The 46,813-nt window shown below is 59.9% G+C and carries 33 protein-coding genes and 2 pseudogenes (1 of these 35 cut by a window edge); 23 read left to right on the top strand and 12 right to left on the bottom strand.

The genetic code is table 11. The features are described 5' to 3' along the window. Positions 1–51: 51 nt before the first annotated feature. The 3 genes from NTD84_RS22330 to NTD84_RS22320 all read right to left on the bottom strand — a co-directional run bounded on the left by NTD84_RS22330 (position 52) and on the right by NTD84_RS22320 (position 2,977). Positions 52–402 carry a cupin domain-containing protein gene (locus NTD84_RS22330; RefSeq protein WP_192309405.1) on the bottom strand — a complete coding sequence of 117 codons (351 nt, stop codon included), beginning with the start codon at positions 400–402 and terminating at the stop codon, positions 52–54. A gap of 190 nt (positions 403–592) precedes the next feature. Next, complete coding sequence (locus NTD84_RS22325) at positions 593–1,996, bottom strand: amino acid permease (RefSeq protein WP_262170046.1); 1,404 nt, start codon at positions 1,994–1,996, stop codon at positions 593–595. A gap of 90 nt (positions 1,997–2,086) precedes the next feature. Continuing rightward, positions 2,087–2,977 (bottom strand): LysR substrate-binding domain-containing protein, encoded by an 891-nt coding sequence (locus NTD84_RS22320; RefSeq protein ID WP_262170043.1) that lies wholly within the window; start codon positions 2,975–2,977, stop codon positions 2,087–2,089. 233 nt (positions 2,978–3,210) lie between these two features. Between NTD84_RS22320 and NTD84_RS22315 the strand changes: the two genes are divergently transcribed. After that, entirely contained in the window at positions 3,211–3,975 is a 765-nt protein-coding gene (locus NTD84_RS22315; protein ID WP_262170041.1) for a sulfite exporter TauE/SafE family protein, read from the top strand. Here NTD84_RS22315 and NTD84_RS22310 read toward each other — a convergent pair. After that, positions 3,965–4,279 (bottom strand): putative quinol monooxygenase, encoded by a 315-nt coding sequence (locus tag NTD84_RS22310; protein ID WP_262170038.1) that lies wholly within the window; start codon positions 4,277–4,279, stop codon positions 3,965–3,967. The genes NTD84_RS22315 and NTD84_RS22310 overlap by 11 nt on opposite strands. Positions 4,280–4,442: 163 nt before the next feature. On the opposite strand from NTD84_RS22310, the gene NTD84_RS22305 reads away from it, so the two are divergent. The 8 genes from NTD84_RS22305 (at position 4,443) to NTD84_RS22270 (ending at position 13,233) form a co-directional block, all read left to right on the top strand. Next, entirely contained in the window at positions 4,443–5,033 is a 591-nt protein-coding gene (locus NTD84_RS22305; RefSeq protein WP_262170036.1) for an NAD(P)H-dependent oxidoreductase, read from the top strand. 52 nt (positions 5,034–5,085) lie between these two features. Beyond that, positions 5,086–5,997, top strand: coding sequence for a LysR family transcriptional regulator (locus NTD84_RS22300; RefSeq protein ID WP_262170033.1), 912 nt, complete (start codon positions 5,086–5,088; stop codon positions 5,995–5,997). Positions 5,998–6,100: 103 nt separating this feature from the next. Continuing rightward, on the top strand, positions 6,101–6,994 hold the full coding sequence (locus NTD84_RS22295) for an NAD-dependent epimerase/dehydratase family protein (protein ID WP_262170030.1): 894 nt from the start codon (positions 6,101–6,103) through the stop codon (positions 6,992–6,994). A gap of 187 nt (positions 6,995–7,181) precedes the next feature. Next, the gene (locus NTD84_RS22290) at positions 7,182–8,627 is read left to right on the top strand and encodes a SulP family inorganic anion transporter (protein WP_262170027.1); all 1,446 of its coding nucleotides are present in this window, start codon (positions 7,182–7,184) and stop codon (positions 8,625–8,627) included. 297 nt (positions 8,628–8,924) lie between these two features. Further along, complete coding sequence (locus tag NTD84_RS22285) at positions 8,925–10,274, top strand: GntP family permease (protein WP_262170025.1); 1,350 nt, start codon at positions 8,925–8,927, stop codon at positions 10,272–10,274. A 15-nt stretch (positions 10,275–10,289) separates the two neighbouring features. Next, complete coding sequence (locus NTD84_RS22280; RefSeq protein ID WP_262170022.1) at positions 10,290–11,150, top strand: MurR/RpiR family transcriptional regulator; 861 nt, start codon at positions 10,290–10,292, stop codon at positions 11,148–11,150. Position 11,151: 1 nt separating this feature from the next. Further along, positions 11,152–12,627, top strand: coding sequence for an N-acyl-D-amino-acid deacylase family protein (locus NTD84_RS22275; RefSeq protein ID WP_262170020.1), 1,476 nt, complete (start codon positions 11,152–11,154; stop codon positions 12,625–12,627). 237 nt (positions 12,628–12,864) lie between these two features. Then, positions 12,865–13,233: a VOC family protein gene (locus NTD84_RS22270; protein WP_262170018.1), complete on the top strand. Its 369-nt coding sequence runs from the start codon at positions 12,865–12,867 to the stop codon at positions 13,231–13,233. 132 nt (positions 13,234–13,365) lie between these two features. Here the strand turns inward: NTD84_RS22270 and NTD84_RS30130 are convergent, their stop codons facing one another. Both NTD84_RS30130 and NTD84_RS30125 read right to left on the bottom strand, forming a co-directional pair. Continuing rightward, the gene (locus NTD84_RS30130; protein WP_410017374.1) at positions 13,366–14,070 is read right to left on the bottom strand and encodes a methyl-accepting chemotaxis protein; all 705 of its coding nucleotides are present in this window, start codon (positions 14,068–14,070) and stop codon (positions 13,366–13,368) included. A gap of 201 nt (positions 14,071–14,271) precedes the next feature. Next, a pseudogene (locus NTD84_RS30125) lies at positions 14,272–15,150 on the bottom strand (methyl-accepting chemotaxis protein); the annotation flags it as partial. 372 nt (positions 15,151–15,522) lie between these two features. Here NTD84_RS30125 and NTD84_RS22260 point away from each other — a divergent pair. Together NTD84_RS22260 and NTD84_RS22255 are read left to right on the top strand one after the other, a co-directional pair. After that, a complete protein-coding gene (locus NTD84_RS22260) occupies positions 15,523–16,194 on the top strand; it encodes a histidine phosphatase family protein (RefSeq protein ID WP_262170013.1) in 672 nt (223 codons plus the stop codon). Between the two features lie 8 nt (positions 16,195–16,202). Beyond that, positions 16,203–17,030: a phosphatase PAP2 family protein gene (locus NTD84_RS22255; protein WP_262170010.1), complete on the top strand. Its 828-nt coding sequence runs from the start codon at positions 16,203–16,205 to the stop codon at positions 17,028–17,030. Positions 17,031–17,189: 159 nt separating this feature from the next. Here the strand turns inward: NTD84_RS22255 and NTD84_RS22250 are convergent, their stop codons facing one another. After that, positions 17,190–18,617 carry an ArnT family glycosyltransferase gene (locus NTD84_RS22250; RefSeq protein ID WP_262170007.1) on the bottom strand — a complete coding sequence of 476 codons (1,428 nt, stop codon included), beginning with the start codon at positions 18,615–18,617 and terminating at the stop codon, positions 17,190–17,192. Positions 18,618–19,242: 625 nt separating this feature from the next. On the opposite strand from NTD84_RS22250, the gene NTD84_RS22245 reads away from it, so the two are divergent. The 8 genes from NTD84_RS22245 (at position 19,243) to pelG (ending at position 32,449) form a co-directional block, all read left to right on the top strand. Then, positions 19,243–20,175: an NAD-dependent epimerase/dehydratase family protein gene (locus NTD84_RS22245; protein WP_262170004.1), complete on the top strand. Its 933-nt coding sequence runs from the start codon at positions 19,243–19,245 to the stop codon at positions 20,173–20,175. 62 nt (positions 20,176–20,237) lie between these two features. Continuing rightward, positions 20,238–23,051 (top strand): bifunctional glycoside hydrolase 114/ polysaccharide deacetylase family protein, encoded by a 2,814-nt coding sequence (locus tag NTD84_RS22240; protein ID WP_262170002.1) that lies wholly within the window; start codon positions 20,238–20,240, stop codon positions 23,049–23,051. Continuing rightward, on the top strand, positions 23,029–26,676 hold the full coding sequence (locus NTD84_RS22235) for a tetratricopeptide repeat protein (protein WP_262169999.1): 3,648 nt from the start codon (positions 23,029–23,031) through the stop codon (positions 26,674–26,676). The genes NTD84_RS22240 and NTD84_RS22235 overlap by 23 nt, the downstream gene beginning before the upstream one ends. Positions 26,677–26,705: 29 nt before the next feature. Beyond that, complete coding sequence (locus NTD84_RS22230; RefSeq protein WP_262169995.1) at positions 26,706–27,224, top strand: penicillin-binding protein activator LpoB; 519 nt, start codon at positions 26,706–26,708, stop codon at positions 27,222–27,224. Between the two features lie 5 nt (positions 27,225–27,229). Beyond that, positions 27,230–28,597, top strand: a complete 1,368-nt coding sequence (locus tag NTD84_RS22225; RefSeq protein ID WP_262169992.1) for a PelD GGDEF domain-containing protein — start codon at positions 27,230–27,232, stop codon at positions 28,595–28,597. Beyond that, entirely contained in the window at positions 28,575–29,564 is a 990-nt protein-coding gene (locus NTD84_RS22220; protein WP_262169989.1) for a HEAT repeat domain-containing protein, read from the top strand. The genes NTD84_RS22225 and NTD84_RS22220 overlap by 23 nt, the downstream gene beginning before the upstream one ends. Further along, positions 29,561–31,075 carry a GT4 family glycosyltransferase PelF gene (gene pelF, locus NTD84_RS22215; protein WP_262169986.1) on the top strand — a complete coding sequence of 505 codons (1,515 nt, stop codon included), beginning with the start codon at positions 29,561–29,563 and terminating at the stop codon, positions 31,073–31,075. Before NTD84_RS22220 ends, pelF begins: the two co-directional genes overlap by 4 nt. Beyond that, positions 31,076–32,449, top strand: a complete 1,374-nt coding sequence (gene pelG, locus NTD84_RS22210; RefSeq protein WP_262169984.1) for an exopolysaccharide Pel transporter PelG — start codon at positions 31,076–31,078, stop codon at positions 32,447–32,449. A gap of 75 nt (positions 32,450–32,524) precedes the next feature. Here the strand turns inward: pelG and NTD84_RS22205 are convergent, their stop codons facing one another. Both NTD84_RS22205 and NTD84_RS22200 read right to left on the bottom strand, forming a co-directional pair. Then, positions 32,525–33,886 carry a J domain-containing protein gene (locus tag NTD84_RS22205; RefSeq protein WP_262169981.1) on the bottom strand — a complete coding sequence of 454 codons (1,362 nt, stop codon included), beginning with the start codon at positions 33,884–33,886 and terminating at the stop codon, positions 32,525–32,527. Positions 33,887–33,892: 6 nt separating this feature from the next. Further along, positions 33,893–35,584: an Hsp70 family protein gene (locus NTD84_RS22200; protein ID WP_262170063.1), complete on the bottom strand. Its 1,692-nt coding sequence runs from the start codon at positions 35,582–35,584 to the stop codon at positions 33,893–33,895. A gap of 1,075 nt (positions 35,585–36,659) precedes the next feature. Between NTD84_RS22200 and NTD84_RS22195 the strand changes: the two genes are divergently transcribed. The 4 genes from NTD84_RS22195 (at position 36,660) to NTD84_RS22180 (ending at position 43,870) form a co-directional block, all read left to right on the top strand. Beyond that, entirely contained in the window at positions 36,660–38,219 is a 1,560-nt protein-coding gene (locus NTD84_RS22195) for a type I restriction-modification system subunit M (RefSeq protein ID WP_262169978.1), read from the top strand. Next, positions 38,216–39,493, top strand: coding sequence for a restriction endonuclease subunit S (locus NTD84_RS22190; protein ID WP_262169975.1), 1,278 nt, complete (start codon positions 38,216–38,218; stop codon positions 39,491–39,493). The genes NTD84_RS22195 and NTD84_RS22190 overlap by 4 nt, the downstream gene beginning before the upstream one ends. A 1-nt stretch (position 39,494) precedes the next feature. After that, a complete protein-coding gene (locus NTD84_RS22185) occupies positions 39,495–40,652 on the top strand; it encodes an anticodon nuclease (RefSeq protein ID WP_262169972.1) in 1,158 nt (385 codons plus the stop codon). Positions 40,653–40,771: 119 nt separating this feature from the next. After that, complete coding sequence (locus NTD84_RS22180) at positions 40,772–43,870, top strand: type I restriction endonuclease subunit R (RefSeq protein WP_262169969.1); 3,099 nt, start codon at positions 40,772–40,774, stop codon at positions 43,868–43,870. A gap of 292 nt (positions 43,871–44,162) precedes the next feature. On the opposite strand, the gene NTD84_RS22175 is transcribed toward NTD84_RS22180, so the two are convergent. The 3 genes and pseudogenes from NTD84_RS22175 to NTD84_RS22165 form a co-directional block, all read right to left on the bottom strand. Further along, positions 44,163–44,438, bottom strand: coding sequence for a hypothetical protein (locus NTD84_RS22175; protein WP_262169968.1), 276 nt, complete (start codon positions 44,436–44,438; stop codon positions 44,163–44,165). Beyond that, a pseudogene (locus tag NTD84_RS22170) lies at positions 44,435–45,415 on the bottom strand (integrase). The gene NTD84_RS22175 and the pseudogene NTD84_RS22170 overlap by 4 nt, the downstream one beginning before the upstream one ends. Before the next feature lie 947 nt (positions 45,416–46,362). Further along, positions 46,363–46,813, bottom strand: the end of a protein-coding gene (locus NTD84_RS22165; protein WP_262169966.1) for an integrase domain-containing protein. Its footprint extends 806 nt past the window's final position; the window shows 451 of its 1,257 coding nt (coding positions 807–1,257); its start codon lies off the right edge, out of view; the stop codon is at positions 46,363–46,365.

The following is a 46,813-nucleotide window of genomic DNA, read 5'->3' as shown; positions in this document are numbered from 1 at the left end:
CCCCCCCCCCCCCCCCCCCCCGCTCCCACAGTGACTCCCTGCGTTTATGCATCAGGCAAACACGAAATACTTGCGCACGGTTTCCACCACTTCCCACGTGCCTTTCATGCCCGGTTCGATGACGAAAATATCCCCCGCACGCAGGTGAATCGGCTCTTTGCCTTCCGGCGTGATGATGCAGTAGCCCTCGCGGAAATCGCAGTATTCCCACTTCACGTATTCCACATACCACTTGCCCGGCGTGCAGATCCAGGTGCCCATGATCTTGCTGCCGTCTTCGCTGGTGTAGGCGTTGAGGTTGACGGTGTGCGGATCGCCTTCGAGCTTTTCCCATTTGCAGGCGTCGAGCACCGGCAGCGGGTGGGTATCGCGAAGAACGGTAATCGGTGAGTTTGCGGTCATGATGACTCCGGACATTGGGCGGGAGAGCTGAAGGCGCATCCTGACGGTGTTGGGCCGGTGCGAGTTGTCTGTGCTCGACATCGAGGTGTCCAGAAACGCGCGACCATGCAAACGGCTCGCTCCTCAGAGGACGATGCGCACAAAAAAGCCCCGGCATTCATGGAATGTCGGGGCGTTTTTTATGCCGCGATTATTGAGCCACAGGCAGGTTCCGATGCCGGGCCATGCGCAACCGGTAGCAGCCGTAGATGAGCAACACCCACACCGGCATCGCATACACCGAGGCGCGGACCGGTGGAGTCATCCAGATGACGCAGATGATCACCGCCATGAACGCCAGGCACAGGTAATTGGTGTACGGCGACCAGAAGGCCTTGAAGCCAGGGACGATGCCGCGCTGGCCCATGGCCTTGCGGAACTTGAGGTGGGTCAGGCTGATCAGCGCCCAGTTGATCATCAGCGAGGCGACCACCAGAGCGAACAGCAGCTCCAGCGCTTCATGCGGCGCGACGTAGTTGACCACCACCGCCAGCAGCGTGATCAGCGCCGAGATGCCCAACGCCAGCACCGGTACGCCTTGCTTGTTCAGCTTCATCAACACCTTGGGGGCGTCGCCTTGTTCTGCCAGGCCGTAGAGCATGCGGCTGTTGCAGTAGACGCCGCTGTTGTAGACCGACAGCGCGGCGGTGAGCACCACGAAGTTGAGGATTTGCGCGGCGGTGTCGCTGCCAATCAGGGCGAAGATCTGCACGAACGGACTGCCGCTGTAGGCATCGCCCGAAGCGCCCAGGGTCTGTAACAGCTGATCCCACGGGTACAGCGACAGCAGCACGGTAAGTGCGCCAACGTAGAAGATCAGTACCCGATAAACCACCTGGTTGATGGCTTTGGGGATGACCTTGCGCGGTTCGCTGGCTTCAGCCGCGGTGATGCCGACGAGTTCCAGGCCGCCGAAGGAAAACATGATGAACGCCATCGCCATCAGCAAACCGTTGGTGCCGTTGGGGAAGAAGCCGCCGTGGCTCCACAGGTTGCTCACCGATGCCTGCGGGCCGCCGGTGCCGCTGAACAGCATGTAGCAGCCGAGGAGGATCATGCCGATGATGGCCACGACCTTGATGATCGCGAACCAGAACTCCATCTCGCCGAAGACTTTGACGTTCAGCGTATTGATCAGGTTGACCAGCACGAAGAACACCGCCGCGCTGACCCAGGTCGGCACTTCCGGCCACCAGAACTGCACGTACTTGCCGACGGCGGTCAGCTCGGCCATGCCCACCAGCACGTACAGCACCCAATAGTTCCAGCCGGACAGGAAGCCGGCAAAGCTGCCCCAGTAGTTGTGGGCGAAGTGGCTGAAGGAGCCGGCCACCGGTTCTTCGACAATCATCTCGCCCAACTGGCGCATGATCAGAAACGCGATGAAACCGGCAATCGCGTAGCCGAGGATCATCGACGGTCCGGCAGACTTGAGCACGCCGGCGGAGCCCAGGAACAGCCCCGTCCCGATAGCACCGCCCAGGGCAATCAGCTGAATATGCCGATTTTTCAATCCCCGCTTGAGCGTTGCCTGTTGCACGATTTCATCCGCCATCTATTTCCCTTCTGGTTGTTGTGGCCAGGCCTGATTTGAAAGGGCGAATATTACTCTGGCCCAGCGCTTTGGAATACCGAGCGTTGCTGCTCAATGGTCTGCAGGGCGTAACGCGTCGAGCAGGGCCTTGGCATAACCGGGCAGGCCCTCGAATGAACGGGCGCACAGCAACAGTTTTCGCCGGGCCCAGTCTTCCCCCAGGGTGAAGCACTTGAAGGATTGATCGGCGCCGCGGCGCTGGATCGCCGCCAGCGGCACAATCGCCAGCCCGGCACCTCGCGCGACCATGCGTATCACGCCGTCGAACCCCTCCGCACGAATCCGTATTGGCAGGCGCATTCCCGCGTGCAACGCCTGTTCTTCGAGGTACACCGCCAGGGCGCTGTTGGCGGCCAGGCCGACGTAATCGTGCGCCAGGGTGTCGCTGAACGCCGGTGTCGCTCCGTTCGCCAGGGAATGGTCACGGGGCATGATCAGCACCAGTGGATCATCGCGGAAGGGCAGGGTGTCGAGGGCGTGGGTGTCCACGGCGTCGGAGACGATGCCCAGGTCCGCCGCCCCCTGGCGCAGGGCGTGAACGATGCGCAGACTGGGCATTTCCTGCAGGTCGATGTCGAGGTTGGGATGGCGGCACAGGAAGTCGGCCAGCACTTCCGGCAGGTGCTCGGTGATCGCCGTGGTATTGCACAGCAAGCGCACCTGACCTTTGACGCCCTTGGCGTATTCGGCCAGGTCCAGTTGCATGCGTTCGGCGTGTTGCAGCAGGAGCCTTGCGTGTTGCGCCAAGGCTTTGCCCGCCCACGTGGGAGTCACGCCGCGACGGCCGCGCTCGAGTAAGTCGATACCGAGGGAAGCTTCCATCGCCCGAATCCGCGCGCTCGCTGCTGCCAGGGACAAGTGGCTGCGCGCGGCGCCGGCAGTGATGTTGCCGGTGTCGAGGGTGTTCAGGTAGAGGCGCAGGTCGGTGAGGTCGAAGTGCATGGGGACAGCCTTTGAGTGTTGGTTGTCGGGGACGGCCTCTCGGGGGCAAGCCCGCTCCCACAGTGGTCGTGGGAGTGCGGAGGCTTGGTGCACGACGAAAATCCCTGTGGGAGCGGGCTTGCCCGCGAAGAGGCCAGCAGTACCCACTAAAACCTTCAGCCTCTGCCAAAACAAAAGGCACCCTCAGTATATGGCAGATTTTCATCCAGCCGTTCCGGGCTCAGGATAAGCCCATGAATACACTCACCGCGTTTTACCAAAACCTTGGCCTGACCCTGTCACTGATGGTCATCGTCACCTTCCTGCTGGCCGGCATGATCAAAGGTGTCATCGGCCTCGGACTGCCCACCATCGCCATGGGCTTGCTCGGCCTGGCTATGGCGCCGTCGCAGGCTGCAGCGCTGCTGATCATTCCCGCGACGCTCACCAACGTCTGGCAACTGGCGTTCGGCGGACATTTGCGCGGGTTGGTCAAACGTCTGTGGCCGATGTTGCTGGCGATCTTCATCGGCACCGGCGCCGGTACGCTGTGGATCGGCATGGCCGGTGGTCACTGGGTGGTTCGGGGGTTGGGCGCGGCGCTGTTGCTCTATGCGCTGAGCGGCTTGTTCCTGCCGACCCTTCGCGTCGGCAGCCGCACCGAACGCTGGCTCGGTCCGCTCTGCGGCTTACTGACCGGTGTGATCACGTCGGCCACCGGGGTTTTCGTGATTCCGGCCGTGCCGTATCTGCAAGCGCTGGGTTTGAGCAAGGATGAGCTGGTGCAGGCGTTGGGCCTGTCGTTCACCGTATCGACCCTGGCCCTCGCCGCCGGCCTGTTGTGGCGCGGGGCATTGGGCGGGGGCGAGTTGAGTGGGTCGTTGCTGGCGTTGATCCCGGCGGTGCTAGGCATGTTGCTCGGCCAATGGCTGCGTCAGCGGATCAGCGCCACCTTGTTCAAGCGGGTGTTTTTCATCGGCCTCGGCGTGCTCGGCGGCCACCTGCTGATCAACGGGTAGCGGACGACGGGCTGAGCATGTCGATGGCGCGGATGTCGAAATCCCGTTCCAGGTATTCATCGCGTTGCTCAAGGAATTGCTTCATGTGCGGCAGGCTGGAGTGCACGTCGAGGTGCGCCTTGGATTGCCAGATCTCAAAGAAGATAAACAGCGTGGGGTCCTGTTTGTCGCGCAGCATGTGGTACTCGATGCAGCCGGGCTCGGCGCGACTGGCTTCCACGTAGCCACGGAAAAACGCTTCGAAGGCGTCGGATTTTTCCGGGCGGGTCTTGGCGTGCAGGATGAAGCCTTGCAATTCACTCATCAGAAACTTCCTCAAGGGGCAGAAACGGCGTCAGTCTATGGCAACAATCCCTTATCGATTCGTGCGTATTGATCAAATGAATTTTGTGAATTCAGGGCTTATTCCGCGCGAGGCCGATGGTTAACCTGCCGCCATCCATTTTCTGACCCTTCCGAGACTTCTCATGAAAAAAGTCCTGTTGCTCAATGGCGGCAAACAGTTTGCGCATTCCGATGGCCGCTACAACACCACCCTGCACGAAGCTGCGCTGAGCGTGCTGGATCGCGGCGGTGTCGACGTGAAAACCACCTTTATTGACCAGGGGTACGACGTCGCCGAAGAAATCGCCAAATTCCTCTGGGCTGACGTGATCATTTATCAGATGCCCGGCTGGTGGATGGGCGCGCCGTGGACCGTGAAGAAGTACATCGACGAAGTCTTCACCGAAGGCCACGGCAGCCTGTACGCCAGCGACGGCCGCACCCGTTCCGACGCTTCGCAAAAGTACGGCAGCGGTGGCCTGATACAAGGCAAGCAATACATGTTGTCGCTGACCTGGAACGCCCCGCAGCAAGCCTTCGACGACCCGACCGACTTCTTCGAAGGCAAGGGCGTGGACGCGGTGTACTTTCCGTTCCACAAGGCCAACGAGTTCCTTGGCATGACCGGTTTGCCGACGTTCATTGCCGTCGACGTGATGAAACGCCCGAACATCGAGGCCGACGTGGCGCGGTATGAACAGCATTTGAAAGCGCTGTTTGGCCTGCCGGCATAAGCCTCGGCTACTATCGGTATCTGGAACCCCGCAAAAGACATAAGGAACACCGGTGAAAGCCAGATCCGATGAACTGCAGATTTTCGTCTGCGTAATTGAATGCGGGTCGATTTCCGCAGCCGCCGAACAGGTCGGGCAAACGCCGTCGGCGGTCAGCCGCACGCTGTCGCGGCTGGAGGCCAAGCTCGATACCACACTGATCAACCGCACTACGCGGCGCATGGACCTGACCGAGGAAGGCAAGTATTTCTTCGAGCACGCCAAGCTGATTCTCGATCAGATGGACGAGCTCGAAGAACGCCTCAACTCGCGCCAGCAAACACCGTCCGGACGCTTGCGGATCAATGCCGCGGCGCCGTTCATGCTGCACGCCATCGTGCCCTACATCGACGAGTTCCGCCGGCTCTACCCGGACATTCAGCTGGAACTCAACAGCAACGACCTGATCATCGACCTGCTGGAGCAAAGCACCGACATCGCCATCCGCATCGGCACCTTGGCTGACTCGACCCTGCATGCCCGTTCGCTGGGTTGCAGCCCGCTGCACATCGTCGCCAGCCCGGCTTATCTTGAGCAATACGGCACACCGATGGCCGTCGAGGATCTGAGCGGGCACGCGCTGCTGGGCTTCACCCATAACGAGGGGCTCAATCAATGGCCGTTGCGCTATGTGCACGGTGACCGTTGGCCGATCCAGGCGTCGATCAGCGCCTCCAGCGGCGAGACCATCCGGCACCTGGCGCTGGAAGGCCAGGGCATTGCCAGCCTGTCGCATTTCATGACCATCGACGACATTCGTGCCGGGCGCTTGAAGGTGTTGCTGGCTGATTTCAACAGCGGCTATCGCCAGCCGATCAACGCGGTGTACTACCGCAACTCGCAACTGGCCCTGCGGATTCAATGTTTCCTGGACTTCATCCAGGGTAAGTTGGCCGTCTATGCCAACTCGGACTTCAAGGGCTGATTCGTGACTCCTGCGCAAGAGTGAATTGGGTCAACGGGGATTTTTCGACCGTCGTGACTGCTTGATACTCGTTCCATCACTTATTCACGCAGGGAGTTTCTCCATGAACGTATTCATTACCGGCGCCGCGGGTTTCATCGGTGGCTCTATCGCGACTGGCCTGGTTCGGGCCGGGCACAAGGTCACCGGCCTGGTGCGCAACGCTGAACAAGTCAACGAATTGAGTGCGCTGGGCATCACCGCGGTGATCGGCACTCTTGACGACAGCGCACTATTGGCCGAACAGGCTCGCGCCGCCGATGCGGTGATCAATGCCGCCAGCAGCGATCATCGCGGCGCGGTCGAAGCCTTGCTCGACGCCTTGCGTGGTTCCAACAAGGTGTTTCTGCACACCAGCGGTTCGAGCATCGTCGGCGATGCCTCGGGCGGCAAGTCCAGTGACGTCGTTTATTTCGAAGACAGCCTGCCGGCACCGACCGTCGACAAGGCGGCCCGGGTGGCGATCGACAACCTGATCCTCGCCGCAGCGAAGGACGGGGTGAATTCAGCGGTGATCTGCAACACGTTGATCTACGGCCACAGCCTTGGCGTCAAACGCGACAGCGTGCAGCTGCCACGTCTGCTGAAACAGGCACGCAAAAGCGGTGTTGTTCGGCACGTCGGCATTGGCCAGAACATCTGGTCCAACGTGCACATTGAGGACGTGGTGGCCCTGTACCTGCTGGCGCTGACCAAAAACGTACCGGGCACGTTCTACTTCGTCGAAAGTGGCGAAGCGTCGTTCATCGAGATGACCACGGCGATTGCCCAGGCGTTGAACCTCGGCGAGCCGCAGGACTGGCCGCTGAAAGATGCCGAAGCCGAATGGGGTTATGAAATGGCCAACTACGGCCTGGGCTCCAACAGCCGGGTGCGTGGCAAGCATGCACGAGAGTTGCTGGGCTGGGTGCCGAAGCGCACTTCGGTGGTTGAGTGGATTCGGGACGAAATGATTTGAGTTCGCTGTAGACCGCTTTGCTCTCTTCGCGAGCAAGCCCGCTCCCACATCAGACCGAGGCCAAACTCGGTCAAGGGTGAGAGCGGGCTTGCTCGCGAAGGCGTATTACGCTGCACCGCAACTGGCCGGGCCGTCCTCGATTCCGTAACATCCGCTCCCTTCTTTCCCCGTTGTGCCCGGTTCCCTCATGAAAGCAAAACATCTGCGCGCCGATGTCCTGGCCGGACTCACCACTTCCTTCGCCTTGTTGCCCGAATGCATCGCCTTCGCCCTGGTCGCCCACCTCAATCCATTGATGGGGCTGTACGGCGCTTTCATCATTTGCACCCTGACCGCGCTGTTCGGCGGACGTCCGGGAATGGTCTCCGGGGCGGCGGGGTCGATGGCGGTGGTCATCGTCGCGTTGGTGGTGCAGCACGGCGTGCAGTACCTGCTCGCGACCGTGTTGCTGGGCGGCCTGATCATGCTCGCATTCGGGCTGCTGAAACTGGGCAAGCTCGTCAGGATGGTGCCGCACCCGGTGATGCTCGGCTTTGTCAACGGCCTGGCGATCATCATCGCGCTGGCCCAACTCGAACACTTCAAGAACGGTGACACCTGGCTCAGCGGCACGCCGCTGTATGTGATGACCGGGCTGGTGCTGCTGACGATGACGATCGTCTATGTGCTGCCGCGCCTGACCCGTGCCGTGCCGCCCGCGCTGGTGGCGATTCTCGGTGTCGGGCTGGCGGTTTACCTGCTCGGGCTGCCGACCCGCACGCTGGGCGACATGGCGCACATCGCCGGTGGCCTGCCGACTTTTTCGTTGCCCGACATTCCGTGGAACCTGGACACCCTGCGCCTCATCGCCCCTTACGCGATCCTGATGGCGCTGGTCGGTCTGCTGGAAACCTTGCTGACCCTGAACCTGACCGACGAAATCACCGAGACCCGCGGTTTCCCGGATCGCGAGTGCGTGGCGCTGGGCGCGGCCAACATGGTCTCCGGGGTGTTTGGCGGCATGGGTGGCTGCGCGATGATTGGTCAGACGGTGATCAACCTCAGCTCAGGTGGTCGTGGTCGCGTGTCCGGGGTGGTGACCGGTGTGCTGATTTTGCTGTTCATTCTGTTTCTGTCGCCGCTGATCGAGCGCATCCCGCTGGCCGCATTGGTCGGGGTGATGTTCGTGGTGTCGCAGCAAACGTTCGCCTGGGCTTCGCTGCGGGTGGTGAACAAGGTGCCATTGAACGACGTGCTGGTGATCGTCGCCGTGACGGTGATCACCGTGTTCACCGATCTGGCCACCGCCGTGCTGTGCGGGATCATCATTGCCGCGCTCAACTTCGCCTGGCAGCAGGCCCGCGAACTGTATGCCGACAGCCACCTCGAACCCGATGGCAGCAAGCTTTACCGGTTGCATGGCACGCTGTTCTTCGCCTCGACCACGCCCTTTCTCAACCAGTTCGACCCCGCCAATGACCCGGCCGTGGTGACGATCGATTGCCGTCACCTGAGCTTCGTCGACTACTCGGCCATCGCCGCGCTCAAGACCTTGCGCGAGCGCTACGCCAAGGCCGGCAAACACCTGCGGGTGCTGCACTTGTCCGAGCGCTGCAAGAAACTGCTCAAGCGCGCGCGGGTCAGTCACGACTGAGACGATCCCATCCTGGTGATTAGCCCTGTGGGAGCGAGCCTGGTCGCGATGGCGACGCATCAGTCAACAATGAGGTGACTGACACGCCGCCATCGCGAGCAGGCTCGCTCCCACAGGGGAAGGTGGCGCAGGATGAAAATCCACCCCCCGAATTTTCATATCCACCGACCTCGCATATCCCTAAGCGACACCCCTTACCCCTCCACGAAAATTACTTTCACCTCGTTTGAATATCACGTCTCGAAATGTTTTAAGAGTTTCACAAATTTTCGACGTGACCCTCTCGAGGAGTACCGCATGACCCTGTCCTTCGGCTATTGGCTGCTGGTGTATGCCGCCATCGCCATCATTGCGCTGATCGTGTTGATCGCCCGTTACCGACTGAATCCGTTCATTGTCATCACCCTGGTGTCGATTGGCCTGGCGTTGCTCGCCGGCATGCCGGCGTCCGGCGTGGTCGGCGCGTACGAGGCGGGGGTCGGCAAGACCCTGGGGCACATTGCGCTGGTGGTGGCGCTAGGCACGATGCTCGGCAAGATGATGGCCGAGTCCGGCGGCGCCGAGCAGGTGGCGCGGACCTTGATCGACCGTTTCGGCGAGAAGAACGCGCACTGGGCGATGGTCTGCATCGCGTTCCTGGTCGGGCTGCCGTTGTTTTTCGAGGTCGGTTTTGTGTTGCTGGTGCCGATTGCGTTTACCGTGGCGCGGCGGGTGGGCGTCTCGATCCTGATGGTCGGCCTGCCGATGGTCGCCGGGTTGTCGGTGGTGCATGCGCTGGTGCCGCCGCACCCGGCGGCGATGCTGGCGGTGCAGGTGTATCAGGCGTCGGTGGGGCAGACCTTGCTGTACGCGATTCTGATCGGCATTCCCACGGCGATCATCGCCGGGCCGCTGTACGCCAAATTCATCGTGCCGCGCATTCAGCTGCCGGCGGAAAACCCGCTGGAGCGCCAGTTCCTGGAGCGCGAACCGCGCGATCGCCTGCCGGGGTTTGGCATCACCATGGCGACCATCCTGTTGCCGGTGGTGCTGATGCTGCTCGGCGGCTGGGCCAACCTGATTTCCACGCCGGGCAGCGGCTTAAACCAGTTCCTGTTGTTCATCGGCAACTCGGTGATCGCGCTGTTGCTGGCGACCTTGCTCAGCTTCTGGACCCTGGGCATCGCGCAGGGCTTCAACCGTGAATCGATTCTCAAATTCACCAACGAATGCCTGGCGCCAACCGCCAGCATCACCTTGCTGGTCGGTGCCGGCGGCGGTCTGAACCGGATTCTGGTGGACGCCGGGGTCACCGACCAGATCGTCAGCCTGGCCCATGAATTCCACCTGTCGCCGCTGATCATGGGCTGGCTGTTCGCCGCGTTGATGCGCATCGCCACTGGCTCGGCCACGGTGGCCATGACCACCGCGTCGGGCATCGTTGCCCCGGTGGCCGTCGGTCTGGGGTATCCGCATCCGGAATTGCTGGTGCTGGCGACGGGTGCGGGTTCGGTTATCTTTTCCCACGTCAACGACGGCGGCTTCTGGTTGATCAAGGAATACTTCAACATGACCGTCGCCCAGACCTTCAAGACCTGGACCGTGCTCGAGACCCTGATTTCCGTGGTCGCTTTCGGTCTGACCGTGGGTCTTTCCTACCTGATTTAACCGGAGCCGCCCGCCATGGACATCCTCTACCAGATCCGCGCCCGTCAGGATTCCTTCAGCGCCGGCGAAGGACGAATCGCCCGGCTGATGCTCGACGACGTAGGATTTGCCTCGGCCGCCAGTCTCGATGAGCTGGCGCAGAGGGCGGAAGTCAGCACCGCCACGCTGTCGCGTTTCGCCCGTACCGTCGGTTGCCGGGACTTGCGTGACCTGCGCCTGCAACTGGCCCAGGCCAGCGGCGTCGGCAGTCGCTTCCTCGACCCGGCGGGCACGCCTGAGCAGTCGGCGTTTTATGGGCAGATCGTCGGCGATATCGAATCAACCTTGCGCCAGCACCTGTCGGCATTCGATGAGTCACGCTTTGCCGATGCGGTGAAGTTGCTGGGCAAGGCGCGGATGATCCATGCGTTCGGCATGGGCGGCTGCTCGACCCTGTGCAGCGATGAGCTGCAAGTGCGGCTGGTGCGCTTCGGCTATCCGATTTCAGTGTGTCACGACCCGGTGATGATGCGCGTCACTGCCGCCAGCCTCGGCACCGAGCACGCGGTGATCGTCTGTTCGTTGACCGGCATCACCCCCGAATTGCTCGAAGCCGTCGCGCTGGCGCGCAATTACGGCGCACGAATCGTGGCCATCACCCGGACCGACTCGCCGCTGGCGCAACTGGCCGATGTACTGCTGCCGCTGCAAGGTGTTGAAACTTCATTCATCTACAAACCCACGGCGGCACGCTACGGCATGCTGCTGGCCATCGACGTGCTTGCCACGGAGCTGGCGCTGGCCAATCCTGAAGACAATCAAGAACGTCTGCGGCGGATCAAACTCGCCCTCGACGATTACCGCGGCGGCGACGATCACTTGCCGCTGGGAGACTGACATGATGTACGACACGCTGATTCGCAACGCCCTGGTCATCGACGGCAGCAATGCCCCCGGTTATGCCGCCGACGTGGCGATTCTGGACGGGCGCATTGTGCGCATCGGCGATTTGCACGAGGCCCGCGCCCGCGAAGACATCGACGCCGCCGGCCGGGTGCTGGCGCCGGGTTTCATCGATGTGCACACCCACGACGATACCGTGGTGATCCGTCAGCCGCAGATGCTGCCCAAGCTCAGCCAGGGCGTGACCACGGTGATCGTCGGCAACTGCGGCATCAGCGCCTCGCCGGTGAGTTTGAAAGGCGATCCACCGGACCCGATGAACCTGCTCGGCGGCGCCGCTGCGTTTGTTTATCCCACCTTCAGCGATTACCGCGCGGCGGTCGAAGCGGCGAACACGACGCTGAACGTCGCCGCCCTGGTCGGCCACACGGCGTTGCGCAGCAACCACCTCGACGACCTGTTCCGCAGCGCCACGCCGGAGGAAATCAGCGCGATGCGCGAGCAGTTGCGCGAGAGCCTCGAGGCCGGCGCCTTGGGCTTGTCCACCGGCCTGGCGTACGCCAGCGCGTTCTCGGCCTCTACCGATGAAGTGATGCAGCTGACCGAAGAACTGACGGCGTTCGGCGCCGTGTACACCACGCACTTGCGCAGCGAATTCGAACCGGTGCTGGAGGCCATGGACGAGGCGTTTCAGATCGGCCGGCACGCGCAGTCGCCGGTCATCATTTCCCACCTCAAGTGTGCCGGCGCCGGGAACTGGGGGCGTAGTCCGCAACTGTTGGCGTCGCTGGAAGAAGCGGCGAAAACCCACCCGGTGGGCTGCGATTGCTATCCCTACGCGGCCAGCTCTTCGACCCTGGACCTCAAGCAAGTGACCGATGCGCATCGCATTACCATCACCTGGTCCACGACGTACCCGGAACTGGGCGGACGCGACCTGATGGACATTGCCGCCGAGTGGAACGTTTCGCTGCTCGATGCCGCCCGCCGCCTGCAACCGGCCGGCGCGGTGTACTACGGAATGGACGAGGCGGACGTACGAAGAATCCTCGCCCATCCGCTGTCGATGGTCGGGTCTGACGGCTTGCCGGAAGACCCGTTCCCGCACCCGCGCTTGTGGGGCGCATTCCCACGCGTGCTCGGCCATTTCAGTCGCGATGTCGGACTGTTTCCGCTGCACACCGCGGTACACAAAATGACCGGGCTCTCCGCTGCGCGTTTCGGCTTGAAGGAGCGCGGTGAAATCCGTGAAGGGCATTGGGCCGATCTGGTGCTGTTCGATCCGCTTACCATTCGTGATGTTGCCGACTTCAATGATCCACAGCGGGCGGCGGAAGGCATCGACGGGGTGTGGGTCAATGGTGTGTTGAGTTACAGCGCAGGCCAGGCGACCGGCAAGCGGGAAGGGCGGTTTCTGGCGCGGCAAGGGAATTTGCGCGCCGGTTTCCAGCCCCTCCAAAATTCTCTGTAGGGGCCAGATTACTGGCGATGGATTCAAGTGCGCCGCGTCATTCAGGCAGCCCGCGTCATCGTTAACGACCATCGCGAGCAAGCTCGCTCCTACAGATTCTGTTTCGTTCGCAAGACGCCGGATGAACACAAATCCTTGGCGTGATGGCACATTGCAATTAAAGAAAGTGGCGATCAAGCCGAAGCGCTGAGACTAGCCCGGCTACACTCTGGGCCTTTCCAGTCTGGGAGCAACGCGATGAGCTTCGGCAAAACCACCCCGATCCTGCGGATTTTCGACGAAACCAAGGCTGTGGAATTCTACGTCGATTTCCTCGGTTTCAAGATCGACTGGCAGCATCGATTCGAGCCGAATTTTCCGCTGTACCTGCAAGTCTCCCGTGGCGAATGCGTGCTGCATCTGTCCGAGCACCACGGCGACAGCACACCGGGCTCGGCACTGCGCATCGAGACCGATGAGCTGGAGGCGTTTCAACAGCAACTGCTGGCCAAGGAATACACCTTCTCGCACCCGCAGATCCAGGCAATGCCCTGGGGCAGCCAGGACATGACCATCGCCGACCCGTTCGGCAATCGGTTGGTGTTTACCAATGCGATCAGTGTTTGAGCGTTAGATAGCCTTCGCGGGCAAGCCCGCTCCCACAGGTTCTGTGTTTGCCAGATAACGTCGGCACGACACGGACACTGTGGGAGCGGGCTTGCCCGCGAAGGGATATTTCATTCACTGCAAAAGTCAGTATCAGAAGCGGAAGTGACTGACCAACATCTGCAACTGATTCCCCAGCCGCGCCAGTTCAACGCTGGATTTCGCGGTGTCGTCGCTGGCGGCGGCGGTCTGTTCGGACACGTCGCGCACGTTGAGGATGCTGCGGCTGATCTCTTCGGCCACGGCGCTTTGCTGTTCGGCCGCGGCGGCGATCTGCTGGTTCATCGACTGGATGTTGGACACGGTTCGGGTGATGTTTTCCAGTGACACACCGGCCTTGCGGGTCAGGGCGACGCTGCTGTCGGTGAGGGTGCGGCTGTTGTTCATCACCGTCGACACCTGTTGCGTGCCGTTTTGCAGGGCCGCCACCAGGCCTTCGATCTCCTCGGTGGATTTTTGCGTGCGCTGCGCCAGGCCACGGACTTCATCCGCCACCACGGCAAACCCACGTCCCGCTTCACCGGCACGGGCCGCTTCGATCGCGGCATTCAGGGCCAGCAGGTTGGTCTGTTCAGCGACCGCCTTGATCACGTCCATGACGCTGCCGATCTTGTCGCTTTCCTGTTGCAGCACGCTCATGGCTTCGGTGGAGCGCACCACTTCGCTGGCCAGACGCTCGATCTGGGCAATGGCTTCGTTGACCACCTTGTCGCCTTCGCGGGCTTCACCGTCGGCAGCGGCCGCGGCTTGCGAGGCTTCTTCGGCGTTACGCGCGACTTCCTGCACCGTGGCGGTCATTTCGTGCATCGCGGTGGCGACCTGATCGGTCTCGATCTTCTGGCTGTTCACACCGGCGCTGGTCTGCTCGGTCACGGCGGACAATTCTTCGGCCGCGCTGGCGATCTGGGTGACGCCGTCGCGGATGCCGCTGATCAAGTCACGCAGGGTCACGCCCATGCGCGCGATGCCTTGTTGCAACACGCCGAGTTCGTCGCGGCGGGTCACCTTGACGTCCTGGGATAGGTCGCCGCCGGCGATGCGCTCGACCACGGCCAGGGTGTCGCGCAGCGGGCCGGTGATCTGCCGGGTGATGGCCACCGCGGCGATGACGCCCACCAGCAGCGCCAGCAAGGTACTGATCAATTGCAGGGTGCGGGCTTGCGCGCTTTCGGCGTCGCGGCGGTCGAGCTGGATCTGATACAGCTGCTCGCTGAGGGTGACGATGGTGGTGCCTTGATCGGTCATTTCCTTGCGCGCCTGCACGGTGTCGTTGCTGGCGCTCTTATAGGTTTGCAATGCGCTGCGGTAGTTGTTCAACGCGGTTTCCAGCTGACGCAGGGCGTCCTGGTGGGCGTCGGCAAAATGCGCATTCAGCGTTTTCAGGCTGGCGATGGCCGCGTCGAGCTGGCCGATGGCTTTCTGCTCGGTCTCGGCGTTGGTGGTCGCCATGTAGCCGCGCACTTCGTAGCGGGCCAGCAGGAAGGCTTCCTTGACCGCGGTGATGGCCTGGTATTGTTCAAAGCGCTGGTCGCTCGACGGCACCTGCTGCACGGAGGTGTTGATGGCGTTGATCAGCGTGTTCGCGGTGTCCGCGTTGGCGCCCATGGCATCGCGCGCGCTGTTACCCGCTCGGTAGGCACTGCGCATTTTGTTCAGGGACGTCCGGTAAGCCTCGATCACCGTGCCTTGCTCGTTGAGCAACTTGAGGTTTTCCGGGCTCTTGAATTTCACCAGCAGCGCTTGCTGCTGTGCGGCAAAGGCCTCCAGGGTGGTCTGCACAGTCTGGGCGGCGGTTTCGTCGCCGTTGGTCAGCATGTATTGCAGGCGCACCACGCGCAGTTTGGTCAGGCCGGCATTGAGCTGGGTGATGTCGCTCATCCAGTTGCTGCGGTCGATCAAGCTGCCCAGGCTGGTCCAGCCGGTCAAGGCGAGGACGCAGGTCAGTGCCAGGACCAGGCCAAATCCCAGGCCCAGTTTCATATTCACGCTGATATTGCCGAACCAGCTCTTCATCAAATTCCTCCAGGAACGTTGCGCTTTTGGGTCGTCGGTTGGCTGGAAGATTGTTGTTTTTGGTAGCCAAGGGGTGTGTAGCAGGTTTGTATCGGCAGCGATCGCAAGAGCTGAAAGGATTTTGTCGCAGTGAGCGCCTTAAGCTTTTTTTCACATGGGTTTCACTCCCCGCCGACGCCGTGCTCTCTACCCTCGTGGCATCGAATCAAGTGATGGATGCCGGTGAGGTGGCCTGATGTGGAATTAAGACTGAGGCTGTTCGGGATAAAGCGCTCGATTGATCTGAGCCATCTTGCCCGTTATCGTACTTTCGCGGTGGTGCTGGCCTCGGCCGTGCTGGTGATTCCGCTGACGATCTGGCTACTGCGGCCTGCCGCCGTGCCGGACCTGGCGCATGGCAATGCCACGGGCGCTCAAGCGTTGTTATCCAGTTGGGCCAAGGGCGACATGATTGTGCTGGTGCGGCATGTCGAGCGCTGCGACCACTCCAAAGCCGCGTGCCTGAGTGGCAACGATGGCATCACCGATCGTTCGCGCAATGTTGCCGTGAGTGTCGGTGCGCAGTTCGAGCAGTTGGGGCTGGGCAAGGCAGACATCTACAACAGCCCGATGATTCGGACCGCACAGACCGCCAGCTACATGTTCAACAAGGTCGGCTTCAATGACAATTGGTTGATCGCCTGCAAAGGCACGATGCTGCGTGATGCCCTGGCGCACAAGGTGGCGGGTCGCAATCTGATCCTGGTGACCCACAGCGAATGCATGGCGCAGATGGAGAAAGACCTGAAGTGGCCGACGTCCAGCCTCGGCTATGGCGCCTCGTTGTTTGTCATCGCCGAACCCGAGCAAACGCCGCGGATGCTCGGTTTTATCGAAGCTTCCGATTGGCGCTCGGTGACCCCTAAGTGAGTACATGCATGCGTTTTTACTACGTCAATTTCGGCATTCCACTGGCCTGTGCGGCGCTGGTTTTCCTGCTGTTCGACCTGACCAAAATCGACATTGCGTTCAGCAATCTGTTCTTTGATCCGCTGACCCGGAGCTTTCCGCTGGACCAGGTCCATTTCTTTGAAAAACTCACCCACAAGTGGGCGCGGATCATCCCGAACTGGACGGCTGAAATTGCCTTGATCGGCGCGATGCTGTCGTTTGTCTGGCCGCTGGTCAACCCACAGAAGCGTCCGCGCCTTGGTGGTTTTTTGCAGCGGAGCAAAGTCGCCCCGGTGTTGAAGTTTGCCTACGAACATCGTCGCGATTTTTTATTCGTGGTGTTCGCGTTTGCCATCTGCACCGGCGTGATTCATTTCCTCAAGTCGCACACCAGCGTGTACTGCCCGATTGAAACCACGCTTTACGGCGGGAAAATGGCTCACGTGGAGTGGTTCAGCAACTTCCAGCTGTTCAAGGAAGCGGGTGACGGTCGCTGCTGGCCGGGCGGGCATGCGTCGGGCGGGTTCACCATGCTGGCGCTGTACTTCGTGGCGCGCCGCTATCGCTGGCGCTATTCGAAAGCGCTGATGTACGGCTCGCTGCTGCTCGGTTTCGTTTACGGTACGACGCGGGTTCTGCAAGGCTGGCACTACATGTCCCACACCTTCTGGGCCGGGATTTTCGTATGGCTGGCGTGTTTGCTGACGGCGTTGGCGTTTTATGGGCGAGCGCGGCTGGATGTCCCCCTCCACCCCGCGACCTCGCCACAGATGTCAGCGAACGCAGCAAATGCCTGCGCCGGAGATCCCCTGTAGGAGCGAGCTTGCTCGCGATTGCGGTGGGTCAGGCAACCTCTTCATTGGCGAGCGGACGCCATCGCCGGCAAGCCGGCTCCTACGCTTCATGCTGGGCGTGCGCGAGAAATGCGCACGCCCATGATCAGGCTGGCCCCGCGAGGCACGATGGCGCTGCTTTCACTGCCCGACAAAGTAGTAATGCTGGCGGCCGACCTGTATCACCTTCAGCACCTTCAGCGGCAGGCCCGGTTCCGCGTCCGTGGTGATGACCGCGACGTTGGTGGGCGACTTCCCCAGAAACTCATGAAGCTGCGCCTCGGTCTCCAGCCCTGTGAGCACGCGTTGCGTGTAGAACATGCTGGCACCGCCCACGCGTTCATTGGGCTGGAACAAGGCAACGTTTTGCCCGCGGGTTTGCATTGCCTGAATCTGATCGGTCAGCGGCAGGAAGGACAGTGTGCGATCGGCGTGCGGCAGCATCCATTGGGCCGCGGCGAGGTAACAGACGATGACTCCACCAATGACTCCCAGGGCCAAGCCTTGCCGATGACGTGCGATACGGCTCGACACGTTCGAAGCGCCCTTCAGTTTTTCAAATAGAACGCCTGCGTATTCAGCCGCGATGACTGCCGCTGCGGGCGTCATTGACATCAGGTAAACGGTGCGTTTACTCGAAGCCAGCGTCAGCATGACGAACTGCGCCAGCACCCATAGTGTGAAGAACAACAGGTAACGATTGGCCAGCAGGCTTTTGCGAAAGTGCCACAGCCCCAGGTACACCAGAATATTCCACGGCAGAAATGCCTGCGGCAGTTTCGCCAGGTAGTAATAGAACGGCTCGTAGTGCCCCGCCTCGACGAAGGAGCCGCTGAAACGCCCGACGCTGTTGGTCAGCAGCACTTCCGTTAGAGCCTGCACGCCGCCGCGCTGATACAGCACCGCGAGCCAGATTGTCAGGGGTATCAGCCCCAGCAACGTCAGCAATGCCGGGCGTATCCAGTCCGCGATCTTCAGGCGTTTGTCGATCAGACTCTCGGCCAGCAGAAACGCGAAGATCACCACGCCAGGCATCGCCAGGCCCAGCACGCCTTTGCTCAGCGTCGCGATGGCGATTCCCGCGGCAAACAGTAATGCATTGCCGCCGCTCGCCTGTCGATGCCCATGGAAAAACGCCAGCAGTGCCATGCTCACGCCGAGAGCGAGCAAGGCGTCTTCGCCGACACCGCGCACGTTGCTCCAGTAACTGGCCATGGTCGCCAGCAATATCCCTGCAGTCCAGGCAATCGCTTTGGGCCGGCCAAACCGACGCAGCATCGCGTAGAGCAGCATTACGCTGAACAAACCGGCGAAGGCTGACGCCAGCCGCACGGCCCAGGGTGTACCGCCAAAGGCGCGAATCGCCCCGGCATCGAGCCACAGACTCAGGGGTGGTTTCTCCAGAAACGACTCGCCCAGCAACCGCGGTGTCACCCAGTCGTTATCCAGGTGCATTTCCATGGCAATCCCGGCGACCCGCGCCTCGGTAGATTCCTGCAGTTGGTGATTACCCAAGGTGAAGAAAAACAGCAGAGCAGTGAGCAGAAGCAATGAGGAAGCGTGGCGCATGGGGTCTGGCTGCCGAAAGGGGATCGCGCGAGCATACGGCGCAAATGCTCAACAAATAGTGAACACGCCGCGAAAATCTTGCGAATCACACAAATTCTGTAGGAGCCAGGTTGCTGGCGATGGGCCCGAGGGCGCTGCGTACATTCAGGCAGCCCGCGTGCATCGTTGACGACCATCGCGAGCAAGCCGGGCAAAAAAAAGCCCGCGGGAGGGCGGGCAAACCGTAGTTTCTTGAATGAGCGAGCGCAATGTAGCTGCTGTGGCGCTGCGCCGGGGTGAAGAAAAATTCATCTGCGCCGTGCGTCGTAGCAGCGAGGCGCGATGAATGTGTCAATTAAATGACTATCTTATGCGTCCAAAAACCGCCTAGCGACAAATTAGACAATCTATTGACAGTGTGACGTCGATCTCACATTATCTGCGGCCGTTAATGGCCTAGCGCCATAAAAACGCCGCTGCTTAGAACGAATTTCCGATTTTTTTTTGAACCTTCGAGATTTCGGCAATGTCGCAGTGTGAGGCTGGAGAGGCCAAGTGCCATCAGCCTGGATCAGTGATCCACGGAGTCACCGTTTTGCGGACGTTACCTACGGAGTGTCCGTTTGAATCTTCAGGAAGAAATTTCATGCTTGATGGACGAATACTCGTTACCGGCGGTGCAGGATTTATTGGGTCGCACCTTGTAGAAGCGTTGCTGGGCAAAGGCTACAAGGTCCGCGTGCTGGATAATCTGTCGACTGGCAAGGTCGGCAATCTGCCGATCGGTAACGCCAATTTGAACCTGGTGGTTGGCGATGTGGCGGACAGTGTCGCTGTCGAGCAAGCCATGCGTGATTGCACCGCCGTCGTGCACCTGGCCGCCGTCGCATCGGTACAAGCGTCGGTGGACGATCCGGTCAGCACCCATCAAAGCAACTTCGTGGGCACCCTCAACGTGTGCGAGCACATGTTGAAAAACGGCATCAAGCGGGTGGTCTTCGCGTCCAGCGCGGCGATCTACGGCAACAATGGCGAAGGTTCGGCGATCGACGAAGACACGCCCAAGTCGCCGCTGACGCCGTATGCCAGCGACAAACTGGCCAGCGAGTATTACCTCGATTTCTATCGCCGGGAGCATGGCCTGGAGCCGGTGATCCTGCGGTTCTTCAACATCTTCGGCCCGCGCCAGGATCCTTCATCGCCGTACTCCGGTGTGATCAGCATCTTCACGGAACGGGCCATGGCCCGCAAACCGGTGGCGATTTTTGGCGACGGTGAACAGACCCGTGATTTCGTTTACGTCCGCGACCTGGTGAGCATTCTCGTCCAGGCCGTGGAGGCGAGCGAGCCGAGCCCCGGTGCGGTAAATGTCGGGCTCAGTCGCTCCACCAGCCTCAACGATCTGATCACTGAATTGGGGAACGCCACCGGCCAGCCTTTGACCGTGACATATCAAGCGCAACGCCAGGGCGACATACGCCATTCGCGCGCCAATAACGCTCGCCTGCTCGAGCGCTTCACGCTCCCGGCACCGACTTCCATCGGCGACGGATTAGCACAGCTTCTGCGCAGTTTGTAACCCGGTCGCTTTCATCGTCCGGCGCTCAGGCCGCCTCGGTTCAGTCATTTCAAGAGTGAGTTATGGAAATCGTTTTTCGCAGGACGCGTGTCCGCTTGGCCGCTAAACGGTTGTTGGCCGCTTTGGCGCTATTTGTCAGCGGGCCTGCCGTCCAGGCTTCTGCATTGCCGCAACCCTCCAGCGTGGCGTTCTGGTACGCCGTCCAACCGCCGATTTCCGAGTTGGCGCAGTTCGATTGGGCGGTGGTCGAGCCGGGGCACCTGACCGGTAGCGACGTCAAAACCCTGCGCAAGCTCGGCAGCCAGCCGTTCGCCTACCTGTCGGTCGGCGAGTTCAGCGGCACCAAGGCGGATATCGAAAAGGCCGGCCTGAAAAAGGCCGTCAGCCCTGTGCGCAACGACTCCTGGGACAGTCAGGTCATGGACCTGTCGGCACCGGCCTGGCGTGAGCATTTGTTCGGCGCGGCCAAGACGCTTCAGGCTCAAGGCTACGCCGGCCTGTTCCTCGATACCCTCGACAGCTTTACGTTATTGCCTGAAGCCTCCCGGGAACCGCAGCGCATCGCCCTCGCCAGTTTCCTGCGTGAATTGCACCAGCGCGAACCCAAGCTGAAGCTGTTTTTCAACCGTGGCTTTGAAGTGCTGCCGGACCTTGATGGCGTTGCCGCTGCGGTGGCCGTCGAGTCCATTTACGCCGGCTGGGATGCCTCTGCCAAACGCTACCGCCCAGTGTCCGAATCTGATCGGCAGTGGCTTGAAACTCAGATGCAACCACTGCGCGCCAAAGGCATCCCATTGGTGGCCATCGACTACCTGCCGCCGGAGCGTCGCGAAGAAGCGCGCAAGCTGGCCAAGCGTCTGCGTGATGAAGGATTCATCCCCTTCATTGGCACCCCCGATCTGGACTCGATGGGCATCAGCAGCATCGAAATCCAGCCACGCCGGGTCGCGATGATCTATGACCCGCGCGAGGGTGATCTGGCCAACAACGCCGGGCATACCTTGCTGGGCGGTCTGCTGGAATACCTTGGTTATCGCGTGGATTACCTGCCCGCCAGCAGCTCCATGCCGGATTACGACTTCAGCGGCTTGTACGCGGGTGTCATCACCTGGATGACCAGCGGCCCGCCGCAGGACAGCCCGGCGTTCAACCGCTGGATCGGCAAGCGCCTGGACGAACGCGTACCGGTGGTGTTCTTCGGCGGCCTGCCTGTTGAGGACAAGCTGCTGCTCAAGCGTCTGGGGCTCAAGCGCGACGCCCCACCGGGGACGCAGGCATTGACCATTACCTATCAGGACAAGGCGCTGCTCGGGGCGTTCGAAGCACCGGTGCAGCCCCGATCCCGTGACCTGACCGCTGTTTCCGTTTTGCCCAACGGACCCAAAGCCGCGTTGTCGCTGAGCAATGCCGGCGGTGAAGTGTTCACCCCGGTGGCGGTGGGCGAATGGGGCGGTCTTGCGCTCGCACCGTATATTCTCGAAGTGAACAACGAACGCAGTCGCTGGATTCTCGATCCGTTCGCGTTCCTGCAGGCCAGCCTGCGTCTGCCTGCGCAACCGCGTCCGGACACCACCACGGAGAACGGCCGTCGAATCGCTACGGTGCACATTGACGGCGACGGTTTCCCCTCCCGCGCCGAAGTGCGTGGCACCCCTTACGCCGGCCGCCAGACGCTGGAAGATTTCATCAAACCCAACCCGTTCCTGACCTCGGTGTCTATCGTTGAAGGCGAGATTTCACCGCGCGGCATGTACCCGTTCCTGGCGCGTGAACTGGAGCCGATTGCCCGCGAGATTTTCGCCAACCCCAAGGTTGAAGTGGCGACTCACACCTTCAGTCACCCGTTTTTCATGCAACCTGAACAGGCGAAGAAACGCGAAAACTTCAAGCCGGAATACGGCTTGAACATGGCCATTCCGGGTTACGACAAGATCGATTTTCGCCGCGAGATTTTCGGCTCGCGCGACTACATCAACCAGAACCTCACCACTCCGGAGAAACCGGTGAAGATGGTGTTCTGGCCCGGCGATGCCTTGCCATCGGCGGCGACCCTGAAGCTGGCCTACGACGCGGGGCTGAAAAACGTCAACGGCGCCGAGACCATGATGACCAAGGCCGATCCGTCGCTGACCGGTTTGAATCCGTTGCTGCGACCCACTGAAGGGGGACTGCAGTATTACGCGCCGATCATCAACGAAAACCTCTATACCAACTTGTGGAAAGGGCCGTACTACGGTTTCCGCGATGTGATCGACACCTTCGAACTGACTGACAGCCCAAGACGTCTGCGCGGCCTGCACCTCTACTACCACTTCTATTCAAGCACCAAGCAAGCCTCGATCAAGGCCATGCACGAGATCTACGGCTACATGCGCGAGCAACAGCCGATGTCCCTGTGGATGAGCGACTACCTCGATCGTCTTCACGGCCTCTATCAGGCGAGTCTGGCGCGTACCGCCGACGGCGCGTGGCAGGTCCGCGGGATGGATGCGTTGCGCACGGTGCGCCTTGACCCACAAATGGGCTGGCCGGACCTGCTGCGTTCGCAGGGCATTGCCGGCGTGCGCGATTTGCCTCAGGGGCGCTATGTGCACTTGAGCAGCGACAAGGCCCTGCTGGTGCTGCGCGCCGATCGGGATGACCGACCGGCACTGGAAGAAGCCAATCTGCCGCTGGTGGACTGGCGTTACCTGGATGATCGACGTGTGAGCTTTTCCTTCGCCGGGCAGTTCGACCTGACGTTCTCGGTGCGCTCCGCCACCGCGTGCCGGGTTGAAGTGGATGGCCAGCGTTTTGCGGGCAAGGCCTCGGCCGGTCTGTGGACTTTTCAATTACCAATGAAGCAGGTGAGTAATGGTCAGCTCGTCTGCAACTAATTCCTCGGTCACCAAAAGCAGCCGCCTGCTCAACCCTTGGGCATTGGCGGTGGTGGCGGTCGCCGTGGGCGGCCTGCTGTGGGCGACCTTCCAGCGCGAAGAAACCTTCCAGCCGGATGGCCGCGAACCCGATGCGGTCTCGGCCAACTACGCCGAGCTGCTGCTGACAGCGCACCCGGAAGACGATCATCTGCGCCTGCAATTGGTCGACCTGTTGATTCGTCTCGGTGACTACCCCAAGGCGCGGCAACATCTGGACGCCTGGCCGAATCCGCAGGCGGAAATCCAGGCGTACTACCGTCTCGAACTGGATGCCCTGGTCGCTGCGAACAGCAACGATCTGATTGCGCAGCAGGCGTTGGTCGATCGGCTTAAAAGCTTCGATCACCGCAAACTGCCCGTGCCTTTGCTGCAGAACCTGACGAAGCTGGCGCTGACGTTGCAGGCCCCGGCCTTTGCGGCCAGCGTCTTCGAAGAAATCGCCGGACGTGATCCAACGCTGCGGGACGAGTCGCTCAAATCCGCTGCGCAGTGGTACATGGCCGGCGAGGAGCCGGGGCGTGCGGCGGACATTTATCTGCAACTCAAACGCGACAGCCAGCGGACCGACGAGCGCCGTGAATTTGCCCAACTGGCCTTCAACAGCTTGCTGTCCGCCGGTCGAAGTGACCAGGCGGCACAAGTGCTGTCTGACGAATTGCCGCAGCTCAACAACGCGCAAACCGATGCGCCGTGGCTGGAGCAGGGCGTCGATGTGGCGGTCGCGAGCAAGCGCTTCGATCTGGCACAGCGCGTGCTCAAGCAGTGGCAAGAGCTGCAACCGGACAACCCGCAAATTCCGCTGAAGGAATTCCACGTGCGCCTGGCCATCGGTGATCTCGCCGGTGCCTGGGAAACCGGTCAGCAACTGGTCATCGATCACCCGGACGATCCTGCGTTGCTCGAACAAATGGCCCAGCTCGGTGAATGGCGCGGCGACACCGAAGCGGCGCTGGAGTACTGGATTCGCCTGCTCGCACTGCAGGAAAACCCGGAAACCCGCGAACATGCGTGGCGTCTGGCGAGTCAGCAGTTCGATTTTGATCGGTCGATTCCGTTGCTGGGCGACATCATGAAGCAACGCGCGCTCACCGACGTCGAGCTGGATGCCCTGATCTACGGCCACGAATCTCGCGGCACGCCGGACCAGGCCGAAGCGTGGTTGCATGCGTACTTGCGCAAGTATCCAAGCCATCGTCTGGCCTGGACGCGGTTGCTGCAAAACCTGGAAAACACCGGGCAGTTCGCGGCCAAGGCCAAGGTTTACGAGAATTATTCGAAGCGCTTCAAGCTCAACACCACCGAGCAGGTCGATTGGGCCAACACCTACCTCAAGTTGTTCGATAACGAGGCGGCATGGAGCGTGGTGCAGGCCGCCGACGAGCGCATCACCGACGCCGATTATTGGCGTGTCCGGGCCTCGCTGGCGTGGGACCTGGAACGCGACGAAGACCTGCGCGTCTCCCTGGAAAAAATGCTCGCCCTCAACGGCAAGCTGACCAGCGGCGACGAAAGCCAGTTGATCACCCTGTATCGCACCAGTAACCCACGGCGCGCCCTCGAACTCATGGTTGCCAGCTGGCAGCATGGGCGGGACCCGCAACGCCTGGTCGAAGCCTTGCAGCAAGCGCAGGAGCTGGAAGACTGGCCGCAAGTGGTTGCGCTGCTCAAGGACGCCGAGCAATTCCCGGACGCTTATGAGCAGGCGCAAGTGCTGGCGGTGCGCGGTGCACTGGCGGTACAGCAGGGGCAGACTGATGAAGCCGAGCGTCTGTATCTGCTGGGGCTGTCGCGCTTTCCAAACGACAACCTGTTCCGCGAGCGCCTGGTGTGGCTCTACGTCGATCAGGGCAACACCACCAAACTCAAGCCGCTGCTGACCCAATGGCGCGCCCAGGCCCGCGCAGACCGTCTGTTGTGGCTGCCGTTTGCCAGTGCCAGCCAGATGCTCGGACGCGACAGCGAAGCGTTGGCCTGGTATCGCATGTACCTCAAGGGCAGTCCGAACGACTGGCTGGTGCGAGCGGCCTATGCCGACGCACTGGACAGCGCCGGTTATCAGGACGCTGCCCAGCGTCTGCGCTTGAAGTTGCTGCGCAGTCCCGAGGGTGAAAACCTGCAGCCGTCGTCCCAGCGCTACGCGATCTGGTTGCGCCTGATGGCGAGCAGTTATTCGCCGCGCAAGGCGCAGCAGGAACTGTTGAAGTGGCAGGACGGCTCGCCGGCCATGTTGCAGTTGTGGTTCGAGCGTTTGCTGGCGCGTCTCGACGCGACGAACCAGGAGTCGCAGAAAGACGCGTGGCTGGAGTGGGCACGCAGTCAGGGTTTGAAAGTCGATCGTTACGAGCAGATTCAGCAAGCCTTGCGCAGCCGAAATACAGAACAGGTCGAAACCCTGTTGGCCAGCAGCGACCTGAATCCGGCGCAGCGTGCTCAGGCGCTCAGTCGTCTGGGGCGTCTGGGTGAGGCGCTCGACACCAGCCTGTCCGCGCTCGATGACGAGCAGCCGATGGCGGTGCGTGAACAACTGCGGCGTCAGGCGGTGGAAATCCACGAGGCTACGCCGCAAGGGGCTCAGTTGTCCTGGCGCGAACAGGACTTCGGCGGCTTGTCGTTTGATGCGCCACGTCTGCAGATCGCCCACAACCTGGGCGATAACTGGTACGCCAATCTGGAACTGGAGCAGGGCAAATACCATGGCGATGACGTCGAATCATCGCAAATCGGTGAGGAGCGTAACGCCGCCCTGACGTTGCAGCGGGCGGTCGAGGACGGCAGCTACAAACTGTTCGCCGACACCAGCCAGCGCAGTGACGACGACCGCAACGGCCTGGGGATTTCCCGGACCTGGCGGGTGAGCCCGAGTGATGAACTCGAGTTGGGCCTCGACTGGCACCGCAAGAGCGAGGACAGCGGCCTGATGCGCGCATTCGGTCGACAGGACAGTGTCTGGCTCGGCGGTCGTCACGGGCTGACCGCTCGCGACCAGATCAGCTGGGAAGTGGCGCAGAAGTCCTTCTCGACCCGCGCCGGGGATCACCTGGGCAACGGCCAGGCGTTGAAAATGGAATTCAACCACACGCTGGAATTCGCCGGGCCTAACTGGACCGTGCGCAGCGGTATCGATTACCAGCACAACAACGTGAATGACCGGCCGTTGAATGACCTGTCCAGTGATTACGGCGGTCCAGTGAAGGTGCCTGTCCAGATCGTTGCGCCGCCGACAATCGATCCCGACACGGGATTGGCGGAGCCTGCCGATCCGATCGAGTTGCAAACGATCACCAGTCGGGACCTGCTGCAAAGCCGTTACGGCCAACTCTACGTCGGCAGCTCCTGGCGCCGCGGCCTGCCGGGCGCGCTGGTGCGCACCAAGCCGCAATACACCTGGCTGGTGGACGTGACGGCGGGCTGGCAATGGCTGGATCAAACGTTTAACTACGGCCTCAACACCGGGATCGGTTTTGAGGTGCTGGGCGGTGACGAACTGGCCCTGACTGTCGGCTACCAATCCGCGCCACAAGGCGGCGACGGCAAGTCTGGCGGAACACTGGGTGTGAGCTACGGCGTGCGTTTCGGACGCTGATCATGGAATTTTCTACGGGAGAAAAACGTATGCAAGTAATTCGAAATCTGGGCCTGGCCCTCGCCGTTCTGTTCGTCGCCGGTTGCGCCAGCTTCACCGATGAAACCAGCCCGAACCTGCCGCGCACCGCGCAGTGGGGCATCGTGCCGATGATCAACTATTCGCAGACCCCGCAGGCCGGTGAGCGTAGCGAGCAGATCCTGCTCAGCGTGCTCAGCAGCCGTGGCCTGCAACCGCGGGTTTACCCGGCGAGCACCCAGGGCGAGCAAGCGCTGATGGATGACAATGAGCGTCTGGCCGGTGCCCTGGACTGGGCCCGCGAGCAGAAACTCGATTACGTGATCGCCGGCAGCGTCGAAGAGTGGCAGTACAAGAACGGCCTGGACGGCGAGCCGGCGGTCGGCATCAGCCTGCGCGTCCTCGAAGCCAGCAGCGGTCGTGTGCTCTGGAGCAAGAGCGGCGCACGCGCCGGCTGGTCCCGTGAAAGCCTCGCGGGCACCGCGCAAACGGTGCTCGACAAACTTGTCGGCGCCCTTCGGTTCGAGTGATCGCAATGAATTCTCCCCACATGGATTACAGCCTGGCGCCTCGCGCCAGCGGCCCGGTGTCGTGGCTCGAAACGTTTCTGGTGACCGGCCTGGCCATTGGCCTGGGCTTGTGGCTGACCCCCGAAGACCCGTTGCAGATACACGGCGGTTTCCCCTGGCCGATTCTCGCGCCGCTGCTGTTGGGCGTGCGCTACGGATTTGTGCGCGGCCTGTTCAGCGCCGCGCTGCTGGTGCTGGCGATGTTTGCCCTGCGCTACAGCGGTCACTCCGGTTACGCGCAGATTGATCCGTCATTCATTGTCGGGGTGCTGGTGTGCGGGATGCTGGTGGGTGAGGTTCGCGATCTGTGGATGCGGCGCCTGGAGCGTCTGCAAATGGCCAACGAATACCGCCAGTACCGTCTCGACGAATTCACCCGGGCGCACCAGATCCTGCGGGTCTCTCATGACTTGCTGGAACAGCGCGTGGCCGGTAGCGACCAGAGCCTGCGCAGTTCCTTGCTGGGCTTGCGTGAAAAACTGCGGGTGATGCCGGACGCCGGCGATGCATTGCGCGTCCTGGCGGACCCGATCGTCGCGGTGCTCGGACAGTACGGCGCGTTGCGCGTGGCTGGCCTGTACCGCGTTGACGAGCGTGAAGAAAACGTCTTGCCCGAAGCATTGGCCACCATCGGCGTGATGGGGCCGTTAGGTGTCGATGACGGTCTGGTCAAGCTGTGCCTGGAGCGTGGTGAACTGGTCAGCGTGCGGCAGGAACTGATTGATGCCGGCACCTCCGCACAGTTCTCGTCGTTGCAGGCGTGCATCCCGTTGATCGATGCCGAGGGTCGCCTGCTGGCGATTCTGGCGGTGCGACAGATGCCGTTCTTCGCCTTCCAGGATCGCACCCTGAGCCTGCTGGCGCTGCTCGCCGGGCACATCGCCGACCTGTTGCGCCGGGACCCGCAAGTGCTGCAGCTGCCTGACGCCGACGCGCAGAAATTCACCCTGCAGCTCAAGCGTTCGCTGGTGGATGTCGAGAAGCACCAACTGCCGGCCGGACTGTTCGCCTTCGAAATGACCCGGCCCAACGACGAGCTGACGCGCCTGCTGGAGCGTAGCCAGCGCGGTCTCGATCTGCATTTGCCGGTGCGCAATAACCGCGATCATCAGCTGTTGCTGGTGCTGTTGCCGTTGACCAGCCCGCAAGGCACCGAAGGGTATCTGGCGCGGATCAGCCTGCTGTTGCATGAGCACTTCGGTATCGACAGTGACCTGCAAAGCCTGGGTGTGCGGGTGCTGCCTTTCAATCTGGAGCCTGACTGTGAACGCAACGGGCTGCGTAATTTCTTGTTCAACGAGTGTGGCCTGAATGATCAGCAAGTGGCTGTTTAGCGGAGCCTTGTTGTTAGAGGCGGGTAGCTGGGCCAGCTTGTGGCTCTCGGCGCCCGAGTTGCAACAATTGCTGGTATTCACCGTCAGCCACGGCCTGGCGTGTGTGCTGTTGTGTGGCGCGGTGTGGCTGCTGCTGCCGGCGCGTTATCGCGCACCGTTGCCCTGGAGCCCGCTGTTCATTTTCAGCTTGGCGTTCTTCGTGCCGGTGATCGGCACGGTCGGTGTGGTCGCATCGATCTTCCCCGCGCTGTACCTGCCGCGCAAACGCGACAAGCAGGCCTGGCAAGCGGTCGGGATTCCGAGCCTGCCGTATCGCGCACAACTGCAATTGCATTCACCGATCTTCGCCGATGGCGGTTTGCAGGATGTGCTGCGTCATGCGCCTGATCCGGATCAGCGCCTGGCCGCGTTGCTGGCCACGCGACGCATGCCGGGCAAGGAAGCGGTGCCGATCCTCAAGCTGGCATTGGGCGATCCAAGCGATGACGTGCGGCTGCTGGCGTACTCGATGCTCGACAAGCAGGAAAGCGACATCAACCTGCGCATCCAGATTGCGCTGGGGCAACTGGTCGGCGCCAGTCCGAAGACCGCTGGTGCGCTGCACGGCACACTGGCGCGCTGGTATTGGGAGCTGGCCTATCTGGGGCTGGCACAAGGCAGCGTGCTCGAACACGTGCTGAACCAGGCCAGCGAACACGCCGAGCAAGGCCTGGAAGCGGGCGAGGGCGGCGAACTGTTCTTGCTGGCCGGACGCATTGCCCTGGAGCGCGGCGATATCGAGCGCGCCGAAGTGCTGTTGCATCAGGCCCAGGACAACGGCATGGGCGCGGCCCAGGTGTTACCGTTCCACGCCGAACTGGCGTTCGAGGCCGGGCGTTATCACGAAATCCCCGGGCTGCTCGAGCAACTGCCCGAGAAAACCCGTCAGCGGCCACCGTTCGCTGAGCTGGTGAGGAGCTGGACATGATTCACAAGGAAGAGGCGCCGATGGCCGACATCTGTCTGCTGCTCGAGGGCACCTGGCCTTACGTGCGCGGCGGCGTGTCGAGCTGGATTCACCAGATGATCCTCGGCCTGCCGGACGTGACCTTCTCGGTAATGTTCATTGGCGGCCAGCGCTCGGCGTATCCGTCGCGACGCTACGAAGTGCCGCCGAACGTGCTGCACATCGAAGAAGTGTTTCTCGAAGACGCGACCCATCCGACCAATGTCCACGGAATGCCGCGCGAGGCCGATCAGCAACAGCTGCTCGATCTCTATCGCTTCCTGCATCACCCGGATGCGCCGGAGCCCGAGCTGGGCGAACGCCTGCTGGACTGTATCGCCCAGGGCCGCATGACCCTCGACGACGTGTTGCGCAGCCGCGCCAGCTGGGAAGCGCTGAGCGAGGGCTATCGCCTGCATTGCGCCGACCCGTCCTTCGTTAACTATTTCTGGACCCTGCGCTCGATGCAGTCGCCGTTGCTGATGCTCGCCGAAGCATCGCGCAAGATGCCGCGGGCGCGGGTGCTGCATTCGATTTCCACCGGTTATGCCGGGCTGCTGGGGTGCATCCTCAAGCAACGCTGGAACTGCACGTACTTGCTCAGCGAGCACGGGATCTACACCAAGGAACGCAAGATCGACCTGGCCCAGGCCAGCTGGATTGCCGAGAGTTCCGGTCAGGCGCTCAATCGCAGCCTCGACGCCGGTTCGGGATACATCCGTACGTTGTGGGTGCGCTTCTTCGAGCGTATCGGCCAACTGACCTACAACAGCGCCGACAACATCATCGCGTTGTATGACGGTAACCGTCAGCGGCAGATCAAGGACGGTGCCGACCCGGCCCGTACACAAGTGATTCCCAACGGTATCGACCTGCCGCAGTGGACGGCGGCCCTGCAATCCCGCGCGCCCGGCATCGCGCCGGTGGTGGGGTTGATCGGGCGTGTGGTGCCGATCAAGGACGTGAAAACCTTCCTGCGGGCCATGCGCGGGGTGATCAGCGCGATGCCGGAAGCCGAAGGCTGGATCGTCGGTCCCGAAGAGGAAGATCCCGAATACGTCAGCGAATGCCGCAGCCTGATGGCCAGCCTGGGCCTTGAAGGCAAGGTGCATTTCCTTGGCTTCCAGCGCATTCAGGACATCCTGCCGAAACTCGGCCTGATGGTGCTGACCTCGATCAGCGAGGCGCAACCGCTGGTAATCCTCGAAGCCTGGGCTGCCGGCACACCGGTGGTCAGCAGCGACGTGGGCTCGTGCCGTGAGTTGATCGAAGGCGGCAGCGCCGAAGACCGCGACCTCGGACTGGCCGGCCAGGTGGTGGCGATTGCCGATCCACAGGCCACCTGCGCCGCGATCCTTGAACTGCTGCGCAACCCGCAACGCTGGCAGGCCGCCCAGGCCAGCGGCTTGTTGCGCGTCACTCGTTACTACACCGAAGCCTTGATGCTGCAGCGCTATCGCGACCTGTATCAAGCAGCCATGGAGAACAGTTAAATGGCCGGTATTGGCTTCGAACTGCGCAAGATCCTTTCGCGCGATTCCTACACGGCGACCTTGCACGCTTATGTGTACGCCGGCCTGATCAGCTCCGGGCCGTGGGTGCTGTCGATCATCAGCGTGATGCTGGTGGGGATCATCAGCCTGGGTTTGCTGCTGCCCAATGCGTTGGTCGGACAGTTTCTGGTCACGGTGACCTACCTGATGGCGACGTCGCTGATTCTGACGGGTGGCTTGCAGCTGTTCTTCACCCGGTTCGTCTCGGACCGCTTGTTCGAGCACAAGTACGACCAGATCCTCCCCAACCTGCTGGGCATCCTGTTGCTGGTGACCGTCGGCGCAGGCGTGCTCGGCATCGTCGTGTTGAGCGTGCTGTTCGACCAGCCGCTGATCTACCGGGTGCTGGTGCTGTCGAACTTCGTGGTGCTGTGCAACTTGTGGCTGGTGATCATCTTCCTCTCGGGGATGAAGGCCTATAACCGCATTCTGCTGGTCATGCTGGTGGGCTACACGCTGATGGTGGCGAGCGCTTACGTGCTGAGCTTCCTGCAGATGCCGGGCCTGCTGCTGGCGCTGTTGATCGGCCACAGCACGCTGCTGTTTCTGTTCCTCTACGACATCCTGCGCGAGTACCGGGCGGAGAAACTGATCGCCTTCGATTTCCTCGACCGTCGCCAGGTTTTCCTCAGCCTGCTGGCCACCGGTTTCTTCTACAACTTCGGTATCTGGGTCGACAAGTTCCTGTTCTGGTTCAACCCCGGCACCTCCAGTGCCGTGGTCGGCCCGCTGCGTGCGTCGATCCTGTATGACATGCCGATCTTCCTCGCCTACCTGGCGATCATTCCGGGGATGGCGGTGTTCCTGGTGCGCATCGAAACCGATTTTGCCGAATGGTACGACCGGCTGTTCCGGGCGATCCGTGAGGGCGAAACCTTGCAGCACATCGGTTCGCTGAAAACCGAGATGACCTTGTCGATCCGTCAGGGCCTGCTGGAAATCTGCAAGGTCCAGGGGCTGACCGTGGTGCTGTTGTTTCTGTTCGCACCGCGTTTGCTGGAGTGGCTGGGCATCTCCAGCTACTACCTGCCGCTGTTCTACATCGACCTGATCGGCGTGAGTATCCAGGTGGTGTTCATGGCACTGCTCAACGTGTTCTTCTACCTCGACAAGCGCACCGTGGTGCTGGAGTTGTGTGTGCTGTTCGCGGTGCTGAACGGGGCGCTGACATTGTTCAGCATGATCCTTGGCCCGAGCTTCTTCGGCTACGGGTTCACGCTCTCGTTGCTGGTGTGTGTATTGCTCGGTTTGCACCGGTTGACGACGGCGCTGGAGGATCTCGAGTACGACACGTTCATGCTCTCGACCCGTTAATCCGCCTGTGCACGCCCACCTGTAGGAGCCAGCAAGCTGGCTCCTACAGGTGGGCTGATCCGCGGATGAGCCAGCTTACAGACCATTCGAACGAAAATAGACTGACGCTGCCATCACCACCACGGCTATCACGACCAACACGCTTTCGCGTTTCAGCAGGTGCCAAGGCAACCGCGCGCCCATCCGCTTGAGGGCTCTCGATGCCCGAGCCCACATCGAGAGCTTGCCACCGCTCAAGCTTGTGCTCGTGAAGTAAAGGACGCCAACGAACACCACCACCGGGCTCGTCCACTGCAGCCACAGGGCACCGCCGGACCAGATGCACGCCAAGGCCGCCGGCACCGCACTGGGGAGTATGTGGCGGATCAGCAACAGCCCTGCGCTTTGTCGGTACCAACTACGTGGAAGCAACCACCGGCTTAAATCCACATCCAGCTGTCCCACCGCAACGGCGAGCAAATTCCAGACGTAGTAAGCCTTCATGCCGATCCAGATCAAGGACAGCATCATCAGCGGCATCAACACCGTCATTTCCAGACCGTTCTTCCCTGTGAACATCGACGCAATCAGCACAGCAGACAGCGCCAGCCACAGAAACAGATAGACCCCGCGATAGCTTTCGGCCGGTAACCAGTCCCGCCAGTTGTCGAGCGGTTGCAGCCCAAGATGCTGGGGCACCTCGGGGTATTGATATTCGATGGCTTGCGCGAGCTCGGTAAAGCGTTGCCAATCGAGGCTGGTAAAGCTGTCGGCCATTGCGCGACGGCGATGATCAGGCAAAGGTTTCAACAGCAGGGCCGCTGCCTGGCCATGGAGTTTATCGGCCTCGAATCTGGCCAGCTCGGCACGCACTGTCTGCGCCATGGCTTGCGTCTCGCACCGCTGGATCAGTCGGTTCCAGCGCCAGTACTCGCACGGAAGATTGCCCTGGGCTTCGTCCCACCCCATGGCCTTGCATACGCCATCGAAGAAGACATGCGACGTGTTCGGATCAGATTCAAGCCAGTCCAGTACGCACTGCTCGAACTGCTCGCGGCGCTCGAACGGCAGCAGCCAGTCGCTGGCCAGCCAACGGCGTATCCCGTCCATGACCTCACGGTCTTTTCCTTCGGTCAGCCACTGCTGCATCTGCCCCAGCGCCGGTTCTGGCGGCTCGACCGCGGTTGAGGTGTCGACAAGCTCCAGGACGGGAGCTTGAACCGCCTCTTCGCTTGCAAGACTTGGCGTACTGACGCTCGACGTGGCATAGACGACTTTATCATCAGCCTCCGCGCACCAGAGCGCCTCGGCCAGCGCCGCTTCATAGGCTTCACGCAGGCGCTGGAACGCCGCGGGGTTTTCATCCGGGCGGTGGGTTTTTAGCAGCCGCGCATAGGCACGTTTGATGCCGCGTTCGTCCGCGTCCGGCTCCAGACTCAGTAATTGCCAGTGGTTCATGGTGGCTCAGACCTCTTGTTCGAAGCGCGTCAGACGCTGGGTAATGTCAACGCGCACTTCACGTATCTGGCGTTCGTCCTGGGTGTCGAGCATTTGCTGGAAATGGTTCGCCAGCCCTGCGATGTACTGGCGGCCATCGCCGAGGCTTTCCTGATAAAGACGCTCCATTCGAGCCAACAGTAAGGTATTGATCTGCTGATCACGCGGGTGCACTTTCAGCGCTTCGAGAGCGGCCAGCCGCTGAGCGATTTCGTTGGGGGCCAATACGCCGGGGTTGTTTTCGATGACCAGTCGGCGGGTGTCGCCATTGATCGGCAGGTGCACCTGAGCCTCGAGCAAACCGTTGTTGTCGTAGGTGAAGCGCACATCCAGCGTCACTTCACCGGCCTTGCGCGGTGGCACGGGAATTTCCAGTTCACCGAGAAAAATGTTGTTTTTGACCAGCCGACTCTCGCCCTGGTAGATGCCCAGAGTGACCACCTTCTGGTTGTCCCTGAGGGTGGACACGGTACGGGAACGGCTTACCGGCACCACCGTGTTGCGCTCGATGATCGGCAGGTAGTGGCCGTTTTGGTAATCGGCACCTAGCTGTACCGACGTCTCGATCCCCAAGGTGTAAGGGCATACATCGGTCAACACCACTTCTTCAAGGGAAGCATGACGTGCATGGAGCGCCGCCTGGATAGCGGCTCCCTGGGCGACTACTTCGTCCGGGTTGAGCAGCATCCCCGGGATTCGTCCGAACAGTGCCGCGACCAGCTTGCGCACCAGTGGCATACGCGTGGTGCCGCCCACCAGCAATATTTCGTCCAGGTCCGCGACCTTGATCCGGGCGTCGCGCAGTGCGCGTTCAATGGGGGCCCGTAGACGATCCAGCAGAGGTCGGACTATTTCTGCCAGTTCACTTTGGGTCAGTTCGAGACTCCACTCACGCCCCTGCTCGCGAAGGGTAAAGCGCGCATCCTGCGCCTGTCCGAGCGCATGGCGAACGCGCTGCGCCTCGCGCCGCAATCGCTGCGCCATTGCCGGCTGTGCCGTGTCTGGCAGGTCGGCGCTGCCCACTTTGGCAATGAAATGCTCTACCAGCCGATCATCGAAATCTTCACCGCCGAGAAAGTTATCCCCGGCACTGGCGCGCACTTCCATGATCCCTTCGAACAGCTCGAGGATGGACACGTCAAACGTGCCACCGCCGAGGTCGAACACCAGAAAGGTCGCCTCGCTGCGCTGTTGCAGGCCGTAAGCCAGGGCGGCGGCAGTCGGTTCGTTGATCAGCTTCTCTATTTTCAGACCGGCCAGTTCGCCAGCGATACGCGTAGCCTTGCGCTGGGCATCACTGAAATACGCAGGCACGCTGATCACCGCCGCGTGAACAGCCAGGCCCAAGGCGCGCTCGGCATCGGCCTTGAGACTGCGCAGCAGCATCGCCGAAAGTTCTTCCGCGCGATAAGCGCGCCCGCCGAGCAACGTCTCACGGGCGCTGCCCATGTAGCGCTTGAACAGCGAAGTCGTGAGGTGCGGATGAGTATTCAACCGCTCGCGGGCGATATCCCCAGCGACCAGTTGGCCTTGGTCGTCGAGGCCAACCACGCTGGGCGTTAACAGGTTGCCCAAAGCGTTGGGCAAAATACGGGCGTGCTCACCCTCCCAGACCGCTACAAGGCTGTTGGTGGTGCCCAGGTCGATACCAATGATCACAGTCATTTTTCCTTAAATGACGCGACCGAGCAGCAGAGTAGTGCCTTGGCCGCGAGGACAGTCGATTTGTTTGTATGCGCGGGGGCTGCGCGTATGGTTGGGGTTATCGGCAGGGTGGGGGGTGGCTTTAGGCTATCGGTGTCGCTTTTTGGGTATGGGGTTTGGACTTGGGGGTGTGATGCGGGTTGGGGATTGAGGGGATGAGAATTTGGGGTTTACTGGCTTACAGGCACAAAAAAGACGTCTGTGGGGCGTCTTTTTCGTTGAGTTGGTGGGCCGGGGTAAGTTGAAACAAGTCAGTATCTATTTTTTCTCGTTAATAACTTCTTGGTAAAGATTCTTGGAATACCAGTTGGAACGCTAGGTAGCCTGGCTTCCGATGGACGGTACTTTTTTAGCTTCGCCCTCAAAAAGGAGTCGGGAACGAATCTCTCAAGCAAAACGTCTTGCTGTTGATGTTGCCCTTGCGCGTACGATGTCCCCACTCGCAGGAATATTCACTGTTGCGATCGTATGTCCACCTCTGCGATCTGCCCCACTCTCGATCAGCAGGCACCTTTACCGGTTAGCTTTCGGTCAGCGGCCACACAGATGGGGAGCCACTCATTCCCACGTGCCTTCAGCTGTGCGGTATCTGTGACGTCTCGGGATATATCTTTAAATCGAAGATCGTCACGAGAATGATCTTGAGAAAGTCTCATCTGGATTAACTCGCCCAGGTTTGCGACGTGCACAAACTGGGCTGCGTACGAAATCTCGAGCTACCCTCAGCCCAACCTCAGAGGGCAGATCCTCACGCTGGCAGGGGAAAGAGCAAGAGAGGTGGTATCGGCATTCATCCACACGGCAGGTGGTTTCACTGCGTCATCAAGCCGCAAAAGTCAGCGTGTTTTTGTGGGTATGCTATTGATTGTAGGGGGCAAAGAAGGCCTACGGCAGTATATCTAATTGAAGGGAGCACATAGAATGAGCGTCCTTGTGCCAACGTCGGCTCGACACGCACATAACACGATTCAGGTCAGGTCCGAATGCTTTGGAATGATCATGAAAACCGTATTGAAACAGGATAAGCAGTATGACCAGTGCCCAACAACGTAACGCCCTGCAACGTCAGATCTGGGCCATCGCAAATGACGTGCGTGGCGCCGTCGATGGCTGGGATTTCAAGCAGTACGTGCTTGGCACCCTGTTCTACCGCTTCATCAGCGAGAACTTCGTTGACTACATTACCGGCGGCGACAGCGCGGTTGATTACGCGGTGATGGAGGATGATGACCCGCTGATCGCCTCCGCCAAAGATGACGCCATCAGGACCAAAGGCTATTTTATTGCCCCCAGCCAGCTGTTCAGCAACGTGGTCGCCAAGGCCAGCAGCAACGACAGCTTGAATACCGATCTGGCGCGCATCTTTTCTGCCATTGAGAGCTCGGCCAACGGCTACGCCTCCGAGCAGGACATCAAGGGGCTGTTCGCCGATTTCGATACCACCAGCAACCGCCTGGGCAATACCGTCGCCGACAAGAACAAGCGCTTGGCGGACGTGCTTAAGGGAGTGAGCAAGCTGGAGTTCGGCAGCTTCGATGCCAGTCACATCGACCTGTTCGGCGACGCCTACGAGTTCCTCATTTCCAACTACGCGGCCAATGCCGGCAAATCCGGCGGCGAATTCTTTACCCCGCAGCATGTGTCCAAGCTGATCGCCCAGTTGGCGATGCACAAGCAGACCAGCGTCAACAAAATCTACGACCCGGCGTGCGGCTCCGGCTCGCTGCTGCTGCAGGCGAAAAAGCATTTCGACGCCCATGTCATCGAGGATGGGTTCTTCGGCCAAGAGGTGAACCATACCACCTACAACCTGGCGCGGATGAACATGTTTCTGCACAACATCAACTATGACAAGTTCAACATCCAGCTCGGCGACACGCTGCGCGCCCCGCACTTCGGGGACGACAAACCCTTCGACGCCATCGTCTCCAATCCGCCGTATTCGGTGAAGTGGATCGGCGACGACGACCCGACGTTGATCAATGACGACCGTTTTGCCCCAGCCGGCGTGCTGGCGCCCAAGTCCAAGGCCGACTTCGCTTTTGTGCTGCATGCTTTGAGTTACCTGTCTGGCAAGGGGCGCGCGGCCATCGTCTGCTTCCCCGGCATTTTCTACCGGCGCGGCGCCGAGCAGAAGATCCGCCAATACCTGGTGGACAACAACTATGTGGAAACGGTGATCTCGCTAGCGCCCAACCTGTTCTTCGGCACCACCATCGCCGTGAACATTCTGGTGCTGGCGAAAAACAAGACCGACACCACAACCCAGTTCATAGACGCCAGCGCGCTGTTCAAGAAGGGCACCAATAACAACTTGCTGGAAGACGCGCATATCGAGCGCATCATGCAGGTGTTCGATAGCAAAGCGAATGTCGATCACTTCGCGAAGTCGATGCCGTTGGAAAAGGTGGCCGCCAATGATTATAGCCTGTCGGTTAGTAGTTATGTGAAAGCCAAGGACACTAGTGAAGTGGTGAATATTGCCCAGCTCAATGTAGAGCTGAAAAAGACGGTCGTTCGGATTGCCAAGCTTCGGACTGAGATTGATGCAATCGTCGCAGAGATCGAAGGTGAGGAAGCTGAGTCATGAGCAAAATTAGTTTCATCGACAGCCTGTTGAGTGGGGTGGCAGTGGAGTGGAAGGCGCTGAGCGAGCTCGGCGAGTTAGTTAGGGGCAGCGGCTTACAAAAAAAGGATTTCACCGAAACAGGCGTGCCGGCTATTCACTATGGCCAAATCTACACTTATTACGGTTTGTCCACGTCAAAAACAAAATCGTTTGTATCACCTGATTTGGCTAGGCAACTAAGAAAAGTCAATCAGGGAGATGTGGTAATTACCAATACTAGCGAGAACCTTGAGGATGTTGGGAAGGCCCTTGTTTATCTTGGAGAGCAACAGGCTGTCACGGGCGGCCATGCAACTATCTTGAGGCCAGGCAGTTGCTTGCTGGGGAAGTACTTTGCCTACTTCAGCCAGACGAGCGAGTTTGCTGGTGAGAAAGGAAAATATGCAAAGGGAACAAAAGTAATCGACGTATCTGCCACCGATATGGCAAAGATACGGATTCCCATCCCCTGCCCAGATAATCCCAAAAAATCACTACAAATCCAGTCCAAAATCGTCCGCGTACTGGATACCTTTACCCAGCTTGCCGCTGAGCTTACCGTCGAGCTTACCGCCGAGCTTAATGCCCGTAAAAAACAATACAACTACTATCTCGAAAAGTTGTTAAGTTTTGAAGTTGAGGGAGTGGAGTGGAAGACCTTGCCCGAGATGTCACTTGATTTTGGGCGGGGTAAATCTCAGCATCGTCCGAGAAATGACGAAAAGCTGTACGGGGGCAATATACCGTTTATACAAACTGGTGATATCAGAGGTGCGGCGCGGATTATCACGAATTACGGTCAAACATATAGCGAGCTTGGCTTAAAGCAAAGCAAGTTATGGCCTAAGGGTACTCTGTGTATCACAATTGCAGCTAACATTGCGGAAACTTCCATATTGGGATTTGATGCTTGCTTCCCTGATAGTGTTATAGGCTTTGTTGCTGATCCTAGTAAAACTAGCCCTGCATATGTTGAGTTTGTTCTTCAGGCAACTAAGGGGGCGCTTGAAAAAAAAGGGAAGGAAAGAAGTAGCGCGCAAAGCAATATTAATCTTGGAACGTTTGAGCAGTTGAAGCTGCCTTTTCCATCACTCGCAGAACAAGCTCATATCGTTGCGATTCTCGATAAATTCGACGCACTGACCAACTCCATCAGTGAAGGCTTGACCCACGAGATTGAGCTACACCAGAAACAGTACGAGTACTACCGCGACCTGTTGCTGAGCTTCCCCAAGCCGGAAGAGGTGGCGGTCTGAAATGAGCAAGACACTGACTGAGGTTGCCCAAGAGCTGAAAGACGCGAACAAGAAGGTGCAGCTGATCTATGCCTTTAACGGCACGGGCAAGACGCGTCTTTCACGTGAGTTCAAGCATAGGGTTTTAGCAAGGGGTGACGATGAGGAGGCTTCCGATCCGCCAGCGTTGACTCGCAGCAAAATTCTGTACTACAGCGCCTTTACCGAAGATCTGTTCTATTGGGATAACGATTTGGCGCTGGATGCTGAGCCCAAGTTGCGAATCCAGCCCAACTCGTTCACGAATTGGCTGCTCGGCGTTCTTCGGGATCTAGGGCAGGACGGCAATATCGTCCGCTATTTTCAGCATTACACCAGCGACAAGCTGACCCCGCATTTCAGCGAAGATCTTTCGGAGGTCACTTTTTCGTTTGAGCGCGGCGACGACGAGCGCTCAGGAAACCTCAAGATCTCCAAGGGTGAAGAAAGCAATTTCATCTGGAGCATTTTTTACACTTTGCTCGACCAGGTCGTCAGCACGCGCAATGTGCCTGAGCCGGAGGACCGTGAGACGCGTGAGTTCGATCAGTTGGAGTACGTATTCATTGATGACCCGGTGAGTTCGCTGGATGAAAATCATCTTATCGAATTGGCGGTCAATCTGGCAGGGCTGATCAAGGCAAGTCCCCCGGACCTGAAGTTCGTCATCACCACCCACAGCCCGCTTTTCTTCAACGTGCTGCATAATGAGCTTGGCCTCAGCAAGGGTGGCAAGAGAGAGGGCTGCTATTTACTGGGACGTCTCGATGACGGCAGCTTTGATCTGGGCGTCAAGTATGGCGACTCCAATAAGAGCTTTTCTTACCACCTGCATCTGCGGCAGACCCTCGAACAGGCGATTGCTGCTGGCGAGGTACAGCGCTATCACTTCACCCTGCTGCGCAATCTCTACGAGAAAACCGCCAGTTTTCTGGGTTATCCGCAATGGTCGGGGCTTTTGCCTGACGACAAGCAGGCTTACCTGAACCGCATCATGCAGTTCACCAGCCACAGCACGCTGTCCAACGAGAGCGTCACCGAGCCAACCCCGCAGGAGAAGCAGACGGTCAAGTTGCTGCTGGACCACCTGCTGGCCAACTATGGCTATTGGCAACAGGAAGAAGAGGCGCCAGGTGTCTGAGCGCACGGGCGTCAGCTCATTCATCACCGAGGACATTCCGCTGGCCGTGCAGTCGCAATTGCCCGCAGTGGAGGAAATTGAAAGCGAACTCGCACAGGGACATGGGGAGACCCCAAGCAATGACTGATTACAAGACCATCGCCGAGTCCAACACCTTCATCGTGCTCGACAGGTACGCCAGAGAATGGACAGTTGCCGAGACCTACCAGAGCGAAGGCGATCTGGAGCGCGAGTTCATCCATGATCTGGTCAATCAGGGCTATGAGCATCCCACCGGACTGAGGACAATGCCGGCCCTGCTGGCCAATGTGCGCACGCAGTTGCAGGCGCTCAATAGCGTCGATTTTTCTGACGCCGAGTGGGCGCGCTTCGTGGAAAGCTGGTTGGACAAGCTCAGCGACAGCATCCATGACAAGACCCGTAAGATTCACGACGACCATGTACATGACTTCGTGTTCGATGACGGGCGCATCCAGAATATCTACCTGCTGGACAAGAAAAACCTAGCCCGCAACAAGGTGCAGGTCATCAAGCAGTTCGAGCAGGCGGGCAGCTACGCCAACCGCTACGACGTGACGATTCTGGTTAACGGCCTGCCACTGGTGCAGGTGGAGCTGAAGAAGCGTGGCGTGGCGATCCGTGAAGCCTTCAATCAGGTGCATCGCTACAGCAAGGAGAGCTTCAATACTGAGCATTCGCTATTTAGGTACTTGCAGCTGTTCGTAATCTCCAATGGCACCGATACGCGCTACTTCGCCAACACCACGCAGCGCAACAAGCACAGTTTCGACTTCACCATGAACTGGGCGCAGGCCGACAACAGCCCGATCAAGGATCTGAAAGACTTCACTGCGACCTTCTTACAGAAGCGCACCCTGCTCGATGTACTGCTCACCTATTCGGTGTTCGACGTCAGCAATACCCTGCTGGTGATGCGCCCGTACCAGATTGCCGCCACCGAGCGCATCCTATGGAAGATCCGCAGTGCCTGGCAGGCCAAGCGTTGGAACAGCACCGAGGGCGGCGGTTATATCTGGCACACTACCGGCTCGGGCAAGACGCTGACCAGCTTCAAGGCTGCGCGCCTGGCTACCGAGTTGGAGTTCATCGACAAAGTGTTCTTCGTGGTGGATCGCAAGGATCTGGATTACCAGACTATGAAGGAGTACCAGCGTTTTTCACCCGACAGCGTCAATGGTTCGGAGAGCACGGCGGGCCTAAAGCGCAACCTGGATAAGAACGACAACAAGATCATCGTCACCACCATCCAGAAGCTCAACAACCTGATGAAGAGCGAAGGCGACCTGCCGGTGTTCCACCAGCAGGTTGTGTTCATCTTCGACGAGTGCCACCGCAGCCAGTTTGGCGAGGCGCAGAAGAATCTGAAGAAGAAGTTCAAGCGCTTCTATCAGTTCGGCTTCACCGGCACGCCAATTTTTCCAAAAAATGCGCTGGGCGCCGATACAACCGCCAGCGTGTTTGGCCGCGAGCTGCATTCCTATGTAATCACTGATGCCATCCGTGATGAGAAGGTGCTCAAGTTCAAGGTGGACTACAACGATGTCCGTCCACAGTTCAAGGCTCTGGAAGCCGAGCAGGACGAGAAGAAGCTCAGCGCCGCGGAGAACCGCCAGGCTCTGCTCCACCCCATGCGCATACGAGAGATCTCGCATTACCTGCTCACACATTTTCGCCAGAAGACCCATCGTTTACAGGGGGCAAACAAGGGCTTCAATGCCATGTTCGCGGTGAGCAGTGTCGATGCCGCCAAATCGTACTACGAGACGCTGCAGAAGCTGCAGGAAGGCAGCGACAAGCCGCTGCGCATCGCCACCATCTTTTCCTTCGCCCCCAATGAAGAACAGGACGCCATTGGCGACATCATCGATGAGAGCTTCGAAGTGTCGGCTATGGATAGCACTGCTAAAGAGTTCCTAAGCGCTGCGATTGCTGATTACAACGCGCTGTTCAAAAGCAATTTCGGTGTGGACAGCAAGGGCTTCCAGAGCTACTACCGCGACCTGGCCAAGCGCGTGAAGGATCAGGACATCGACCTGCTGATCGTGGTCGGCATGTTCCTGACCGGCTTCGATGCGCCAACGCTGAACACGCTGTTCGTCGACAAAAACCTGCGCTATCACGGTCTGATCCAGGCCTATTCACGCACCAACCGCATCGTCGATGCCACCAAGACTTTCGGCAATATAGTTACCTTCCGCGATCTGGAGCAGGCTACGGTCGACGCTATTACGCTATTCGGCGACAAGAACACGCGCAACGTGGTTCTGGAAAAAAGTTACAAGGAGTACATGGAGGGCTTCACCGACACGCTGACCGGTGAGGCACGGCGTGGCTTTATGGATGTGGTTACGGAGCTGGAGCAACGTTTTCCCGACCCGGTCAACATCATCAAGGAATCGGAGAAGAAAGACTTCGCCAAGTTGTTCGGCGAGTACCTACGCGTGGAAAATGTGCTGCAGAACTACGACGAGTTTGCCGCGCTGAAGGCGCTGCAAACGGTCGATATCAGCGACCCGCAGGCCGTGGAAGCATTCAAGCTCGAACACCACCTGGATGACGAGAAGCTAGCCGAGCTGCAGACCATCCGCGTGCCTGCCGAGCGCAAGGTCCAGGACTATCGCTCCACCTACAATGACATCCGCGATTGGCTGAGGCGCGAGAAAGCGGGTAACGAAGCAAGCGAGTCCATTATCGACTGGGACGATGTGGTGTTCGAGGTGGACCTGCTCAAGTCCCAGGAAATCAACCTGGACTACATACTTGAGCTGATCTTCGAGAAGAACAAGAAGGTCAAGGACAAGGCTGCACTGGTCGAGGAGATGCGCCGGGTGATTCGCGCCAGCCTGGGCAATCGCGCCAAAGAAAGCCTGGTGGTGGACTTCATCAACCAGACCGATCTGGATCGGATTAATGACAAGGCTAGCGTGATCGATGCTTTTTTCTCTTTCGCCCAATCAGAACAGCGGCGCGAGGCCCAAGAGTTGATCAGCGATGAGGAGCTGAATGAAGTGGCGGCTAAACGGTACATCGCCGCTTCACTAAAGCGGGAGTTTGCTAGCGATAATGGAACTGAGCTCAATTCCGTTTTGCCTAAGATGAGTCCACTTAATCCGGCTTATTTGGCAAAAAAACAAAGTGTCTTTCACAAAGTTGCTTTTTTTGTTGATAAGTTTAAGGGTGTTGGAGGGCAAATTTAATGGGCGACCTGTTAGCGTTACCATACCCAATATTGGGAGTGTTGGAATGACTGTTATAGCAAGGCCAACTATTGGCTTGTAGGCCGCAGCCAGTCCCCTATTCGTCTTCATAGACCTGTCGGGGAGTTCGAAGAACACCAACTTGGTGCGGGCGGCTGTCTTGGTTTTTAGCGATCACGGCGGCATCCGGGAAGGCGCAGTTAACAGCGACGTCGAGCTTGACTGCTTAGGCACGCAGCCTTGCGGCCCTGACCGAAGGGTCGCTATGGTGGGCGATAGCAGCCGGTCTCACTCAGAGATTGAAAACCCATGCTTTTTGTAATCGACGAGCGAGCAGTCGCACGGTCAGCAAATAGTAATACCGCGTTGCATAGCTGTGTCGATTTAGGCGATGTTCGAGAAACCAAGTCACATGCTTTCGCCGCCAAACCCAGGGCGTCTCTCGCTTCCAGCGTTCTGCTATTTCAGCTTGGATAATTTTCGCCTGTCGTAAATGGCGTTGCCGTGTTGCATGCGACCCGGTCAGCACGGCAGCCAAGAACAGTTCCATTTCGAAAGGTTTACTCATGTCCGCCCTCCAATGTAGGCAGCGACCACATCGATCCGACCGTGCCCCAGTTCATAGCTGATTTGCCGCCGGGCCTCGCGATCAAGGCACCGATCCATCTAGCAACATTCGCCGCCGTTGATGGGTGCGCGGTGCTGAGTGATCTGCTCATAGCGTTCACACGCGAATTCCGCTCGGAGCTCATGAATGCCTTTGAGGTTGTATGCATGCAGGATGTCGCGCGCAGGGCGGACGATTTCCTGCAGAACATTCAGATAGCTTTCGTTTGGCGCAATCAGGTTGCGACTACCCACAGGCGACACCTGCAATGCAAACCAAAGCGCATCGCGAACATGATCATCCACCCCGATCCAACGGGGTGTGGAGGCACCGGCGCGTCCACCTTTGGTGCCATCCTGGATGTTTATCTTGCCTAAGTCTTTGGCCTCGCGGCTCAACCGTGGCAGGTCCGCCAAGATGGCCTCACGCAAGCGCATGCCGGTGGCTCGAGCCAACAAAACAATCGCTGCGGCCCGCAGCTGATGATGGCTGCAAAGCGCATCGACGATCTGCTTAACCTGTTCGTGGTCCTGGCCTTGCGGCACCGAGTGTCGAACCCCGGTGCGCTGCATACCCAACGCCTTGCTCGGACTTGGCAATTTCACGCACTGATCACCGCGAAGCGCCGCCATGGTCCTGTTAACGCTCGATAGCCGATTTTGCGCAGTGCTGGTGGCGAGGCCACCGCGCCCAACCAGGTCACGGAGATACGCCGCATAGTTGGCCAATACCTTCCGATCAATCTGCCGCGCATCATTGATACCGGGCCCCTGTTCAGATCGGCACCACTTCACGAATGCCAACCACCGATCACAGTGCGCTTTGACCGTGCCGTAATGGCCACCGCCGAACATATCTTTCAGCGCCTGTGGCCCTGCGTAGCTCAATTGCCTGCCGTAACCGAAATTACGACCATCGCGTCTACCCACCAATGCCATGTCGGTCACCTCATCCTCCGCTTTCCGATCCTCGCCCCACGTCATCCCGCCAAGAATGCTGAGTGTTATCAGGGATCAAGGCCCCTGCGACCTGTGGGGATGTCCTCTAACGCAGGACTGGCGGCTCCTTACGACCAGGAGCAAGGGCATCTCATGATCTAGCCTCCTGGACACCGTTACCGGTGGGCGGGTGGAGGCAGCGCTGGCTGACGAAACAAGCGCCTGAAGATCCTGAGCCGGGGGAACGCAGCGGTGCGATGACCGGGGCATGCCTGACTGTCAGTCAGGTGCAGTCCATTCCGTGGCCTGCGGCACCATCATCTACAGCGCTGTTACTGGTGACATCGGCGTTTGTCACGCCGATTGTCACGAGGGGGAATGCCGCAAAGCCTTGTGCGATGGGGGCTGCAGCAGTGGTAGAAGTGCCCGTCTCTTTCCAGAAGAAAGAGACGGGCACAGGTTGGCGCAAAATTCGGCCAAGCGGATGGGCTGCTGCAGGGCAGCACAGTACGGTGTCGCTGGCGCACGAGGGCCATGAGATTAGAGAGCATCCATCACCGGGGAGGTGACCGGGCGAGCTGCCGGACGCGAATTGCCTTTTGGGGTAACCACCGCGGGAGCGGCGTGGCCTTCAAGGTTCGGGCCACCTGGGTTGCTGTCATCGACAGCGCTTGCACGGCCAGTTCTACGCCTGTGGATAAGCCCGGTCAAGGTTCGAAATTCAGCGCCACTTTGGACTTGAAGAACGCTTATCCACCGGTGGAGGTCCGTGGTAAATGGTGGACAACGTCGTGGCTTTTAGCTCTTCAAAGTAAGGTCCATCCAAACAGGGCGGCTTTGCAGCCCTGTTTGGATGGACCCGCGTTTAGAAGCGGATAAGTGAGGCTGCTTGCCCCGAATCTTGAACGCTCAGTTGTTGTTGCTGCCGTACTTGCGCCTGTACAGCGCTAGCGAATCGGCACCACGTTCTTGCCTCTGACTTGGCCATACGCTGAGGCGAGCAGGCTGCCGGTGGCGGCTTTCTGGATGTACTCACTCCACCACGCCATCATCGGACGCCGGCGTTCGATGTAGTCGGCTCGGTTGTAGGCGCTCCGCACCTCATCCTTGTCGACATGCGCCAGTGCGACCTCAATGAGTTCGGGGTCCCACCCATGTTCATTCAAGATGGTGCTGGCCATCGAGCGCATGCCGTGGCTGACCAGCCGATCCTGGAACCCCATACGTTTCAACGCCATGTTGGCGGTCTGGCTATTGGCGTGGGTGCGCGGATTTCTGTCTGCCGGGAAAACGTATTCGCGATGGCCGCTGTGAGTCTTCAGTGATTCCAAGAGTGCGACCGCGTGATCACTCAGTGGAATGCTGTGTGGGCGGCGCTTCTTCATCCGCTCCGGTGGG

Origin of the sequence: Pseudomonas sp. 14P_8.1_Bac3 (assembly GCF_025466085.1) — a bacterium.
Classification (GTDB): Bacteria; Pseudomonadota; Gammaproteobacteria; order Pseudomonadales; family Pseudomonadaceae; genus Aquipseudomonas.
The sequence above is the reverse complement of the archived record's forward strand: the minus strand, read 5'-3'. Positions and strand labels throughout refer to the sequence as shown.

Coding starts and splice junctions, on each gene's coding strand:
- NTD84_RS22330 (WP_192309405.1), bottom strand. CDS start 402: ATGACCGCAAACTCACCGATTACCGTTCTTCGCGATACCCACCCGCTG.
- NTD84_RS22325 (WP_262170046.1), bottom strand. CDS start 1,996: ATGGCGGATGAAATCGTGCAACAGGCAACGCTCAAGCGGGGATTGAAA.
- NTD84_RS22320 (WP_262170043.1), bottom strand. CDS start 2,977: ATGCACTTCGACCTCACCGACCTGCGCCTCTACCTGAACACCCTCGAC.
- NTD84_RS22315 (WP_262170041.1), top strand. CDS start 3,211: ATGAATACACTCACCGCGTTTTACCAAAACCTTGGCCTGACCCTGTCA.
- NTD84_RS22310 (WP_262170038.1), bottom strand. CDS start 4,279: ATGAGTGAATTGCAAGGCTTCATCCTGCACGCCAAGACCCGCCCGGAA.
- NTD84_RS22305 (WP_262170036.1), top strand. CDS start 4,443: ATGAAAAAAGTCCTGTTGCTCAATGGCGGCAAACAGTTTGCGCATTCC.
- NTD84_RS22295 (WP_262170030.1), top strand. CDS start 6,101: ATGAACGTATTCATTACCGGCGCCGCGGGTTTCATCGGTGGCTCTATC.
- NTD84_RS22290 (WP_262170027.1), top strand. CDS start 7,182: ATGAAAGCAAAACATCTGCGCGCCGATGTCCTGGCCGGACTCACCACT.
- NTD84_RS22285 (WP_262170025.1), top strand. CDS start 8,925: ATGACCCTGTCCTTCGGCTATTGGCTGCTGGTGTATGCCGCCATCGCC.
- NTD84_RS22280 (WP_262170022.1), top strand. CDS start 10,290: ATGGACATCCTCTACCAGATCCGCGCCCGTCAGGATTCCTTCAGCGCC.
- NTD84_RS22275 (WP_262170020.1), top strand. CDS start 11,152: ATGATGTACGACACGCTGATTCGCAACGCCCTGGTCATCGACGGCAGC.
- NTD84_RS22270 (WP_262170018.1), top strand. CDS start 12,865: ATGAGCTTCGGCAAAACCACCCCGATCCTGCGGATTTTCGACGAAACC.
- NTD84_RS30130 (WP_410017374.1), bottom strand. CDS start 14,070: ATGACCGCCACGGTGCAGGAAGTCGCGCGTAACGCCGAAGAAGCCTCG.
- NTD84_RS22255 (WP_262170010.1), top strand. CDS start 16,203: ATGCGTTTTTACTACGTCAATTTCGGCATTCCACTGGCCTGTGCGGCG.
- NTD84_RS22250 (WP_262170007.1), bottom strand. CDS start 18,617: ATGCGCCACGCTTCCTCATTGCTTCTGCTCACTGCTCTGCTGTTTTTC.
- NTD84_RS22245 (WP_262170004.1), top strand. CDS start 19,243: ATGCTTGATGGACGAATACTCGTTACCGGCGGTGCAGGATTTATTGGG.
- NTD84_RS22240 (WP_262170002.1), top strand. CDS start 20,238: ATGGAAATCGTTTTTCGCAGGACGCGTGTCCGCTTGGCCGCTAAACGG.
- NTD84_RS22235 (WP_262169999.1), top strand. CDS start 23,029: ATGGTCAGCTCGTCTGCAACTAATTCCTCGGTCACCAAAAGCAGCCGC.
- NTD84_RS22230 (WP_262169995.1), top strand. CDS start 26,706: ATGCAAGTAATTCGAAATCTGGGCCTGGCCCTCGCCGTTCTGTTCGTC.
- NTD84_RS22225 (WP_262169992.1), top strand. CDS start 27,230: ATGAATTCTCCCCACATGGATTACAGCCTGGCGCCTCGCGCCAGCGGC.
- NTD84_RS22220 (WP_262169989.1), top strand. CDS start 28,575: ATGATCAGCAAGTGGCTGTTTAGCGGAGCCTTGTTGTTAGAGGCGGGT.
- pelF (WP_262169986.1), top strand. CDS start 29,561: ATGATTCACAAGGAAGAGGCGCCGATGGCCGACATCTGTCTGCTGCTC.
- pelG (WP_262169984.1), top strand. CDS start 31,076: ATGGCCGGTATTGGCTTCGAACTGCGCAAGATCCTTTCGCGCGATTCC.
- NTD84_RS22205 (WP_262169981.1), bottom strand. CDS start 33,886: ATGAACCACTGGCAATTACTGAGTCTGGAGCCGGACGCGGACGAACGC.
- NTD84_RS22195 (WP_262169978.1), top strand. CDS start 36,660: ATGACCAGTGCCCAACAACGTAACGCCCTGCAACGTCAGATCTGGGCC.
- NTD84_RS22190 (WP_262169975.1), top strand. CDS start 38,216: ATGAGCAAAATTAGTTTCATCGACAGCCTGTTGAGTGGGGTGGCAGTG.
- NTD84_RS22185 (WP_262169972.1), top strand. CDS start 39,495: ATGAGCAAGACACTGACTGAGGTTGCCCAAGAGCTGAAAGACGCGAAC.
- NTD84_RS22180 (WP_262169969.1), top strand. CDS start 40,772: ATGACTGATTACAAGACCATCGCCGAGTCCAACACCTTCATCGTGCTC.
- NTD84_RS22175 (WP_262169968.1), bottom strand. CDS start 44,438: ATGAGTAAACCTTTCGAAATGGAACTGTTCTTGGCTGCCGTGCTGACC.